This is a genomic window from Petrotoga sp. SL27, from assembly GCF_002924605.1.
GTDB lineage: Bacteria > Thermotogota > Thermotogae > Petrotogales > Petrotogaceae > Petrotoga > Petrotoga sibirica.
Map to the genome: position 1 here is coordinate 1 of NZ_JAIP01000004.1, position 57,671 is coordinate 57,671.

56 protein-coding genes, 3 tRNA genes and 1 pseudogene (1 of these 60 running past the window's edge) are annotated in these 57,671 nt (G+C 34.2%); 33 read left to right on the forward strand and 27 right to left on the reverse strand.

All coding sequences use genetic code 11. The annotated features are described in order from the left end of the window. Window positions 1-155: 155 nt before the first annotated feature. Window positions 156-2,156, reverse strand: coding sequence for a S9 family peptidase (locus AD60_RS01395; RefSeq protein ID WP_103876137.1), 2,001 nt, complete (start codon window positions 2,154-2,156; stop codon window positions 156-158). A gap of 110 nt (window positions 2,157-2,266) precedes the next feature. Beyond that, the gene (locus AD60_RS01400; RefSeq protein ID WP_158248350.1) at window positions 2,267-3,556 is read right to left on the reverse strand and encodes an amidohydrolase family protein; all 1,290 of its coding nucleotides are present in this window, start codon (window positions 3,554-3,556) and stop codon (window positions 2,267-2,269) included. A 263-nt stretch (window positions 3,557-3,819) separates the two neighbouring features. On the opposite strand from AD60_RS01400, the gene AD60_RS01405 reads away from it, so the two are divergent. The 6 genes from AD60_RS01405 to AD60_RS01430 all read left to right on the forward strand — a co-directional run bounded on the left by AD60_RS01405 (window position 3,820) and on the right by AD60_RS01430 (window position 10,899). Next, window positions 3,820-4,950, forward strand: a complete 1,131-nt coding sequence (locus tag AD60_RS01405; RefSeq protein ID WP_103876139.1) for an ROK family transcriptional regulator — start codon at window positions 3,820-3,822, stop codon at window positions 4,948-4,950. A 96-nt stretch (window positions 4,951-5,046) separates the two neighbouring features. Next, a complete protein-coding gene (locus tag AD60_RS01410; protein ID WP_103876140.1) occupies window positions 5,047-6,918 on the forward strand; it encodes an ABC transporter substrate-binding protein in 1,872 nt (623 codons plus the stop codon). A 78-nt stretch (window positions 6,919-6,996) separates the two neighbouring features. Continuing rightward, window positions 6,997-8,007 (forward strand): ABC transporter permease, encoded by a 1,011-nt coding sequence (locus AD60_RS01415; protein ID WP_103876141.1) that lies wholly within the window; start codon window positions 6,997-6,999, stop codon window positions 8,005-8,007. Between the two features lie 9 nt (window positions 8,008-8,016). Then, complete coding sequence (locus AD60_RS01420; RefSeq protein ID WP_103876142.1) at window positions 8,017-8,880, forward strand: ABC transporter permease; 864 nt, start codon at window positions 8,017-8,019, stop codon at window positions 8,878-8,880. A gap of 5 nt (window positions 8,881-8,885) precedes the next feature. After that, on the forward strand, window positions 8,886-9,905 hold the full coding sequence (locus tag AD60_RS01425) for an ABC transporter ATP-binding protein (protein ID WP_103876143.1): 1,020 nt from the start codon (window positions 8,886-8,888) through the stop codon (window positions 9,903-9,905). Continuing rightward, window positions 9,886-10,899: an ABC transporter ATP-binding protein gene (locus AD60_RS01430; RefSeq protein ID WP_103876144.1), complete on the forward strand. Its 1,014-nt coding sequence runs from the start codon at window positions 9,886-9,888 to the stop codon at window positions 10,897-10,899. The genes AD60_RS01425 and AD60_RS01430 overlap by 20 nt, the downstream gene beginning before the upstream one ends. Before the next feature lie 121 nt (window positions 10,900-11,020). On the opposite strand, the gene AD60_RS01435 is transcribed toward AD60_RS01430, so the two are convergent. The 4 genes from AD60_RS01435 to AD60_RS01450 all read right to left on the reverse strand — a co-directional run bounded on the left by AD60_RS01435 (window position 11,021) and on the right by AD60_RS01450 (window position 15,819). Beyond that, window positions 11,021-12,034, reverse strand: a complete 1,014-nt coding sequence (locus AD60_RS01435; protein ID WP_103876145.1) for a dienelactone hydrolase family protein — start codon at window positions 12,032-12,034, stop codon at window positions 11,021-11,023. Between the two features lie 34 nt (window positions 12,035-12,068). Further along, entirely contained in the window at window positions 12,069-12,923 is an 855-nt protein-coding gene (locus AD60_RS01440) for an alpha/beta hydrolase (protein ID WP_233186782.1), read from the reverse strand. A gap of 201 nt (window positions 12,924-13,124) precedes the next feature. Further along, entirely contained in the window at window positions 13,125-14,324 is a 1,200-nt protein-coding gene (locus tag AD60_RS01445; protein ID WP_103876147.1) for a hypothetical protein, read from the reverse strand. 13 nt (window positions 14,325-14,337) lie between these two features. Further along, entirely contained in the window at window positions 14,338-15,819 is a 1,482-nt protein-coding gene (locus tag AD60_RS01450) for a B12-binding domain-containing radical SAM protein (RefSeq protein ID WP_103876148.1), read from the reverse strand. 189 nt (window positions 15,820-16,008) lie between these two features. Here AD60_RS01450 and AD60_RS01455 point away from each other — a divergent pair, with 189 nt between their 5' ends. Next, complete coding sequence (locus AD60_RS01455; protein WP_103876149.1) at window positions 16,009-17,319, forward strand: alpha-amylase family glycosyl hydrolase; 1,311 nt, start codon at window positions 16,009-16,011, stop codon at window positions 17,317-17,319. 2 nt (window positions 17,320-17,321) lie between these two features. On the opposite strand, the gene AD60_RS01460 is transcribed toward AD60_RS01455, so the two are convergent. Next, the gene (locus AD60_RS01460; RefSeq protein ID WP_103876150.1) at window positions 17,322-18,026 is read right to left on the reverse strand and encodes a YjjG family noncanonical pyrimidine nucleotidase; all 705 of its coding nucleotides are present in this window, start codon (window positions 18,024-18,026) and stop codon (window positions 17,322-17,324) included. A gap of 376 nt (window positions 18,027-18,402) precedes the next feature. On the opposite strand from AD60_RS01460, the gene AD60_RS10290 reads away from it, so the two are divergent. From AD60_RS10290 to AD60_RS01480, 5 genes and pseudogenes are all read left to right on the forward strand, one after another. Continuing rightward, window positions 18,403-18,612 (forward strand): hypothetical protein, encoded by a 210-nt coding sequence (locus AD60_RS10290; protein WP_199177809.1) that lies wholly within the window; start codon window positions 18,403-18,405, stop codon window positions 18,610-18,612. Next, entirely contained in the window at window positions 18,609-18,941 is a 333-nt protein-coding gene (locus AD60_RS10645; RefSeq protein ID WP_370445627.1) for a YeeE/YedE thiosulfate transporter family protein, read from the forward strand. Before AD60_RS10290 ends, AD60_RS10645 begins: the two co-directional genes overlap by 4 nt. Next, window positions 18,871-20,565, forward strand: a pseudogene (locus AD60_RS10650) (FAD-dependent oxidoreductase). Before AD60_RS10645 ends, AD60_RS10650 begins: the two are co-directional and overlap by 71 nt. A 478-nt stretch (window positions 20,566-21,043) precedes the next feature. Beyond that, entirely contained in the window at window positions 21,044-21,298 is a 255-nt protein-coding gene (locus tag AD60_RS10315) for an ABC transporter permease (RefSeq protein WP_255396811.1), read from the forward strand. A gap of 25 nt (window positions 21,299-21,323) precedes the next feature. Further along, window positions 21,324-21,989: an ABC transporter ATP-binding protein gene (locus tag AD60_RS01480; RefSeq protein WP_304465920.1), complete on the forward strand. Its 666-nt coding sequence runs from the start codon at window positions 21,324-21,326 to the stop codon at window positions 21,987-21,989. A 5-nt stretch (window positions 21,990-21,994) separates the two neighbouring features. Here AD60_RS01480 and AD60_RS01485 read toward each other — a convergent pair whose 3' ends face one another. The 3 genes from AD60_RS01485 to AD60_RS01495 are packed head-to-tail and all read right to left on the reverse strand — an operon-like array spanning window position 21,995 to window position 24,833. After that, window positions 21,995-22,351, reverse strand: coding sequence for a chorismate mutase (locus AD60_RS01485; RefSeq protein WP_103876152.1), 357 nt, complete (start codon window positions 22,349-22,351; stop codon window positions 21,995-21,997). Between the two features lie 42 nt (window positions 22,352-22,393). Beyond that, window positions 22,394-24,490, reverse strand: coding sequence for a translation initiation factor IF-2 (gene infB / locus AD60_RS01490; RefSeq protein WP_103876153.1), 2,097 nt, complete (start codon window positions 24,488-24,490; stop codon window positions 22,394-22,396). Between the two features lie 16 nt (window positions 24,491-24,506). Next, window positions 24,507-24,833 carry a ribosomal L7Ae/L30e/S12e/Gadd45 family protein gene (locus AD60_RS01495; RefSeq protein ID WP_103876154.1) on the reverse strand — a complete coding sequence of 109 codons (327 nt, stop codon included), beginning with the start codon at window positions 24,831-24,833 and terminating at the stop codon, window positions 24,507-24,509. A gap of 350 nt (window positions 24,834-25,183) precedes the next feature. Between AD60_RS01495 and AD60_RS01500 the strand changes: the two genes are divergently transcribed. The 17 genes from AD60_RS01500 (at window position 25,184) to pruA (ending at window position 40,459) form a co-directional block, all read left to right on the forward strand. Further along, the gene (locus AD60_RS01500) at window positions 25,184-26,332 is read left to right on the forward strand and encodes an alanine--glyoxylate aminotransferase family protein (protein WP_103876155.1); all 1,149 of its coding nucleotides are present in this window, start codon (window positions 25,184-25,186) and stop codon (window positions 26,330-26,332) included. A 5-nt stretch (window positions 26,333-26,337) separates the two neighbouring features. Beyond that, entirely contained in the window at window positions 26,338-27,270 is a 933-nt protein-coding gene (locus tag AD60_RS01505) for a D-2-hydroxyacid dehydrogenase (protein WP_103876156.1), read from the forward strand. A gap of 132 nt (window positions 27,271-27,402) precedes the next feature. Next, the gene (locus AD60_RS01510) at window positions 27,403-27,585 is read left to right on the forward strand and encodes a ferredoxin (protein WP_012208110.1); all 183 of its coding nucleotides are present in this window, start codon (window positions 27,403-27,405) and stop codon (window positions 27,583-27,585) included. Window positions 27,586-27,760: 175 nt separating this feature from the next. Next, window positions 27,761-28,582 (forward strand): septum site-determining protein MinD, encoded by an 822-nt coding sequence (minD, locus tag AD60_RS01515; RefSeq protein ID WP_103876157.1) that lies wholly within the window; start codon window positions 27,761-27,763, stop codon window positions 28,580-28,582. 6 nt (window positions 28,583-28,588) lie between these two features. Beyond that, the gene (locus AD60_RS01520; protein WP_103876158.1) at window positions 28,589-28,855 is read left to right on the forward strand and encodes a hypothetical protein; all 267 of its coding nucleotides are present in this window, start codon (window positions 28,589-28,591) and stop codon (window positions 28,853-28,855) included. Window positions 28,856-28,877: 22 nt separating this feature from the next. Then, on the forward strand, window positions 28,878-29,276 hold the full coding sequence (locus tag AD60_RS01525) for a secondary thiamine-phosphate synthase enzyme YjbQ (protein ID WP_103876159.1): 399 nt from the start codon (window positions 28,878-28,880) through the stop codon (window positions 29,274-29,276). A 335-nt stretch (window positions 29,277-29,611) separates the two neighbouring features. Then, entirely contained in the window at window positions 29,612-30,742 is a 1,131-nt protein-coding gene (locus tag AD60_RS01530) for an ABC transporter substrate-binding protein (RefSeq protein ID WP_103876160.1), read from the forward strand. 74 nt (window positions 30,743-30,816) lie between these two features. Then, entirely contained in the window at window positions 30,817-31,731 is a 915-nt protein-coding gene (locus AD60_RS01535) for a branched-chain amino acid ABC transporter permease (RefSeq protein WP_103876161.1), read from the forward strand. Between the two features lie 2 nt (window positions 31,732-31,733). Beyond that, on the forward strand, window positions 31,734-32,807 hold the full coding sequence (locus AD60_RS01540) for a branched-chain amino acid ABC transporter permease (protein WP_103876162.1): 1,074 nt from the start codon (window positions 31,734-31,736) through the stop codon (window positions 32,805-32,807). A 30-nt stretch (window positions 32,808-32,837) separates the two neighbouring features. After that, window positions 32,838-33,635 carry an ABC transporter ATP-binding protein gene (locus tag AD60_RS01545; RefSeq protein WP_103876163.1) on the forward strand — a complete coding sequence of 266 codons (798 nt, stop codon included), beginning with the start codon at window positions 32,838-32,840 and terminating at the stop codon, window positions 33,633-33,635. After that, the gene (locus tag AD60_RS01550) at window positions 33,632-34,366 is read left to right on the forward strand and encodes an ABC transporter ATP-binding protein (protein WP_103876164.1); all 735 of its coding nucleotides are present in this window, start codon (window positions 33,632-33,634) and stop codon (window positions 34,364-34,366) included. Before AD60_RS01545 ends, AD60_RS01550 begins: the two co-directional genes overlap by 4 nt. Window positions 34,367-34,491: 125 nt before the next feature. Next, window positions 34,492-35,127 carry a hypothetical protein gene (locus tag AD60_RS01555; protein ID WP_103876165.1) on the forward strand — a complete coding sequence of 212 codons (636 nt, stop codon included), beginning with the start codon at window positions 34,492-34,494 and terminating at the stop codon, window positions 35,125-35,127. A 280-nt stretch (window positions 35,128-35,407) separates the two neighbouring features. Then, on the forward strand, window positions 35,408-35,716 hold the full coding sequence (locus AD60_RS01560) for a (2Fe-2S)-binding protein (protein ID WP_103876166.1): 309 nt from the start codon (window positions 35,408-35,410) through the stop codon (window positions 35,714-35,716). Then, the gene (locus tag AD60_RS01565) at window positions 35,709-37,340 is read left to right on the forward strand and encodes an FAD-dependent oxidoreductase (RefSeq protein WP_199177814.1); all 1,632 of its coding nucleotides are present in this window, start codon (window positions 35,709-35,711) and stop codon (window positions 37,338-37,340) included. Before AD60_RS01560 ends, AD60_RS01565 begins: the two co-directional genes overlap by 8 nt. Window positions 37,341-37,344: 4 nt before the next feature. Continuing rightward, entirely contained in the window at window positions 37,345-37,632 is a 288-nt protein-coding gene (locus AD60_RS10320) for a (2Fe-2S)-binding protein (protein WP_199177815.1), read from the forward strand. A gap of 27 nt (window positions 37,633-37,659) precedes the next feature. Then, window positions 37,660-38,805, forward strand: a complete 1,146-nt coding sequence (locus tag AD60_RS01570; protein WP_103876167.1) for an FAD-binding oxidoreductase — start codon at window positions 37,660-37,662, stop codon at window positions 38,803-38,805. Window positions 38,806-38,827: 22 nt separating this feature from the next. Then, complete coding sequence (gene pruA, locus AD60_RS01575) at window positions 38,828-40,459, forward strand: L-glutamate gamma-semialdehyde dehydrogenase (RefSeq protein ID WP_211286593.1); 1,632 nt, start codon at window positions 38,828-38,830, stop codon at window positions 40,457-40,459. Between the two features lie 52 nt (window positions 40,460-40,511). Here pruA and AD60_RS01580 read toward each other — a convergent pair. The 17 genes from AD60_RS01580 to AD60_RS01665 all read right to left on the reverse strand — a co-directional run bounded on the left by AD60_RS01580 (window position 40,512) and on the right by AD60_RS01665 (window position 54,767). Further along, a tRNA-Gly gene (locus AD60_RS01580) sits at window positions 40,512-40,586 on the reverse strand. Between the two features lie 10 nt (window positions 40,587-40,596). Further along, window positions 40,597-40,684, reverse strand: a tRNA-Leu gene (locus AD60_RS01585). Window positions 40,685-40,701: 17 nt separating this feature from the next. After that, window positions 40,702-40,777, reverse strand: a tRNA-Lys gene (locus AD60_RS01590). A 140-nt stretch (window positions 40,778-40,917) separates the two neighbouring features. After that, window positions 40,918-41,601, reverse strand: coding sequence for an ABC transporter permease (locus tag AD60_RS01595; RefSeq protein WP_146048825.1), 684 nt, complete (start codon window positions 41,599-41,601; stop codon window positions 40,918-40,920). A gap of 21 nt (window positions 41,602-41,622) precedes the next feature. Beyond that, a complete protein-coding gene (locus AD60_RS01600) occupies window positions 41,623-41,979 on the reverse strand; it encodes a hypothetical protein (protein WP_103876169.1) in 357 nt (118 codons plus the stop codon). Beyond that, on the reverse strand, window positions 41,969-42,325 hold the full coding sequence (locus tag AD60_RS01605; RefSeq protein ID WP_342351795.1) for an ABC transporter permease: 357 nt from the start codon (window positions 42,323-42,325) through the stop codon (window positions 41,969-41,971). The genes AD60_RS01600 and AD60_RS01605 overlap by 11 nt, the downstream gene beginning before the upstream one ends. 281 nt (window positions 42,326-42,606) lie before the next feature. After that, the gene (locus AD60_RS01615; protein ID WP_103876172.1) at window positions 42,607-43,944 is read right to left on the reverse strand and encodes an MATE family efflux transporter; all 1,338 of its coding nucleotides are present in this window, start codon (window positions 43,942-43,944) and stop codon (window positions 42,607-42,609) included. A 288-nt stretch (window positions 43,945-44,232) separates the two neighbouring features. After that, complete coding sequence (locus tag AD60_RS01620) at window positions 44,233-44,790, reverse strand: glycerol-3-phosphate responsive antiterminator (protein WP_103876173.1); 558 nt, start codon at window positions 44,788-44,790, stop codon at window positions 44,233-44,235. Window positions 44,791-44,821: 31 nt separating this feature from the next. Continuing rightward, the gene (locus AD60_RS01625; protein WP_103876174.1) at window positions 44,822-45,214 is read right to left on the reverse strand and encodes a DUF1667 domain-containing protein; all 393 of its coding nucleotides are present in this window, start codon (window positions 45,212-45,214) and stop codon (window positions 44,822-44,824) included. Further along, a complete protein-coding gene (locus AD60_RS01630) occupies window positions 45,201-46,418 on the reverse strand; it encodes an NAD(P)/FAD-dependent oxidoreductase (protein ID WP_103876175.1) in 1,218 nt (405 codons plus the stop codon). Before AD60_RS01630 ends, AD60_RS01625 begins: the two co-directional genes overlap by 14 nt. Continuing rightward, on the reverse strand, window positions 46,415-47,842 hold the full coding sequence (locus AD60_RS01635) for an NAD(P)/FAD-dependent oxidoreductase (RefSeq protein WP_103876176.1): 1,428 nt from the start codon (window positions 47,840-47,842) through the stop codon (window positions 46,415-46,417). Before AD60_RS01635 ends, AD60_RS01630 begins: the two co-directional genes overlap by 4 nt. Before the next feature lie 169 nt (window positions 47,843-48,011). Then, entirely contained in the window at window positions 48,012-49,508 is a 1,497-nt protein-coding gene (gene glpK, locus AD60_RS01640; RefSeq protein ID WP_103876177.1) for a glycerol kinase GlpK, read from the reverse strand. 21 nt (window positions 49,509-49,529) lie between these two features. Further along, window positions 49,530-50,216, reverse strand: coding sequence for a FadR/GntR family transcriptional regulator (locus AD60_RS01645; protein WP_103876178.1), 687 nt, complete (start codon window positions 50,214-50,216; stop codon window positions 49,530-49,532). A gap of 24 nt (window positions 50,217-50,240) precedes the next feature. Then, window positions 50,241-51,659: an MFS transporter gene (locus AD60_RS01650; protein ID WP_103876179.1), complete on the reverse strand. Its 1,419-nt coding sequence runs from the start codon at window positions 51,657-51,659 to the stop codon at window positions 50,241-50,243. A 112-nt stretch (window positions 51,660-51,771) separates the two neighbouring features. Next, complete coding sequence (locus AD60_RS01655; protein WP_103876180.1) at window positions 51,772-52,590, reverse strand: carbohydrate ABC transporter permease; 819 nt, start codon at window positions 52,588-52,590, stop codon at window positions 51,772-51,774. A 4-nt stretch (window positions 52,591-52,594) separates the two neighbouring features. Beyond that, entirely contained in the window at window positions 52,595-53,482 is an 888-nt protein-coding gene (locus AD60_RS01660) for a carbohydrate ABC transporter permease (RefSeq protein WP_103876181.1), read from the reverse strand. Beyond that, window positions 53,472-54,767, reverse strand: coding sequence for an extracellular solute-binding protein (locus AD60_RS01665; protein WP_103876182.1), 1,296 nt, complete (start codon window positions 54,765-54,767; stop codon window positions 53,472-53,474). The genes AD60_RS01660 and AD60_RS01665 overlap by 11 nt, the downstream gene beginning before the upstream one ends. A gap of 249 nt (window positions 54,768-55,016) precedes the next feature. Here AD60_RS01665 and AD60_RS01670 point away from each other — a divergent pair, with 249 nt between their 5' ends. The 4 genes in view from AD60_RS01670 to larA are tightly spaced (at most 11 nt apart) and all read left to right on the forward strand, a layout consistent with a single transcriptional unit that may run on beyond the window. Beyond that, window positions 55,017-55,676 (forward strand): transaldolase family protein, encoded by a 660-nt coding sequence (locus AD60_RS01670; RefSeq protein ID WP_103876183.1) that lies wholly within the window; start codon window positions 55,017-55,019, stop codon window positions 55,674-55,676. Window positions 55,677-55,687: 11 nt separating this feature from the next. After that, window positions 55,688-55,990: a UxaA family hydrolase gene (locus AD60_RS01675; protein WP_103876184.1), complete on the forward strand. Its 303-nt coding sequence runs from the start codon at window positions 55,688-55,690 to the stop codon at window positions 55,988-55,990. After that, a complete protein-coding gene (locus tag AD60_RS01680; RefSeq protein WP_103876185.1) occupies window positions 55,983-57,137 on the forward strand; it encodes a UxaA family hydrolase in 1,155 nt (384 codons plus the stop codon). The genes AD60_RS01675 and AD60_RS01680 overlap by 8 nt, the downstream gene beginning before the upstream one ends. Continuing rightward, window positions 57,130-57,671, forward strand: the beginning of a protein-coding gene (gene larA / locus AD60_RS01685; protein ID WP_146048826.1) for a nickel-dependent lactate racemase. 697 nt of this gene lie beyond the right edge of the window; the window shows 542 of its 1,239 coding nt (coding positions 1-542); the start codon lies at window positions 57,130-57,132; the stop codon falls past the right edge of the window. Before AD60_RS01680 ends, larA begins: the two co-directional genes overlap by 8 nt.

The following is a 57,671-nucleotide window of genomic DNA, read 5'->3' on the forward strand; positions in this document are numbered from 1 at the left end:
ACAAGTGAATCTTTTTGTGTTTTCAAGCCTATTTTGAGTTTTTCTGAAAGTATGGGCATTGTCAGTTACACTAATTTTTAACAATCTTTTTGGTTTTTACTCCTTGACATATCACCGATTAGCTTTAATGCAAAAAGTTAGCTACATGCATGTTACTATTTTAAGTAACTGTCAAACCACGTTGTAATTTCTTTTAATCTTCTTATTCGATGTTTTGGTTTTCCACTTCTACTTAACTCATGATTTTCTCCTCTAAACATAACCAATTTTGATTCTACACCGTTGTATTTGAGTGAAGTAAACATCTGCAATCCTTCAGCCAACCAGCAACGGTAATCTTCTTCCGAATGAATAAAAAGAGTTGGAGTTTTTACGTTATCTGCGTATTTCATAGGTGAGTGGAACCATAATTTTTCATAATCACTCCATGGTGTAGCTGCTTGTTGATCTTCAACGAAGTAGTAACCGATATCTGTAGTGCCAAACTTGGCAATCCAATTTGCTATACTTCTTTGAGAAGCAGCAGCCTTGAATCTATCAGTGTGTCCAATTATCCAGTTGGTCATGTAACCACCGTAAGAACCACCGGTTACCCCTATCCTACTTTCGTCTATGAAAGTGAATTTTTCCAACACTTTATCAACAAAGTTCATTATATCTTCATAGTCTATAGTTCCATACTTTCCTCTGATATCTGCAAACTCATCTCCTCTTCCATCACTTCCTCGGGGGTTGCAAAACATAACAACATAACCTTCGTTAGCCCAATACTGCATTTCATGGAAAAAAACATCTCCACCATAAACGGTTTTTGGACCACCATGAATATCTAGGATTGCAGGGTATTTTTTGTTCTCTTCAAAATTGACAGGTTTCATAACCCATCCTTCTATTTCTGTTTCACCTTTGCCGAGGAAGGTTAGCCTTTCTGGCTTAGATAATGTTTTTTCTTTTATTACCCATTCGTTGAAAGTAGTTAATTGTCTCTCTTCACTGTCTTCTAATTCGTATAGTTCTTGAAGTTTCACATCTCTCATCCCCACAAAGATGATATGGCCTTTAAATACATCAAAACCATCAACGGATCCGCCTTGTGTGGTTAATTTTTCCCTCTTACCTCTCTCATCTATTCTATTTATGAAAGAATTTCCATACTCTGTTGTTTCAAAATAAAGGTAATTGTTCTCCACTTTGAATTCGCTGTTAGAACCGTACCTACAATCAGAACCTACAGAACTCCATGTACTAAAATCAAAATCAGTTTGAATTTGTTTCACTTCTTTTGTTTGCAAATCCATCAAATAAAATTTGGGATTTTCATTGATTCCGTACTCTTTCATATTGGAACCTAAGAAGATTATTTTCTCTTTTAGAAAGTCTGCATAAACGTAATTGAAAGGGTCTTCATGTGTTAATTTCTCTAAACTTTCTTTTTTTAAGTCATATAAATAAAGATTGGATCTTATTTCCATTTTATTTTTAAAAGTGTTGGAAATAAACAGCATTAAATCTTTCTCTTTATTCAATTTAAAACCTTCTACGTTTGTCAATTCATCTGTTAATGGGATAATTTTCTTATCTTCTAACGTATAAATGTATAATCTATTTCTTTTCTTGTTGGTAAATCCCTTTCCATTCGACCAGAAAGGTATTTCATCTAAAACTTCGTAATCTTTTTCTTCTTTGAGCTTATCCAATTCCTTTTCTTTTTCTTCCTTTGAAAGTTTCTCCAAATTCTTATATTTCGGGTCGTAAATACCAGTTACAACAAACTTATCCTTAGATATAGGCTCGATATCTGATGCAAAGAACGGGAGTTCAAAATATTTTTGAGCCTCTCCCCCTTTGATGTTTATTATATAATAAATTGTAAAAGGTTCACCCTTTTCCTTCCTCTTTTTATCCTTTTCTTCTCTCACCGTTGAGAAGATGATATTCTCATCGTCCAACCAAACATAAGAGCTTTCTTGATTGAAAGTGGTAAGTTTGTTGATCGATTTGTTATCAACATTGTAAAGCCAAATATTTGAGAGATACTTATTCTCATCGACATCCATCTCAGATACAACAAAAGCTAAGTTTTTACCATTCGGTGAAAATTTAGTATTCGATATGAACTTGTACTTTGTAAAATCCTCTAAAGCTAATTTCTCCATTATTCTACCTCCTCACAAAATATAACTGTTACTGTTTTTAGAAACTCTAAAACTTACTTTTGTGCACCTTCGCCAAGTTTTCTACCCTGTTACCTTTTTAAAGTTAAACCCTAGTTTTCGATTTGATAGATCTTTGGTTGAGATATTTCCACAAAAGGATCGTGTTGAAATATTAAAGCTTTACTTTCCATACTTTCTTGCCTATCAATGTTATCTATACCTTCTGGCCCATAGGTAAGCTGATACAAAGAATAATTATAAGGTATACCTATTTCCTTCAATCTTTTAATATCTCTCAACCAATTTGGTTCTTCAACTGGGGCATCTGATGAAATGAAAAAAGGAACTTGTGATTTGTATAAATCATAAAATCTAAACGCATCTTTTACCCTTTCACCCAATCTATCTGCAATAAAAACTTTATCGGATTCAATGAATTGAGGTTGTATGTCTACAATAAGGTTATGTTTTTTAATCCTTTCTATTTGTTTAGATTTAAGCACAATAGCATGAATTATTCTATGCCTTAATTTGGGATTTACCATTTCAAAAACTCTTAAAATTTGTTCTATAGCCCCATCTCCTATAGCATGAGCAGCTAAATGAAGCCCATTATCTTCACAAAATTTAACGACCGCATTTAACTCCGTATCTTCCCATAATTCTTCCCCATACGTATCGTAATCGGTGTACTTATTAAGCAATAAAGCTGTTCGTGCACCTAACGAACCATCCAAATATATTTTAACACATTTAAATTCGTTAAAGTATCCTAGTTCATAATATTTTAAAAGCTCATTATAGCCCTTAACGGCAACCTTTTCATATACAAAAAAATCATTATCGTGTGTAAATGGTAACTCGTCTTGAGAAATACCATGTAAATCATCTGAATGAACAAAACCATACCCTTTTTCTTTTAAATACCTCTTTGAGGTTTCGTAATTATTTTTTACGTCAGTAAAAGGACCAAAAGTTTTATAAAATTTGTCAATCGCACCTTCTTTGATTTTTCCTTCTTCAAAATCCACGTAATTACTTGAATCTGAAAAGTCAATACTCTCCAAAACCTTTGAATTCACAACCGCAAAATGTCCGCATCTCCTAACCAGCATGATAGGGATTTCTCTGTTTATTGAATCTAAAAAATCTTTATCAGGAATAGCAAATTCTTCTGTCCAACCTCTCAAAACGATTTTATTTGGTCTTTTACTTACAATTTCTTCTATAACACTTTTAATTTCAGATAGCTTCTTTTTCTCCAAAGTTGGTTGAGAAAGCTTTTCTCCCAATCCCAATATATGTAAATGTGAATCCGTTATCAATGGAGTAACGAATAACTTTTTGTTGTGCTTAGTGCTTATAAATTTAAATTTACCATTTCTACCGAGTTTAAACAAAATTCACTATCCTCCTTTTTAGGTAACTGCTTTCCACCTTATTTCCAAATTTTACCATACACTTTTGTTTATTTTTTTAAATTAAGTGCAAGTTACAATTTTTAAGATTTATCGGCATAATTGACTATAACGATTAATAATTGACTAAGATCGTAAATAATCGCTTTTTATCAAGTTTGTTTTAATAAGTAATTGTTGATATAATGTTTTTGTGTGCACGATGCAAATAATGTTTTTGCCATTTTTATTAAGGTTTAAAAAAGGTGATCGAATTGATTCTTAAAAATGAAACTCAATTGAAAATATTGCGTGAAATATGGCTAAAGAAAAAAACAACTATGTTAGAAATTAGCAATAATTTACAAATAGATAGATCAAACGTATCTAGAAATCTAAAAACTTTGAGAAGTATAGGTTTAATTTATTATTCTAACAAAAAGGTAAAAAATAGTAAGCGGGGAAGAAAAACTTTGCAATTACAAATCAATTACTCTTTTGCATACAATATAGGGATCACCGTTACAGAAAATTTTTTTCTTGTTTTATTGATGGATCTGAATTTTAACGTAATCAGAAAAGAAACAATTTTCAAAGAAGTGAATGAAAAAACAATAGTCAATGATTTGATTAATTGCATTGAGATTTTTTCGGATTTTTTAGAGCAGGTTCTCTTCATAGCGATATCTTTTCCGGAACCGGTTGATGATGAAAAAGGGTTGATCTTATCTTCTGGTATTTTCCCTATAAAAGATATGTGTTTAAAGAATATATTGGAGGAACGAATAAACATTCCAGTTCATTTAGAAAATGACGCTAATGCAGGAGCTATCTATCACTATTATAAGAATAATGGTATTTATAGATTTATAAATTTCATGTTTTTAAGTTTTTATGTTAATAAAAAAAGTATTAATGCAATTCAAGGGAATGGAATAATAATTAACGGTGAGATTTATAAAGGAGCTCATAGTTTTGCCGGCGAAGCACCTGTAATTATTCCAATTTGGAAACAGAACGAAAAAGATTATATGGATATTTTAAAATTTCAACAGTATCTCAAAGATGAAAAAAAATCTCATATCTTGAAAGATTATATTGATATATATTCGAAAGCAGCTTCAATAATCATTAATTTTTTAGATTCTGAAATTTTTATATTTGGAGGGCATACAGAGATACTTCCACAATTTTTATTAAAATCCATGGTCAGTAAAACAAAAGAAAAAATTATAGATAATGAAAGAAGAAAGATAAAAATTGAAATCGATAACGATGGTTTAGAAAGCATAGCAAAAGGTTCTGCCATGTCCTTTATGAATAAGATTATGAACAATTATAACATGGCAAATAAGGTTTTCCTTAAGTTGAAAAAAACAACATTTTCTAATTTCTAATTACCCTTTTACTTTTTTTCATACTTTAAAAGTATTGCAAAGCGGTGGTTTTTCGTAGTGAAAAACTTGTAAAATCAAAAAAGGAGGTAAGTTAGAATGAAAAAGAAAGTATGGCTAGTAACGTTGGTTGTTCTGTTGGTGGGCATAGTTTTTTCTCAGGTCTTACCAACAATTCCAAGAAGCGAAACACTAATTGTGGATAATCTACATGGACGTGTTGGTAACCCTGGAAGTTTTAACTTATGGATACCAGGATCTCTCGCCGGTCATGGGCCTCAACAGGTATTGATGGATGCTCTATGGTATGTTGATCCACAAACAGGTGAATGGATAAACGCCTTAGCTGCCCAAGAACCTGTTTACAATGAAGATTTTACACAAATAACCATAAAACTGAGACAGGGACTTTATTGGAGTGATGGCGTTCCTTTCACCGCTGACGATGTAGTATTCACGGTAAAAAATATTGCAAGCCACCCGGGTATGAATTCAAGTGCCCAACTTCAAATGTACGTAAAAGACATTTACAAAACGGATGATTACACTGTAGTTATAGAACTTAATTCTCCCAATCCAAAAGCTCACAACATTTTTACTTCTTTAGTTTATGGGGCTCTTTTTATTCAGCCAAAACACATATGGGAGAAAGTAGAGAATCCATTAACCTTCACTTTCAACCCTCCCGTTTCAATAGGTCCATATGTACTTGATAGTTACGATCCTCAAGGGTACTGGTTCTTATTCAAAAAACGTGAGGATTGGCAAAGAACAAGCGTTGGTCAATTGTATGGAGAACCAAAACCTAACTATGTGCTCTTTATTTACTATGGTACCGATGACAGAAAAGTTGCGGCTCAAGCTCGACATGAATTGGACATGATTTTCGATTTAACCCCCGAAGCTTTCGAAGTCTTGAGGGAGAGAAACAAGTATTCCGTTGTATGGTACGAAGATTTCCCTTGGGCATGGATGGATGATGTTAACTCAAGAGGAATGTTTCTTAACAACGCTAGATATCCCTTAGATAACAAAGACGTCAGATGGGCGTTAACCTTGGCAATAAACATTGAAGATGTCATTATTTCGGGATATGCTGGAATAGAGAGAGTATCCGCTCTTCATTCTTGTCCTACTCAGTATTTCACTGAGATTTATTATGACCCTTTGGAGCCATGGCTCGAAAACTTCACACTGGATGATGGTTACAAACCTTATGATACAAACGTCGCTTATAGAATAGCAGATTGGGCTAAAGAATCGTACAATATTGAAGTGGAAGACCCCGAAGCAGTCTGGGGAATCGGCTGGTGGAAATATGATCCTCAAGAGGCAGAAAAGCTACTTTTGAATCTCGGGTTTTCAAAAGATAGAAATGGAAGATGGTTGCTACCAGATGGGACTCCATGGAAGATCAGCATTATTGCACCGGCTGATTTTGAGATAGATGCCACAAGATTAGCATTTGCAGTAGCTGATCAATGGAGAAATTTTGGTGTTCGGGTTAACGTAGAAACCTTAGAAGCAGGCCCATTATGGACAAGACAAGCTCTCGGTGATTACGATGTTGGCTCTTTCTGGGGTGGGATGTTAGCATCCTCAGGTATTCCCGATATTTGGACGTTTATCAATGGTTTTAAATCGGACTTCTACACTCCTTTAGGAACCGCAGTTACAACCCCAAATAATTATAGATGGAAGGTTCCCGATAGAGTAGATCAAATAATTGATGAGATGGGTGCTTCTTACTTTGCGGACCCGAAAGTTATGGAATTGGCAAAAGAGTTCTATAAAGTAGCTGTTGAAGAAATGCCAGTAATTCCAATGGTAATAAACAAAAAATTCAATGCCAATGATAACTATTATTGGACAAACTATCCAAATGCAAACAATCCTTATATGGCCAACGTTTCTTGGTGGGCTGAATTTAAGTTCATGTTGCCAAGACTTGAGCCAACTGGAAGAAAATAAACAATCTTGTATGAAACAAAAGCCCGCTCAATTGGGCGGGCTTTGCTATAAATTTTTCAAAAAAGGAGGACCTAAACTTTGAAAGTTTTAAAAACATACATTATTCCTCGATTAATTCAATATTTACTTGTAATATTCATAGGGATAACTATAACTTTTATTATTCCTAGATTAACTCCTATAGATCCAGTACAGTCCGCTATAAACAGATTAACGTCCTATGGTGGAGCTTATATGGAACCTGAGGCAGTTGCAAGTATGCAAAATACTTTAAAAGAATTGTATGGATTAGAGGGCGGGGTAGTTGAACAGTACTTTGCTTTTTGGAAACATCTCTTTACTTTTGACTTTGGCCCTTCCTTATCCATGTTTCCCACACTTGTTACCGAGATTATTGCCAATTCTCTACCATGGACTTTTTTCTTACTTTTCTTCTCTCTAATCATTTCCTGGATTATAGGAAATATTTTAGGAGGATTAGCCGGATATTTTAAAGAAAAAAAATGGTCAAACGTGTTGGCTGTAGTTGCGATGTCTATATATCCAATTCCATATTACGTTATGGCTTTAATTTTAGTTATTTTGTTTGTTTATATTTTTCCAATATTTCCAATGATGGGAGGATACAGTGTAGGAATTCAACCATCTTTTACTTGGTCATTTTTTTTGGATGTCTTAAGACATAGCATATTACCTGCAATTTCTTTGATTCTAGTAGGCATAGGTTGGTGGTTTTTAAGTATGAGATCAATGACATCCAACATAGTCGCAGAGGACTTTGTCACTTACGCAGAATTTGCGGGCTTACCCAAAAACAAGTTGTTATACAGTTATGTTATGAGAAATGGTGTATTACCACAAATAACTGCTTTAGCTCTTCAAATTGGTGGAATATTCAACGGGGCCATTATAACTGAAGTTGCCTTTTCTTACCCTGGAGTCGGCTCTTTGTTACAAAAATCAATCACCAACGGTGATTTCAATTTAATGATGGGGATATCTGTCCTCTCCATAATAGCAATAGCAACTGCATCGTTGATAATAGATTTAATTTACCCTTTGTTTGATCCAAGAATAAGGTATAGATGAGGTGATTATATGTTTGTAATAATAAAAGATCTCCTAAAAAGAGATAAAAAATTTTTGTTTGGATTTACTGTAATATCTATTTTGGTTTTCTTGGCTATTTTATCGGCATTTTCACCATACGATCCAAGGTCATGGAATGTTGTTCCAAAAGACAAATCACCCAGTTTTCAACACCTTTTAGGAACAAATTCGATGGGCCAAGATATATTCTGGAATACCACCCATGCTTTAAAAAATTCATTCATTTTAGGATTAACGACGGCATGCATTTCAACCATAATAGGCACCATAGTTGGATTAATAGCGGGTTACAGAGGAGGTATTTTGGATCGAATTCTAATGTCCATAAACGACAGTTTCATAGTTTTACCCTCTTTACCAATACTCGTATTCCTTTCTTTTTCTTTAAGAGAAAAAATGACTATCTTTGTTATGGGAGCTATACTTTCCATATTCTCCTGGCCTTGGGGGGGAAAACAAGTTAGGGCCCAAGTTCTAAGTTTAAGAGAAAGAGAGTTCACTTACACTTCTATATTTTCAGGGATGAACATGTGGAAGGTAGTTTTTAAAGAACATCTTCCTTTTGTGATACCCTGGGTGATAGCTAATTTTATTAACACGATTCTTTGGGCATTAGGAATGGAGATAACTTTGTCGGTCCTTGGATTGACTAGTCTAGAAACACCCACTATTGGCACAACTATCCATTGGGCAATGCAATATCAAGCAATTTTCAGAGGAATATGGTGGTGGATGTTAACGCCAATAATTTTATCAGTTATATTTTTTGTGGCATTATACATGCTTTCAGTTAGTATAAGCGAATTCTTGGATCCTCGAACCAGATTGCAAAGAATAAAAATGGGAGGCTAATATAGATGTCTTTACTTGAAATAAAAGATCTATCTGCTTATTATATTACCCATGTATTTGGTGTGAAAAGGGATGTAAAAGCGGTAGATAATCTGACCTTTTCAGTTGAAGAAAATGAGATCATGGGTTTAGCTGGTGAATCAGGTTGCGGAAAAAGCACCTTGCTAAAAGTTCTTTTATCTATGGTCAAACCTCCTTTGAAAGTCCTAAAAGGGGAAGTAAACTACTCATATGATAGTAAAAATTTCAATCTTTTGACCTTAGATGAAGAGAGATTAAGAAAGGTACAATGGGAAGACATATCTTATATTCCACAAGGTTCTATGAGCACGTTTAACCCTGTGAGAAAAATACGAAAAACCTTCGAAGATGTTATAAAAACACATAAAAAAAACTCTGATAAAGAAGTGTATGAAAAACTTATGGAAGAGCATTTAAAATATTTAGGACTACCTTTGGAGGTTTTAGATTCATATCCTCACCAACTTTCAGGAGGTATGAGACAAAGAACAACCATCGCACTTGCAACTATACTAGAACCGAAAGTTATATTTGCTGATGAACCTACAACCGCTTTGGATGTCGTAGTCCAAAGGGGTGTTATACAGATGCTTAAACAGCTTCATAGAGAGCATAGAAATACAATGGTAATGGTTACACATGATATGGCTGTGCACGCTAACGTTGCTGATAGGGTTGCTGTAATGTATGCTGGAAAGATAGTTGAAATTTCCAAAAAAGAGAAATTGTTTACAAACCCAAGTCACCCCTACTCTAAATTTCTCATAAACTCTCTTCCAAAGATAGGCGATAGAAGGCAAAGAGCAAGTGCACCTGGTAATCCTCCGTCTTTGGCTAACCCTCCTGAAGGATGCAGGTTTCATCCAAGATGTCCTTATGCCAAAGATATCTGTAAAAAATACGTACCAAAACTAATAGAAGATGAAAAAGGGCATTATGTTGCATGTTTCTTATTCTCCGATGAAGTAGAGGAAGGTGAGAACGTTGTCCAACAAACTACTTGAGGTTAAAGATTTGGAAAAAGTATTCCATTTAGGTGGAAGATTCTTTGGAACTAAATTAAAAGCTGTAAATAAGGTAAATTTTGATTTAGATGCTGAAAAACCTAAAATCCTAACTTTTGCCGGAGAGACAGGAAGTGGAAAAACAACTGTAGCCAGAATGATCCTGGGGCTTGAAACTCCTACTTCTGGGGAAGTTATATACAAAGGAAGGAATGTAACACACATCAAAAAAAGAAAAGAACTTATGGAATATATGAAAGACGTGCAACCCATCTTTCAAAATCCTTTTGAAACATTTAATCCTCTAAAAAAAGTGGATACGTATCTATTTGAAATGGCTGAAAATTATAAAATAGCAAAAACAAAAGAAGAGAAACAAAAGGCAGTAGAAGGATCACTTAACTCAGTCGGGTTGACACTAAAGGAGATTAGAGGAAGGTACCCCAACGAATTATCGGGGGGACAGTTGCAGAGAGTTTCTGTTGCCAGAGCTCTTGTAACAAGGCCTTCACTCCTAATAGCCGATGAGCCTGTTTCGATGGTCGATGCTTCTTTGAGAATGTCAATAGTGAATTTGTTTGCTGAGTTGAAAACAAAGTATAAAGTATCAGTTTTATACATAACTCATGATCTTGCAACCGCTTATTACATAAGTGATAGAATTGCCATAATGTTAAGGGGGGATGTGGTGGAATTTGGAGATATAGATAAAGTCATGCTTTCTCCTCTCCATCCATATACCCAAATACTCATAGAGTCTGTTCCTCAACCAGACCCAGAAGGAACATGGAAAGAAGATATAAAATTATCTTCTTTAGAAATCAAAGAATTTTCAAGATTAGGCTGTAAGTTCTATGAGAGATGCCCATTTTCAATGAAAATTTGTAAAGATGTAGAGCCTCCATATGTTTTTAAAGATGGGAGAGAAGTGAAATGCCATCTTTACTCTGAAGAAATTGAACACATTGAAAAGTCTGAAGAAACTGTAAACTAAGTGAAATTTAGGAACAGTGGGCATTGAAAAAAATAAAGGCGTTAAATTTCGGCGCCTTTATTTTTAGAATCTATATATGAACAGGTATTTGGTAGGTTGAAATTTTTGAAGAAATATTAATTCACTTTGAGAAAATAGCTAAATATCCTAGATTAGCAAAGCGGTATTTGATATCTTCGAACCTCATTTCGTTAATTATAATGTTTGATATCAATCTTTGAAAAGGTAGCCAGGTAATATGATCGATGGGGACCGTCATCCTTCTTGGCCTTCCTAAGTTTTCCCATAGAACCCTTCTTGTGTTTTTGGGTAAGGTTTTATCAAAAGCTGCTTCTAAGAATGTTACCTTTTCTCTATTTAAAAATTTGGCATAAGCTGCAGGATCAACTTTCATCAATGGATGTATATTCGAATTTAAAAACTCTTGAATGCTTTTAAATTTTCCTACATTTCTTAAATCTTCTTGAAAGGTTTTTATTAGCCTTTCTCTATCGTTTAAATAAAGTATGTTGTCTTTCTTTTTAAGTAATTCCCTTCTTGTAAATTCCAATGTAGGCGATTCCCATACAAGTTCAGCCATGTTTCCACCACTGGCTATAATGAAATTATGCTTAATCTCAGAATTTAAAGAGTTAACGATAACAGATACCATACCCCCAAGGCAGTATCCTATCATGAAGTTTCGTTCATGCCAAAGTTCGTTTGCCTTCAAAAAATCTATGATACTTAATACATCAACAACCGCATGTTCCCATGTGTTCAAGGTTGTATAAATATCGGCAGAAAAATAATTTTTGCCGCTCATCGATCCATTTGATGTTCTAGTATAATTGTCTGGTAATATTGGCACTACAGCCCTTATACCTAATTTGGAAAAATATCGTCCCATTTTTAAGATATAGGTAATATTTTTGGTTCCTAAACCATGAAGTATTAAAACTACACCCAAAGTTTTCCCTTTAGGCTCAAAAAGAAAAATTTCATTAGTTTCTGTGCCTTTTTTATTAAATTTGTATAAGGAATGAAATTTTATCAATGATTCTCTATAATTTCTGCCTTTATTTATGAAGGACTGAGTAAACTCAATATTTTGTTTTGCATAACTAAAATCTATTTTAAAATTCCTTTGTGTCATATGTTCATCTCCCCATTTTTGTAGATCTCTATTTCTATACCGCTTTTTTCTCTAATGTATTATCAGTTTCTGTATTTTGAAATACTTTTCTAATGAAACTCACCGTTTTTTCAACAAATTTCTGAGTTAAAATATCTTTTAATTCGAATTCAAAAGAATGCTTCCCTTTGGGATGAATTAACAAAGTAGAAGGTACCCCACATTCTTTTATCTTCTTATTTAACTTTATGGAAGTCATCACAGGAACAGTATCATCTTTTTTCCCATGCACTAGCAATGCTGGAATCATTCTTTCAGATATATAATTTATAGGTGAATATAACTTATATTCTTCAAATTTTCTTTTAGGAGTGCCTTTCATTGTTGCTGTAACTGCGAACTGCGCAAAAAGCGAATCAACTTGCTTACTCCACAGATCTAGAAGGTCTGAAGGGGCATACCAAGCTACCACTCCTTTTATCCCCTTCGTTTTTTCTAAATGATTATAGTAAGAGTGATATGCTGCATAGTAAAGGGTCAATGTTCCCCCTGCTGACGTTCCCATCAACACGATATTTTCTTTGTCTAAATCCAGCTCTTCACTATGATCTTTTATATAATTTAAGGCATCGTTGTAATCCTCTATCAATTCTTCATATTTGTTGAAATAACCATACCTGTAATCTATCGCAACAACGGCGAATCCTCTACTCGCTAAAAATTTGGCCCATGCGGTAACGCTTGATAACTTCCTACTTCCCGTTATCCAACCTCCACCATGAGCAAAAAAAACTACGGGATATTTGCTTTTTACCTTAGCAGGATAGTATAAATCTAATTTCAAAGGTATCTTATCTTTTTTATACTCTACAGTAATTGTATCCGAATAAGAGCCTTTCTTAACTTCCAACGGAAGATTCCCAAATACAGATTTCTTAATTGTTTTTACGTTTAACAGAATTATTAGAAAAAAAGTTATTAAAGCATTCCAAAAAAAGAGAAAAAACAAAAGAATTATCCCAAAAATCTTAAAGATTTTTTTATACTCATTTTTGTCAGAAACTTCTTTCTTCACCTTTTCGCTAATTATTCAAATCACTCCAATAGAGTTTTATGGTTTGTTCGTCCTAATTTTTTCTCTGTTTATCACAAAAATATCAGATTCTGAATAATAATTAGTAAAAAAAACATATTTTTTGTCCAGTGTATATGTTGGATAGAAACAGTCATTTGTCAACATGCCCGATAGATTAATCTTTTCTCCTTTATTGTATTCATATATACTGAAATATGTCCCATTAAACTCAGAGAATACAAGTAACTCTGAACCATTTGACCAATTATCGGTTTGATTATTTGGTTGTGATATTAACGGTGAAATATTGTTTTCCTCGTCAACAAAATAAACATTCATATTCGCCGTTTGATGGCGCACACCATAAAAACTGATTTTGTTACCATCCCATTTGGTGGGTCTAAATTTCATAAGATCCTTTGACTCTGTTAATTTCTCAAGTTTATCGTAATATAAATCGTATACCCAAACTTCCGTCCACTGGCCACCATCTTCATCCATAGTGAATAGAACCAAGGTGTTGTCATAAAAATATGGTGAATAAGCATTCTTATCGCGGGGACTTATTCTTTGAATCTGCTGAGTTTTTAAATTGTACAATACAACATCCCATTTACCAAACAATGTCGTTTGGAAAGCTAAATACTCATTGTTTGGAGAAACATCTGGAAAATATTCAGCAGAATACTCCAAATGAATCTTCTCTTCTGTTCTTTCTTTAAAGTCAAAAATATAAATTTCCCTATTTCCAATATATCTATCACTTACAAAATATAATTTGTTATTTTGAAAAATAGGGTATTCATCTACCCCTTTCCAAAAAGTGATCTGTAAAACGTCCCAATTTTCTCCATACAAAAATCTTTGAAAAGATAATGTTTCCAGAGCTTTTACGGCAAACTTTTCTACCCAATCAGCAGTTTCACCAGATTCTTCTGAGTAGGAAAAACCCCCACCAGTAAAGTATCCAAAAGCAATTGTGATATTTTCCTTGGTATTTGTAAATATGTTCATTGTAACGTCATACTCACTAATATTTATTGAGTTAGACATTGCATCTTTTATGTTTACATTATACATATAACTTCCAATACTTTTTATTTTTTCTGCAACTTGCTTTGTAATCCATGTATTATCGTTTAAATTTATAATCATATTATCTTTTGATAGATTTGCAGAAAAAGAGCCCAACGTAATGAGAACAAATGTAGAGACCAAAAGTATTTTTTTTATCATATCTTTTCTCACCTTATAAATTTTCTGCAATTTTCCTGAAATGATAGCCGTAAATTGAAAGAGAAATCATCTTTGGCAACGCTTTAGGTATTTTAAATAAGCTCCAAAAAAGCGTTCCCCAATATTGTTTTCTTTCTTTACCAATAATTCCTAAAATAATAATAGATTTAATAAAAGCGATCATTTCTTGGAAGCCTATTTTGGCCTTTGAGAATCCCGGTACCTTATAATTAGACAAAAATTTTTTCAAACGATCATAATAGTTTTTGGGCTGATAAAGCTTAGCAACAAGATTTTTGTAATTTTTGACAAGAAATTCCAAATTCATCTTTGGAATAATATTCGTATTGATATCCACATTGTTTCCACTTATTTCTCCCCGTAACCTATTTTCCTTGAGTAATCTTGAATATAATTCACTTCCCCTTGGGGCATTCAAAATTCCAACCATGGCGGTAACTATGCCGTTTTTTTGTATAAAATCAAATTGACTATCGAAAATTGTGGGTTTATCGCTATCAAAACCGACAATAAAGCCTCCTTGAATTTCAAAACCAAAACTTTGAATTTTTTTTATAGATTCTTCAAGATCTTGTTTAATATTTTGATACTTGTTAGCTTCTCTTAAACTATCCGGATCAGGGGTTTCTAAACCAATAAAAACTCTGTCAAAGCCTGCTTTGAACATCAAATTCATGAGTTCATCATCATTAGAAAAATCTATAGAAACTTCGGTATAGAAAGAAAATGGGTAATCATGAGTTTTTTGCCACTCAATTATCGAGGGTAATATTTCTTTTTTTAATTTCGATTTATTTGAGATAAAATTATCGTCTACAAAGAAAACTGAACGTCTCCAACCTGCATCATATAAAGATTGAAGTTCTTGGTTCAACTGTAGACTTGTTTTGGTTCTGGGTTTTCTACCATTCAAAGCCGCAATATCACAAAATTCACAGTTATATGGACAACCTCTGGAATACTGAATACTCATAGATCCGTACCATTTGAGATTTAACAAGTCCCACCTTGGAACAGGTGTAGCTTCGATATTACAAAAATTAGGTTTCGCATAATATCTTTTTAACTTATTTCTATTGATATCTTTAACAAGCTCATCCATCAATTCTTCTGCTTCTCCGAGAACAAAATGGTCCACAGTTTTTTGAAAGGTGTCGGGTTCCATTGTAAAAAGAGGGCCACCAGCAACTATGGGTTTACCAAATTCTTTACATTGTTTGACCACATTTATTGCAGACTCTCTTTGAACAGCCATGGCGCTTATAAAAACATAATCTGAATTTAGTATATCCTCTTTTTTTAATTTTTCACAATTCATATCCACCAACTTAACGTTCCATTCTTTTGGTAGATAAGAAGCTATTGTAATCAAACCCAAAGGTGGCAAAGCGGCACGTTTGAAAATAAATTTCAGGGCATGTTTAAAACTCCAAAATGTTTCGGGATAAGCAGGATAAACCAAAAGTATGTCCATAGTTAGCCCTCCTTCTAGGTGCTTTGTTGCAACGGGTCCAACGAGCATTTATAATTTAATTATACCACACTTTTCAATTTTAAATTTTAAATTTTAAAAGTGAAAAAAGTGAATATCTTTAGGAAACGTTTTCATTTTTTTAAAAAAAGAATGATAGAATAACGAGAAGTAAACTATGGGAGGAATTGTATGTTTTTAGGATATCATATTCTTACAAAATTTTTTAAAAACGGAGAATTATCAAACGATTCTCCAAAAGAAAGCTATCTTTATTACGAAAAAAATGCAATAGATGGAGATCTTCAAGGTATCATTCAAAAATTAGACTATCTAAAAGAGCTTGGGATAGATTTGATATATCTTGGACCCATTTTTAAGAGTAAAACTACCCATGGGTACGATATCACCAATTATTTTTCTATTTCAGAAAATATAAGTTCCAATTCCGAAGAAGAAGCTAAAGCCATCTTTGCAAAACTTATTGAAAATGCTCATAAAAGAGGGATAAAGGTTATTATCGATCTAGTACTTAACCATGCCTCAAAGGAGTTTGATTTTGATTCCGTCCCCAAAAATTTGAGTGTTAAAACCGAATCTCCACGTTCACCCCAAGAAGAAAGATGGCAAATGTCCTTTTTGTTCTGGAATCTAGACGATGAAGATACAAGAGAATTTTTAATAAGAGTTGGAGAGTATTGGCTAAAAAACTTTGAATTAGATGGATTTAGATTGGATCATGCTTTGGGATTGCCATTAAACTTTTTAGAGGAATTTTCTATAAGGATGAAAAAAATAAAAAAAGATGTCACAATTTTAGGTGAAGTATGGGAAGACGAAGGAGATAAGTTAAAAAATTTTAATCTCCTTAAAAAGTTCAAAGGGAATGATGCTCAACGTTTTACTAGTATGTTTGATTTTGCTACATACGATACCATTAAAGAAGTTTTAGGGAAGAAAAATGGATCATTATTAGAATTATACAACCAAATAGTATTATCAAACCAATTAAATGAAAAGGAATTTCAGCTAACTTATTTTATAGAAAATCACGATCTTCCAAGGTTCATAGATATATGCCAAGATATAGAAACATTTTACATCACGCTTGGTTTATTAATGGCTCTTACAGGAAATGTGATGCTAGAATATGGCAATGAGATAGCTTTAAAAGGAGACCAAACAATTCATAATTTTCACGAAAGTGGAAGAGTTGCCATGAAATTCAAAGAAGATTGGTCAGAGCAAGAGAAAAAAACCTTCAATTACTGTAAAAATCTCGTTGATTTAAGAAAAGTTCACTCCTCTCTTTCATCAGGGAGTTATGAACTAATTAATTCAGAAGAAAATTTACTAATTTTTAAAAAGAAAACAACATATGACGAGATAAAAGTACTGATTTATACTGGAGAACAAGCATATCAATTGGATAAAGAATATTTTGACCTAATTAGTAATAACAAAGTTTTGAAATTAAAAAGAGGTATTTATTACCTACAATAAATTTAAAGTATATTTTTTAGTTCTATAAGCTTGGATATACTGAGGACATCCTTCTCTTGGATTTGAAGAGACTCCTCATGATTTTTAAACCAAATGGCATCAATTCCACATTTTATTGCTGGTAAGATGTCATTTTCAAGATCATCACCAATGTAGACGATTTCATCTTTAGATTTTTTCGACATTAAAATTGCATAATTAAAAATCTTTTCATCAGGTTTAGGAAAACCGACATCTTCAGAACTAACTAAAATACTAAAATAATCAGATATTCCGGAACTTTTCATTTTATCAATTTGAGTTTTTCTAAAGCCATTTGTCAAAATTCCTAATTCATACTTATCTTTCAAATATTCCAAAGTTTCCAATGCACCATCAACGAGAAGTTTTTGCTTCGATAAGATTTCTAGGTATGTACTATTCATCTCTTCTATCAAATCCTCTCTATGCTTTATTTTTAAAGCATTTAAAGTAATTTCAAAACGAAGAAGTTTTAATTCTTGCTGACCTAATTCTTTTTTCCTATACATTTCCCATAGTTGTTTATTTATTTTTTTGTAAGATTCCACAAACTTATCCAAAGATGTTCCTCGAAAAACGACACCGTACTTTTGATAGATCCACTTCAATGCTTCTTGTGAATTACTTTCAAAATCCCATAGGGTGTGATCTAAATCAAAGTAGATCATCTTTACTTGGTCTTTCAAATATTTCACCTCTATTCTTCAACTAGATAAAATTGCTGAAAAAAATCTCTTTTTTAATTATAACATTAAACCTTTTTTATTCAAAACTTATGAAATAACCTTTATTTAAACTTTCTTTATTAAAAAGATGATAAAGTTAATTCTATTTTTACTTTTTTGTTAGTAAAATGTTGGATTTCAATTAGTGATAGAAATAACAAATATAATATTTAATTTTTCCCATATTTAAAAGTCTTATTTGATCTTTTAGTTTATTTTGTGAACTCTTACAAAAAAGGGGGTGAAGTTTAAATATTTAACTTAGGTTCTAGCAAAATTATTCTTTTAGAAATTCAAGCTTTTGTTTTAAAAATGCCTTTAGACGGGAGGAAAAAGTATGACTAAAACAGTAGAAAAGGTTCTTGGTTTGTTAAGTTTTGCACTAATTCTCATCCTAGGAAACACACTTTTAGCCACAGATATGCTTTTTTTTAGACTTTTGATAAGAGTAGGTTTTGGATACACTTTAGCTAGAGGTTACACCGGATTGCAGGAAGTGTCAATAGAGCCTATAGAACTGGATCAACTCAACTCATGCGTGCTATGATTTTCATGTTTTTCATAACCTCCTTGATGATCATGGGATTTTTGTTTAATTCAGATCCAACTAATTACGGCCTTTGGATAAAACCAATTAATTTTGGTTTACTGCGGGGAGCCTTTCTTTTTGGTTTTGGTATGTCCCTGTCCGTTTGTTGTGCTACAGGTGTACTTACCGACTTAACTATGGGATTTACAAGAGCTTTGATAACGTTGATATTTTTTGGAATAGGTGTTTTTCTTGGATTTCCTATTCAAAGAACGGCTGGATGGGTTACTAATTCTTGGAAGAGTTGCAGGAGGTGCCTCTGTAGCAGCAAGAGCAAGAAGGCTTGATGAATCTGCAGAAATAATAATGTTTTGAAAGGGGACCTCATGTTTCTTTCTCCCATTGCGCCTTACCATTTCAATTAAGTGGTATGGTAGAAAATAGTGATGATTTGGTTTTGACGACACCAGAGCAATTTAAAAAACAGTATAATATTGAAGCAAGGGTTAACAGTGAAGTTATTAAAATTATAAGGGATCAAAAGAAAGTCATTGTTAGAAATACGCAAACGGGAGAAGAATACGAAGAACATTATGACAAATTGGTTCTTTCTCCAGGCGCCAAACCTGTTTTTCCAAAAAGTATTGAAGGAATAGACAGAGCAAATGTATTTACAGCCAGAAACGTGGTAGATATAGTTAAAATTAAAGACTACATAGAAAAAAATAATATAAAAGATGTCGCAGTAGTTGGAGGAGGTTATATTGGAATCGAAGTTGCAGAAAACTTTAAATTAGCGGGTTACAATGTTAATTTGATAGAAGCTTTAGACCAAGTGATGCAACCTTTTGACTACGATAGGGTTCAGATCTTACATAAAGAGTTATACGATAACGGTGTAAACCCTATTTTAAGTGATTCTGTAACTAAAATCTTTGATGATTATGTAGAATTAAAATCTGGTAAAAAAGTAAATGTTAGAACTGTTATAATGGCTGTAGGAGTATTCCCTGAAACATCTTTAGCAAAATAGGCCGGTTTGGAAATAGGTGAAACAGGTGGAATTAAAGTTGATCATAACTACAAAACAAGCGATGATGATATTTATGCTGTCGGAGATGCCATAGAAACTTATTGTGCTTTATCGTGTAAACCCTTAAGATTACCTCTTGCTGGTCCTGCCCAAAGGCAAGCAAGGGCTGCAGCGGATCACATTTATAATATACCTCATATAAATAAAGGTGTGATTGGATTATCGACCGTGAAAGTTTTTAATTTAAATGCGGCTGCCACAGGGCTCAATGAAAAAAAGCTAAAGCCAATGGTATTCCTTACGACTTTGTTTATATCATTCCTCAGGATAAAGTTGGCTTGATGTCGAATAGTTATCAGCTACATTTAAAGTTGATATACGAACTTCCTACGGGAAGAATACTGGGAGCACAAGCAATTATCAAAGGTGATGCTGTTAAACGAATCGATATAATAGCCACACTAATTCGTATGAATGGGACATTAGAAGACTTAAAAGAATTAGAAATATGTTATGCACCTCTGTTTTCCACTCCAAAAGATCCAGTTAATCATGCTGCACTAGTTGGTTTAAATCTATTACATGGTAGATTCAGACAAGTCCCTGTGACTAAAGTTAGAGAACTTGTGGAAAATGGTGCTTTCATCATCGATTGTCGCGAAAAAGATGAATACGAAAAAGGGCATCACAAAACCCCTGTTAATATACCGTTGAGTGAACTCAGAGATAGACTAAATGAAATACCTAAAGATCCCCCAGTTTATGTTCATTGCCGTTCTTCTCAAAGAAGTGATAATGCGGTTATGGCCCTTCAAGGAAGAGGTTTCAATAATGTCTTTAATATTTTTGGTTCATTCTTGGGTATATGTTATTATGAATATTATTTAGACCAAATAACTGGTAGAGAAAAGATAGTTACCGCTTATAACTTTGATTGATTTATGTTTAGATCAAAAGTATGATATATTTTATAGGCCATCAAGATAATTGATGACCCTTTATCTAAAACCTCTCTAAAGAGAAGGAATTGTTTGTATGAACAATAATGAATCAAACAAAAAAAACAATCACATTTTATTAACAGTATTTACGTGGTTAACGATATTTTTAATCTGGTATATTGTTACATAACTAGAAATATTCATTCCAACTTTGCTACCCTCATCTCAAAGAGTCTGGTCAGCATTTTTAACTTTGATTAGAGATGGATGCAACAATATTCCATTATGGGTGCATATAGGAACAAGTTTCAAAAGAATGTTCCTTTAAGTGGTTATTTTAAAAAAGTGGAAGCAATCATAGATTCTATCGTGCAATTTTATAGGCCCTTACCACCTTTAGCTTATTATACGATTCTTATTTTATGGTTTGGTATAGGAGATTTATCAAAAGAAGTTTTGCTTTTTTTAGCCGCCTTTGCTCCTATATATAGCGTGTGTTTCCGCTGTGAGAGGAATAAACCAAGATTATATATTGAGTGCAAGATCCTTGGGAGCAAATCAAATGAATGTGTTTTTTAAAATTGTGTTACCTGCATGTCTACCAGAAATATTTACTGGGATTAGAACTTCTTTTGGTGTTGCATACACAACTCTTGTTTCTTCTGAAATGGTTGCAGCTACATCGGGTATCGGCTGGATGGTAATTGAGACATTAAAAGAGTTAATTTAGAATTAAAAAAGGTGAGTTTCTTTGTATTTTAGGGCCTTCCGGTTGCGGAAAAAGTACTTTGCTAAGAGTGATAGCAGGTTTCATCCCATTAACTTCTGGAAAATGTTTGATGCATGAAAACCCTATAGAATGGCCAGACTGGCATAGAGGAGTTGTATTTCAGGCCCCCACACTCTATCCATGGTTGACTGTTAAAGGAAATATAGAATTTGGGCCAAAAAGTAGGGGAGTTCCAAAAGATAAAATTGAAGAAATTTCTAAATTCTTTATTCAAGAAGTTGATCTCACGGGTTTTGAAGAAAAATATCCTTTTGAGCTTTCAGGAGGAATGAAGCAGAGAGTAGCTCTTGCAAGGGTGTTAGCAAATTATCCTGAAGTTATCTTAATGGATGAACCTTTTGGATCCTTAGACGCATTTACTAGGAGCAATATGCAAAATTTGATTAGAAATATTTGGAAAGAAAATAATTGCAGTATATTTTTTATAACCCATGATGTAGACGAAGCTTTGATGTTAGGGACAAAAGTTTTGGTAATGTCTCCTAGACCTGGGAAAATAATAAAAGAATTCACCTTAGATTTTACTAAAAAGTTGCTAACTCAAAAAGCAAAATATATACTTCATTCAGACGAATATTTTAATACAAAAAGCGAAATTTTAGATTTAATAAATTCTCAAAGTGAAATATAAAAAGATTATTCTTTTTTTGTTCTTAAGTTCTTCGCCTCGTGTAAGTATACAAAATTGTGGGTGCTGCTTTCACAAATAATCAGCGCCCTAATTATTTTTTCTCGAGAATCATTAAAGGAAGCTTCTTCTAAACTCATAAAAGGAACGTTATTCAGATCTAATTTCTCGCGTAGGATGGTAGCAGGATTGAGACTTTTAATGTCAGGTGTAACAGAAAAAATAACCGATATTATACGTGATATATCGTTTTTATCCATTATTTCGTTCCATAGTTCTAAAACTTTTTCTGTTAATTCCATCGGATGATCTTCTGTTAAAGAAGTTGCTCCCCTAATTCCTACGATCTTATATTCAAAACTCATATTATCATATCCCCTATTTACTCTCATCAAAACACTAAATAATTATTTAGTTTTTTGTTCCAAACCCAATTCTCGTTTAACAAAAACATGTTTATAAAACTCTAATTCATCACCCTTAGAAAAATCTTCGAAATTCTCAAATTGAATTCCACACTCTTTAGGTGCTTCGATTGATTTAACTTCATCCTTATAATGTTTCAAACTCTTAATTTTTACATCGGCAACTAAACCACCATTCCTATAGATTCTAACTCCGCCATCCCTTTGAACGTAACCTTCATTTACTTGAACACCAGCAATTTTTCCTACACCTTTTATCTTGAACTCTTCTTTAATTACACCATTTCCCGTGAGCTCTTCCTTTTGAATAGGCTCTAACATACCTTCTAAAGCTTTCTTGATATCATCAATCAAGTCAAATATAATATTATACCTTCTAACTTCTATTCCTTCAGCTTCTGCCATCTTTAATGCCTTTGAATCAGCTTTTACTCTAAAACCCAGAACAATCGCATCTGAAGCGGAAGCTAACATAATATCGCTTGTGCTTACCGGCCCTATCCCAGCATGTATAATTTCAATATTTATCTCTGGATTTTCAAACTTTTGGATGGCATTCCTCAAAGCCTCTATTTCTCCATAAGTACTAGCTTTTAATAAAATATTTAATTTCTTTTTTTCTTCCTCTTCCATTTTTTGCATAATATCTTCAAGCTTCACGTGTCTTTTAGCTGGACCTTTAGTTTTTTCTTCTTCTTTTTCTTTTATTTTTTCTGCAAGTGTTCGGGCCTCTTCTTTTGAATCAACCACGTATAAAATAGAATGTGTGTTCGGAACGTCATTAAACCCTAAAACCTGTACAGGAGTAGAAGGAGCAGCTCCGATTAAACTTTCTCCTTTATCATTTATCAACCTTCTGACTCTACCATAAGTGTAACCTGAAATAAAATCATCTCCAACTTTCAATATTCCATCTTTAACTATAACCGTTCCCAAAGGACCCATAGCTTTATCAACCCGACTTTCTATTATTACTGCTCTGGCCTTCCCTTCGGGAATACATCTTATCTCCTGCATTTCAGCAACTAAGATTATCATTTCCAACAACTCATCGATTCCTTTACCTGTTTTTGCAGAAATAGGAACGGTTATAGTATCTCCACCCCAATCCTCTGGAATAAGATTGAGTTTAGATACCATCTGTTGCTTTGTTAATTCAACATTGGCATTAGGTTTGTCAATTTTATTTATCGCCACTATTATAGGAACGTTGGCACTTTTGGCATGATTATATGCTTCTATTGTTTGAGGCATAACTCCATCATCTGCTGCAATAATAAGAACAACTATATCAGTAACTTGAGCACCTCTTGCTCTCATTTCTGTAAATGCTTCGTGGCCAGGGGTATCGATAAAAGTAATTTTTTGGCTGTTATACTCTATCTGGTAAGCACCTATGGATTGAGTAATACCCCCTTCTTCTTTATCAGCAACATGGGTATTTCTAATTTTATCTAATAGGGTTGTTTTTCCATGATCAACGTGTCCCATAATAGTGACTACAGGTGGACGTAGAGTTAATTTGTCTTTCTCTTTTTTATAAATTTCATTCCACTTTTTGGCAAGGATGCCTTCTATTTCTTTTTCTTCTTCTGTTTCTTCTTTTCCGACTTCAAAATTCAATATAACATTATAATTCATAGCAACTTCTTCTGACATTGTTTTATCTAGTTTCTGACCCGGTCTTAATACTATACCTTTCATAAACATGTCTTTTATAATATCGTTTTGTTCTAATTCAAGATGTTTGGCCAAAATATCAAGAGTTATTTCTTGTGTAGTTATAGTGACCTCTCTTACCGGTTTTTCTTTGACGGCTTCTTCTTCTGATTTTTCCTTTGCTTTTACTTTTTCTGAAGTTTTACTCTTCTCTTTTGACGGTTCTTTTTGATTTTTGACTTCCTTTTTGGCTTGTCTTTCTTCCTCAATAAGATCCTTGATAACCTGCACTGTTTCCTCTTCTATAGTACTCATATGACTTTTGACAGAGATATTTAACTCCTCTTCTAAAAATTCCATTAATTCTTTGGAGCTCATTCCTAACTCCTTCGCAACTTCGTATATTCGGGTCTTCGACACTTATAAACCACCTCCACTATTGAATCGTTTTCAATATTCCTTCGATAATATTTTCATCTGTAATTCCAACGACACTTATATTTTGTTTACCAAGAGTTTTAGCCAAATCCGACTTTGTGTAGTTTAATTCTATATAAGGTACATCGAAAATTTGACAATGTTTGATTACATCTAGTTTCACTCTGGAACCAGTATCCTTTGGAATAAGTATTACTTTCTTTCTTTGAAATGAACGAATATAATTTCTCAATCCTCGCTTACCATAAACAATCTTATTTGCTTTAGCAGCAAAACCCGTATAACTCAAGATCTTTTGTTCCCTTAAGGAATTCTCATTCCCCATGTTGTTTTCAAATCCCCTTTTTTATGAAACCTTCATTCTTTTTTATTATAACATTTTATTGCTTTCATTCAAAATATTTTTTCATTATATTTTAAGAAAATTCCTTAAAAACTCAAAAAAAGATAAAAAACATCCTTATTGATAATTTAAAAAGTATGGTAAAATAATAATAAGAAAATTTTCACAATTCTTAGAGGGGGAAGGGAATCTTCCCTCGCTAATCATCCTGGTACTATTTTAGCATTAGGGCATCTCTTTACAAAAGAAATAATTAAAAAGAGTAAAAAACAAATTTTTAGTACCATTTTTTAAGTTTCATATCCATACATATTATACGAGGAGGGATACACGTGGCAAAGTTGGTAAGAAAGAACTATCTCATGGCTCCAGGGCCAACCCCTGTTCCAATCGACCTTTTATTGGAAGGTGCGAGGGATACCATCCACCATAGGACCCCACAATATTTGGAAATTCAGAGCAAAGCCCTGGAAAATCTCAAATATCTTTTTCAAACAAAAAATAACGTATACACCTTAGCTTCTTCCGGAACAGGAGCGATGGAAGCTGCAGTTGCTAACCTTATTTCACCAGGCGATACAGCTATCGCTGTAAATGGAGGTAAATTTGGAGAAAGATGGTGCGAATTATGTAAAGCTTACGGTGCTAATTTAGTTGAAATCGATGTAGAATGGGGAAAATATGTTCGGGTGGAACAAATAAAAAAAGAACTAGAAAAGCACCCAGAAACAAGAGCTGTTTTCACCACCTTAAGCGAAACCTCTACAGGAGTTGTGAATCCCATCAAAGAAATAGCCGAAATTGTAAAAGGAACCGATGCAGTTTTAGTTGTCGATGCTATTTCTGGAATGCTTGCTGAACCTTTAAAAATGGATGAATGGAACATAGATGTTGTAGTAACTGGGGTTCAAAAAGGATTTATGATGCCTCCAGGAGTAGCAATGATAGCGTTAAGTGAAAAAGCAATGAAGATTGTTGAAAATTCCAACAACCATAGATATTACTTCGACTTAAGAGCATATAAAAAGAGTTTCCCAGATTCTCCTTACACCCCTCCTGTTAACCTTGTTTATCAATTAGCCCAAGCAACCGAGACACTAAAACAAGAAACAATTGAAAATGTTTGGGAAAGACACAGAATTCTAGCTGAAGCAACAAGGGCTGCTATCAACGCCATGAACTTAGAACTTTTTGCAGAAAGACCAGGAAATATTCTTACAGCAATAAAAGTACCACAGAATGTCGACGGAAAAGGTATTGTTAAATTTTTGAGAGATGACTGGGGAGTGACCTTCGCCGGCGGTCAGTCACAACTAAAAGGAAAAATAATAAGAATTGCTCATCTTGGCTACATGTCTAAATTTGATATTATTATTGCTGTAAGCGCCTTGGAAATGGCCTTTAATAAATTTGGCTTTGAGGTTGAATTAGGTAAAGGCGTAAAAGCTGCCGAAGAAGTTTTTATGAAAGAGGGGGTTTGAAAAAGATGAAAATTCATATAAACGACCCTTTGGATGAAAATGCCTTAAAAAAATTACAAAAGGAATTACCTAAAGATGAAATCACTTCAGAACATTTCGAAAAGGATGTTCTCAAAGATAAAATCAAAGAAATTGACGTATTAATAGTAAGAAGCGCAACTAAAGTAACAAAAGAAATATTAGAACATGCTGATAAGTTAAAGATTATAGGAAGAGCTGGCATGGGATTAGATAACATAGATGTTGACACAGCTAAATCGAAAGGTATAACAGTCTTAAATACGCCGGGCCAGAATGCTTTATCTGTTGCAGAATTAGTCATAGGTATGGTTTTAGATATTTACCGACATATTACAAGAGGGACGGTTGGTCTAAAAAATGAACAATGGGAAAAAAAACAACTAAAAGGATTGGAGTTGTCACAAAAAACCGTTGGTATCATTGGCTTTGGTTATGTAGGGAAAAATTTGGCACAATTACTAAAAGGTTTTCAGACCAATACTCTGGTGTATGATGTTTTTGAGATAAGCGCAGAAGAGCAAAAGGATTATAACGTTAGACAGGTATCTTTGGAGGAGTTACTTCAAAATTCTGACATTATTTCTTTACATATTCCAAAAAACGAAAAAACTTATCACTTTATAAGTGAACCCCAAATCAAAATGATGAAAGATGGTGCAGTAATAATTAATGCTGCAAGGGGAGGCGTCCTCGACGAGAATGCTGTGCTGAAATATCTGAAAAATGGTAAGCTCCTTGGAGTGGGATTAGATGTTTTCGAAGAAGAACCTCCAAAAGGTGATCTCTACAAGGAACTTTTTGCTTTACCAAACATTGTCGTAACACCCCATATAGGTGCTTCCACAAAAGAAGCCCAAGAAAGAGTTGGAATAAATATAGTAGACAGAGTGGTAGAAGAAATTAAGAAACTAAACTAACGAAATGTAGTTATATTTTCTTAAATTAATTTTTAAACTTAATTGAGTGGTTTTATGGTATAATCAGAGGGCTTTAATTAGTTTATGTAACAGATAGCAAATACTTTTTAAAAACTATTTGGAGGTGTAGCTATGAAGATAGTTATTGACAAAGAAGCTTGTATAGGAGACGCTATATGTGAAAGTTTATGTCCAGACGTATTCCAAATGGCTGATGATGGAAAAGCTGAAGTTATTGATGAGCAAAGTGACGCACCATGCGTGCAAGATGCCATAGATGCTTGCCCAACTGAAGCCATAAGTATCGAAGAATAATAAGGTAACAAAAAGAGTTTTTAAATTAATCGGGGATTTTTCCCCGATTTTTTATTTTTCATCCAATTTGTAGTATAATCTGTTTAGCCCTTAGAACATCTTAACTTTTCATTGTATAATTATATAAAATTCAATCTTATAATAATGGGCAAAGTTTTCTAGTGGAGGGGTAGAGATGGAAAATGCAAAGGTGTTTGTTATTACCTCCGGAAAAGGAGGAGTTGGTAAAACTACTATCGTAGCTAATTTGGGAGCCACCTTAGCAAAAAAAGGATACAATGTGTGCCTTATAGACGCAGATATTGGATTAAAAAATCTGGATTTGATTTTGGGTTTGGAAAATAGAATAGTTTACACTATAATGGATGTTGTAAGGGGTAACAAAACTGTTATGGAAGCACTCGTAAAACACAAACAATTAAAAAACCTCTCTCTACTGGCTTCTTCTCAAATTGCTAATAAGGACTTAATGTCTCCTCAAGATATGAGCAATATAGTTTCTAAACTCTCTAAACATTTCCATTATATTATTATAGATTCTCCTGCCGGAATAGAAAGAGGGTTCCAAAATGCTGTTTCATCTGCACAACACGCTATAGTTGTTACTACACCAGACTTGACTGCTATAAGCGATGCAGATAGAGTCGTAGGGTTACTTGAAAATCAAGGTTATACAGACGACCACATTTCACTAATTGTAAATCGATTAAAATTGAGACTGGTTAAAAGAAACGAAATGCTTTCTGCTGATGATATTAAAGAAGCGTTAGCACTGAATTTAATTGGAATCATACCTGATAGTGAGGAAATTTTACTTTCTTCCAACGAAGGAGTTCCAATATCAACGAACCAAGAAGCCAAACTCTATTCGGTTTTCAATAATATAAGCGATAGAATTCTAGGAAAAGATGTACCATTAGAAAAAGATTTGATTGATGTTGATCATACCCCTCAAGGATTTATAGAATTTATCAAAAGAATCTTCAGAAGAGGGTGAAGGTGAATGTGGCCTTTCAAAAGTAAAAAGAATAAAAGTAGGGAAACTGCAATAAAAAGAATGACCTCTTTCTTAAGCACCTCCGATCGAAAAAACGGAGCTAAAAATCAAATAAGATTTGAAAACGTCAAACAAGAAGAGTTGGAGTACGTGATAAACTATATAAAAGATTATGCTGTTAAACATATGGCAGTAAAAAAAGAAGATGTCAAAGTACATGTCTCCAAAGAAGGCAACTCTATCACTATTGTCGCTAATATAATTTACCAATAACAAATGAGGAGATGAGAAGATTATGACATACACCTACTCTTTAAAAACACATAATAGAGAAGAAATGATCGAGATAACAAATTATATTCAGGAAAGTGTCGAAAATTCAAAAATAGAAGAGGGAATTTTGATAGTATACGTACCGCATACAACTGCGGCTGTAACAATCAACGAGAACGCAGATCCTTCTGTAAGAAAAGACATAACCTATTTTCTAAGAGATAAAATCCCTAAAAGTAAAGAATATTCTCATCTCGAAGGTAATGCTGACTCGCATATAAAATCAACGCTTATTGGGCAATCTTTGACCTTAATTATTGAAAATGGAAGGCTTTTATTGGGGACATGGCAAGGAATCTATTTCTGCGAGTTTGATGGTCCAAGAAATAGAAATTTTATGGTAAAAATAATCAAAGGTTAAAGGATAAAATTTAATGATTCTATAATCACACTAAAAATTGGCCGAAATATTTCGGTCAATTTTTTTATCTAATTGCCATTTGCTACGCAAATGAGAATTTGGATGTTGTTTCATAAAAGCGTTACGAAAAAACGTTTTGCACAGATCAGCAAAATAGTTGCACTTTAAATTTTTTTGTTGTATAATTAAGAATATTACTTATTGATTTTTTTTCGGTTAGAGAAACAATATAATATTGTGAAATTTACTTCACAGAAAATAAAGATCATGAAAATTTTTTCAACATTTTGTTTAGTAAAATAACTTCAACACATATTATACGAGGAGGGAAAAACATGAGAAAAACTTTTGTTTTAGTGTTTTTGGTAGTCCTTGTGACCTTCACACTCTTTAGTCAAGAAGTTATCAAAATTGGTATGAACTTCGAACTAACCGGTCCTATCTCTGGGTATGGTCAAATGTCAAGAGATGGTGTATTGTTAGCCAACAAGTTGAAACCAACAGTCAACATCGGAGGTAAAGAAATTAAAGTAGAAGTCGTAGCTGTTGACAATAAATCAGACAAAGCAGAATCAGCCAACGCGATAAGAAGACTGATAGATTACGAAAAGGTAATCGCAGTTATTGGACCTGCAACGAGTTCAGCAGCATTAGCTGCAGCTTCAATAGCAGAAGAAAGGCAAATCCCTATGGTGGTTAACACCGCCACTAATCCTTTAGTTGCTCAAAACAAAAAGTATGTCTTCAGAACCTGTTTTGAAGATACTTTACAAGGTTTTCTACTTGCAACATTTGCCTGGGATGAACTTGGAGCTAAAAACGTCGCTATAATGATCGATGTAGCACAAGATTACGTCGTGGGACTTGCCAATTATTTTGAAAAAGCTTTTGAACAGTTTGGGGGAACCTATTTCACAGAATTTTATACAACCGGTGATCAAGATTTTACCGCTCAACTTACCGATGCCCTTTCAAAAAATCCAGATGCTATTTTTATGCCAGGGTACTACGCTGAAATAGCCTTAATCTGTAAACAAGCCAGAGATTTAGGTTTCACAGGTCCTATGTTTGCTGGAGATGGTGCGGACGCTCCAGAACTAATACAAATAGGCGGAGAATATGTAGAAGGAGTATCTTATACAACTTACTTTCACGAGGATGCAGAGTTATCCCCTGCTACTAAACCTTTTGTAGAGGCCTATCAAAAAGAATACCACAGAAGAGCCGACGCATTCGGAGCTTTGGGGTACGATGCTTACATGGTAATAGTTAACGCTATTGAGTCTGCTCAGTCTACAGACCCCATAAAAATTAGAGATGCTATAGCGAAAACTAAAGACTACCCCGGTGTTGCTGGTACAATTACCTATCCCGAAGGTTCAGGAAATCCTATAAAACCTGCGGTAATAAATATGGTTGAAAATGGACAATTTGTTTTCCGTACCGTTATAAAACCCAGGATGTAATATTTAACCATATTATAGCCATCTCATTGTGTGAGATGGCTATACTTTCTTGAATACAGGAAGGAGGATCATAATTGACTATCCAAATGTTCTTTCAACATCTAGCAAATGCCATCTCACTTGGCGGCATATATGCACTTATTGCAATAGGTTATACTATGGTTTATGGGATACTCAATTTAATAAACTTTGCACATGGTGACATTTTTACTTTTAGCATGTATTTTGCTTTTTATGCAGTGACTCTCTTTTTATTTCCTTGGTGGGCATCTTTTATTTTTGCTATTGTTTTAACAACTCTTCTAGGCGCTACAATTGAACGAGTCGCTTACAGACCATTAAGAAAGGCTAATGCCCCCAAGATCTCAGCATTAATCACAGCCATTGGTGTATCATTCTTCTTACAAAACTTCGCAATAGTTGTCTTTGGTGGAAGAGCAAAATCTTTCAATCCACAATTAGGAGTTTACCCAACACAGTTTGCACAAGTATTAAAATTTAGAGATGTAAGGATACCTTTATTAACCTTCATTATTATAGGTGCTTCTATTCTTGCACTCCTTATATTGATTTGGATAGTTTATAGAACAAAAGCTGGTATGGCAATGAGAGCAGTTTCTAAAGATGTTACTGCAGCAAAATTAATGGGCATAAACACTGACAAAACTATTTCTCAAACCTTTATGTTGGGGTCCGCTTTAGCAGCTGTGGGGGGTATTCTTTGGGCTATGAAATACCCTCAAATCTATCCTTATACTGGCATGATACCCGGTTTAAAGGCATTTATAGCTGCTGTTGTTGGAGGAATTGGAAGTATTCCTGGGGCTATGCTTGGAGGTTTTATTTTAGGAGTTGCAGAAATAATGATAGTCGCATTCTTGCCGGCTTTAGCAGGATATAGAGACGCTATTGCATATATTATTTTGATAGTTATTCTTCTAGTGAAACCAAACGGGCTTCTCGGGGTTGAAATCGGGGAGAAGGTGTGAATATGGAAAAAACTCTAACTTTTAAGACCAAATTCTTTTTGACTATTCTTTTTATTTTGGTGATCTTTTTATTACTGTTGACAGCAAATAACAAAGCGAGTGATTATTTAATTTTGATATTGAATTTGATGGCAATTAACATAATATTTGCCGTAAGTTTAACCTTTATTAATGGCATTACAGGCATTTTTTCATTGGGGCATGTTGGATTCATTGCAATTGGGGCATATGTATCTTCCATTTTAACACTTTCTCCTGCTCAAAAAGAGATAAGTTTTTTGATAAAACCCTTAATATACCCTTTAAATGTTATCCAAATCCCTTTCTTACCTGCAATTATAATTGCGGGACTGGTAGCCGCAGCGTTTGGATATTTAGTCGCTGCCCCATCTCTCCGTTTAATAGGAGATTATTTAGCCATCGCAACTCTTGGATTAGGTGAAGTAGTGAGAGTTATCGCAAATAATACATGGGCCGTCACAAATGGGGCTTTGGGTTTAAAAAGCATCCCGCAATATTCTAACCTATGGTGGACTTGGGGATTTGCTTTAATAACGGTTGTCTTCATTTCTAGTTTAGTTAAAAGTAGTTATGGAAGAGCTTTAAAGGCTATCAGAGAAGATCCAGTTGCTGCTAAATCTATGGGAATTAACGTTTTTTCTCATCAAGTAGTTACTTTTGTAATTGGCTCTTTTTTTGCCGGAGTTGGTGGAGCGTTATGGGCACACCTTATTACTACAATCGATCCTAAATCTTTCATGTTTCAAAAAACCTTTGAAATATTGATAATGGTGGTCATCGGTGGACTCGGAAGTATTAGTGGAGCTATAATGGGGGCATCACTTTATACCGTAGGATTAGAGTTCCTTAGAGTTCTAGAAGAACCCATATCCATTGGTTCTATCTACATACCAGGTATCCCCGGAATGAGAATGGTTGTTTTATCTCTCATTCTTATAATTATAATGCTCTTCTGGAGAAGAGGCATAATGGGAAGAAATGAAATAACATGGGATGGCATTTATGAATTGATAACAAAATTAAAAAATAAAATAGTAATGAGAAAGGATGAATGAATTAGAAAAATTTTACCAGGGAGGCTTCCAATGAGTAACCAAAATGATAACGAATATATCTTAGAATTTGAGAATGTAACGAAGAAATTCGGAGGTTTAATAGCTGTCAACAATTTCAATGGCTATCTAAAAAATGGCGAATTACTTGGTCTAATAGGTCCCAATGGAGCAGGGAAAACCACTCTTTTCAACTTGATTACCGGTATATACACTCCTAACATTGGAAAAATTTTATTTAAGAAACAAAAAATAAATTCTAAAAAACCTCATGAAGTCACTCAGTTGGGAATTGCTAGAACTTTCCAAAATATTCGTTTGTTTAAAGAAATGACAGTTCTAGAAAATGTTTTAGTCTCTCAGCATTTGAAATTGAAGAATTGGATTTGGCTTTTTAAAAGTGTTTTAAAAACACCTGACGTTTTAAAAGTAGAAAAAGAAATGCAAAATGAAGCTTGGAACCTTCTGGAAGAGGTCGGTTTGGCTGTTTACGCTAATGACAAGGCAAACTCTCTTCCATATGGATTACAAAGAAAGCTAGAAATCGCAAGAGCACTTGCCACCGGAGCAAAACTACTTCTATTAGACGAACCTGCAGCAGGAATGAATCCTCATGAAACGAGTGAATTAATGGAATTTATAAAACACATACGACAAGAATATAAGTTATCTATTCTCATTATAGAACACGACATGAAAGTTATTATGGGAATTTGTGAGCGTATATATGTATTGGATTATGGGAAAAAAATTGCTGAAGGAAGTCCAGAGGAGATTCAAAAAGATCCTTTGGTAATAAAAGCCTATTTAGGTGAGGAGTTGGCAATATGAACAGCGATAATTCAAACATAATTCTTAAAATATCTGATATGCACATCCACTATGGTGGCATCCATGCAGTAAAAGGAATAGATATAGAAATTAAAAAGAATGAAATCACAACCTTGATTGGATCAAATGGAGCAGGAAAAACCACAACCATGAACGGAATAATGAATGTAGTGAAAAAGACCGGTGGGAAGGTGCTTTTCGATAATACTGATATTACAAGCATAGAAACACATAAGATTGTAGAAAAGGGCGTAGTTCTAGTCCCTGAAGGCAGACGTATATTCCCCAATCTAACGGTTTTAGAAAACCTCCGTTTGGGTTCGTATTCTCGCAAAGACTCTGAAAAGATAAACGAAGATTTCGATTGGGTACTCACACTCTTCCCACGATTAAAGGAGAGGCTTAAGCAACTTGGAGGCACACTATCTGGCGGAGAACAACAAATGTTAGCCGTTGCAAGAGGGCTAATGTCAAGACCAAAGGTTCTGATGCTCGACGAGCCTTCTCTTGGGCTAGCTCCGATACTGGTCAAAGAAGTTTTAGAAACTATTGAAAAAATATGTGAAGAGGGAGTAACCATATTGTTAGTAGAACAAAACGCCGTTGGTGCGCTAAAAATCGCTCATTATGGTTATGTTTTAGAAACCGGCAAAATTGTTCTTGAAGGACCTGCAGAAGATCTCTTGGGAAACGATGAAGTCAGAAAAACTTATCTAGGAGTAACGGTTTAAAACCTTGAATCTACCTCATACTTTCTTAAGCTTCTTCTAAGCTTCCATTAAGTGAATTTTAAGCATAATGTTTTATTATTCTGATGTATCAAAAATAAAAAACATTACTTAGTGGAGGTGTTGGTATGAAAAAAGTTTTTCTGTCTTTCTTTATAGGTATTCTTTTAGTCGGATCGTTGTTTGCACAAGTAGGACCAGCTAATAGGGCTCCAATGTCCCAGATACAAAGTCAAAACCGTGACAACCAGATGCTCCAAGTTCAGGAAAGATTGCAAGAAAGAATATTCTTTCAAAATGTTTCACCAGTAACCGTTACCGGAACTGTAAAAACCTTAGTGGATAACGACGTATTTTTAACCTTGAGTGTTGAGGTAGATTCCGAAATTTACTCAGTAAGAGTACCAAAGAATCTTTTGAATGAAGTAAAAGCAGGTGAAAGTATCGAACTAACAGGATACAAGGTAGTAATAAACGACAACAAAAACTTTGTACCTTTGGAGATCAAATATCAAGATAGGATCGTGAATATGCAGAGATATATGAAAAATGTTCGATCTCAAAATTTTGAAGAAAGATATCAAAGAAGTAATTTCCAACAAAACCAAAATTATCAAAGATATAGAGACTATCAAAATTACCAAGATTTCAAAAGATATCAACTGTACAAGAATTATCAAGACTACCAAGATTTTAAAAGATACCAAAATTACCAAAGATTCAACCAAGAAAGATACCAAGATTGTCCTTATTACAACGACTAATTCAAAGTAAAGACAATGAAAAGAGGCCTAAAGGCCTCTTTTTTTTATATAAAGAAATAAATAACTTTATAATATTTCTCAAAATTGAAAAAAACTTCAATATTCGGCTTTAATCGTCTATAATCGTGAAATTTTTTTCATAATCGCCTATAATCACCTTTTTTTAAAAATGAAAATTATGATTCAATTAATAGTAGAAACATGGTACTTGTGAGGGTGGGTAACGGGTCGAAGGGGAGCTAAAGAAAGGAGCATATAATTTATTTAAGAAGGGGAAAAAATGAGAATACAAAATCATCCCATACTAAGTTTTAATAGAGGAAAACAGATAAAATTCTATTACAACGGCAAAGAATTGATAGGTTACGAAGGAGAAACCATTGCAGCAGCTTTGTATGCAAATGGTATTTTTAAATTTAGTGAAAGTAAGAAATTAAAAAGACCAAGAGGAATTTTTTGCGCTATTGGGCATTGTTCCTCTTGTTTGATGACAGTTGATGGGGTTCCAAACGTAAGAACGTGTATAACTCCTTTAAAAGCTGGAATGAGAGTGGAATCCCAAAATATAGGAGTTGAGGTAAATGAGTAAAATTGAAAACCTTGAATTATTAGTTGTAGGTGGGGGTCCTGCAGGACTTTCAGCTGCACTTGCTGCTGCTAATTACGGAATTAAAGTATCTTTAGCAGAAGAAAGAGAATTTTTAGGTGGACAACTAATAAAACAAACCCATAGATTTTTCGGTTCAGAAAAAGAATACGCAGGCACAAGGGGAATAGATATACTCAGGAAGTTGATCGACGAAGTTAACAAAAATAAAAACATAGAAGTGTTATTGTCTTCGAGGGTCTTGGGGATCTATGAAGATAACGTTGTAACTATATTAAACGATCATAAAATGAAAAAGTATTATCCTCAGAGTATTATTTTTGCAACGGGGGCATCAGAAAAATTTTTAGCTTTTGAAAACAATGACCTTCCTGGCATTTTTGGTGCCGGAGCAGTTCAGACTTTGATGAATGTTTATGGCGTATTACCAGCAACAAATGTCTTAATGATTGGTTCGGGTAATATCGGGTTGATAGTTTCTTACCAATTACTACAAGCTGGTGTAAAAGTAGCTGCAATAGTAGAAGCAGCACCAAAAATAGGTGGATACTCGGTTCATGCATCAAAACTCAGAAGGTTGGGCGTACCTATTTTAACATCTCATACCATAAAAAAAGCTATTGGAAAAGAAAAAGTTGAAGGAGCGGTAATATGTGAACTTGACAGCAATTGGAATGAAGTAAAAGATACCGAACAACTTATCAAATGCGACGCAATCTGTTTATCTGTAGGATTAACCCCGTTGGTTGACCTCTTAAAACAAAGAAAGGTGAAAACCAATTATGTTTCAGAACTGGGAGGCTACGTCCCCTTAAGAGATGAAAATATGGAAACATCAATTAAAAATTTATTTGTTGCAGGGGATGTTTCAGGGATAGAAGAAGCAACAGCAGCCATGATCGAAGGTCAAATAGCTGGTTTATCAGTTGCTAAAAGAATCGGAAAAAACAACAAAAGAGAAATTGAAAAAAGAATAGAAGATGCTAAAAATGAATTAGAATTGCTAAGATCTGGACCTGTAGGCAAGAAAATTAGGAAAGGGTTATTTAAATTAGGTTTGAATCACGGGAAAAATTATAACGAAAATTTTTCAGAAGAAGCACTCGATATCTCTCATTTGATGAAAACTGGAGTACCTTCAGAAGAAAACTTAAAAAACAAGTTACCCTCAGAAGAAAAGGTGTTTGACAAAGGACCTATAGCCATATCAGAGTGCTTTCAAAGATTCCCTTGTGATCCCTGCGTAAAAAGCTGCCCTTTCAACGCTATATCTGAAAATGGTAATATCAACAACATTCCCTACGTTGACTTTGAAAAATGCACCGGATGCGGTATATGTGTTAGCAAATGCCCAGGATTGGCAATGTTTGTAGTTCATAAAAATTTCAGTGAAACAACTTCAGTTGTAATTATGCCTTACGAATTTCTTCCAAGACCCCATAGAGGAGAAATTGTCAAGGTACTTGATAGAGAAGGAAAATATTTATGTGATGGCAAAGTAATAAGAATATTGGATGGAAAATTTCAAGACAAAACAGCCGCAGTAAGTATAGAAATTCCAAAAGAATACTATTTACAAGCCAGGAATTTTAAAGTGGAGGAATGAAGTAATGGATGAAAACAAGGTAATAATTTGTAGATGTGAAGATGTAACCTTGAAAGAAATAAGGAACGCCATAAGAGAAGGTTTCACCACCGTTGAAGAAATAAAGAGGGTAACAAGAAGCGGTATGGGACCTTGTCAAGGTAAAACTTGTGGCTTGTTGATTGCAAAAGAAATTTCACAGATGACAGGCAAACCGATGGAAGAGTTAGAATTGCAAAACATCAGACCTCCCTATGGAGGAATAACCTTTGAAGAAGTAACAAAAGGAACCATAACGGAAAATAATAAATAAACCTTAATATAATTAGCAGGTGAAAACATGAAAAATAGGGCAAACGTTGTGATAATAGGCGGAGGAGTCGTAGGCTGTTCCATCGCCTACAACCTTGCCAAAAAAGGAGTTAAAGATGTAGTATTACTTGAAAAATCCTATCTTTCAAGCGGAGCAACCGGTAGATGTGGGGCGGGAGTTAGGCAGCAATGGGGCACCAAACAAAACTGTCTTTTGGCAAGCGAAAGTATGAATATTTTTGAGCACTTTGCAGATATCCTTCAAATAAAAAGAGACATAGAATTAAAGCAAAAAGGTTACTTATTACTAGCCTACTCTGATAAAGAATTAGAACAATTTAAAAAAAATATCGAAGTTCAACACAGTTTAAATATACCTTCTGTTCTATTGACTCCTAAAGAAGCTAAAGAAATCGTTCCAGACTTAAACATAGAAAAATTGGTCGGAGCTGCCTACTGTGCTAAAGATGGGCATGCCAACCCTTTCCAAGTGACTTTGGGTTATGCTGAAGCTGCACAAAGACTGGGTGTGGAAATAAATAAATTTACCGAAGTCAAAGATATAAAAACTAAAAACGATGCAGTGTTAGGGGTACAAACAAATAAAGGTTTCATAGAATGTACGAAAGTAGTTATAGCAGCAGGAGGTTGGACACAAAATATAGCTAAAATGGCTGGAGTAGATCTACCAATTTACTCTGAAAGACACGAAATATTGGTAACAGAATCTGTTAAAAATATACTCGATCCAATGTTAATGTCCTTCTCTTACAATATTTATTGTCAACAAGAACCCAATGGAAGCTTTATCATGGGTTATGGACCGGAGAACGAACCACCTAGTTACAATATGGAAAGTTCATGGGAATTTCTTGAAACTATGTCAAAGAAGGCTACGTGGTTATTGCCTCCTCTTAAAAATATTCGCATCATTAGGCAATGGGCTGGTTTATACAACGTTTCACCAGATAGGCAACCAATAGTATCACAGATTAACCAGGTAGAAGGCCTCTATGTGGCTTGTGGATTCAGTGGACATGGTTTCATGCTTGCACCAGCCGTTGGGATTCTAATGGCAGATATAGTTACAGGTGATAACTTAACTTTCGATGTAATTTTAGATTTAGAAAGATTCAACAGGGGAGAAATCATTGAAGAACCTTCTGTTGTATAAACTTAAAAAGGAGGAATCAACTTTGAAGAATTCGATACCTATTCTCGAAATGCCTGAAAACGAGCAAATTTTAAATTATCAGCCAGGAAGTAAGGAAAAGAAAGAATTAAAAGCAAAACTTTCTGAACTCAAAGGTGAAAAAATTGAAATCCCTCTTATAATTGGTGGAAAAGAAGTAAGAACAGGTAATCTTGGAAAATGTGTCATGCCTCACGATCATAGCCATGTATTGGCAGAATATCATAAAGCTGGTGAAAAAGAAATCGCAATGGCGATAGAAAGTTCCTTAGAGGCAAAGAAAGTTTGGGATAAATTTTCATGGGTTGATAGGCTATCCATTTTCAAAAAAGCAGCTGAACTGTTATCGACGAATTGGAGGTCAACATTAAATGCAGCTACCATGCTCGGTCAAAGCAAAAACGTTTTTCAAGCGGAAATAGATTCAGCCTGTGAATTGATAGACTTTTTAAGATTCAACTCATACTATGCAACAAAAATATACATGGATCAACCAAAATCTATCAAAGGTGTATGGAACAGATTAGAGTACAGACCTTTAGAAGGATTTGTTTTCGCAGTTACTCCATTTAATTTCGCTTCTATAGCAGGAAATCTACCCACGGCACCTGCTATCATGGGGAATACGGTTTTGTGGAAGCCTGCTTCTTCGGCTGTATATTCTGCATACTTCTTCATGAAATTACTACAAGAAGCTGGCTTGCCCGACGGAGTGATAAACTTCATACCTGGTCCAGGGTCCAAAATTGGAAGTATAGTTTTTAAAGATCCTAACTTTACTGGATTACATTTCACCGGTTCAGCTCCAACCTTTGAAAATATGTGGGAAACAATTGGGAAGAACATAAGAAATTACAAAACTTACCCCAGAATAGTTGGAGAAACAGGTGGAAAGGACTTTGTGATTGCACACGAAAGTAGTGAAATAGAATCACTGGTAACAGCGCTAATTAGAGGAGCTTTTGAATATCAAGGTCAAAAATGTTCGGCTGTCTCAAGAGCTTATATACCTGACAACATTTGGCCAAAGGTAAAAGAAAATTTGATAGAAAATTTGAAAGAAATTAAAATCGGCTCTCCAGAAAATTTCACTAACTTTATGAATGCTGTGATTGACAAAGAGGCTTTTGATAAGATAAAAAGTTACATAGATTTTGCAAAGGAAAGTAATGAAGCAGAAATAATCTATGGTGGAAAATGTGATGATTCTACTGGATATTTTATTGAGCCAACTGTAATATTAACCACTAATCCAAAGTTTAAAACTATGGTAGAAGAAATATTCGGCCCTGTTTTAAGTATCTACGTTTACGAGGCAAAAGAATTTGACAATGTATTGAAATTATGTGATGAAACTTCACCCTACGGTTTGACTGGAGCAATCTTCGCTCAAGATAGAAAGGCTATCAAAAAAGCAGAAGAAGTACTCGTTAACGCTGCTGGGAACTTTTACATCAACGATAAACCTACTGGTGCTGTAGTCGCTCAACAACCGTTTGGCGGTGCAAGGGCTTCAGGAACAAACGACAAGGCTGGAAGTATTATAAACCTTTTAAGATGGGTTTCCACCCGATCAATTAAAGAAAATTTCGCTCCACCAAAAAATTTCAAATATCCTTTCATGAAAGAAGAATGAAGATAGCCTCACGGCAAGTAAGTAAAATGTTCCCACTGGGGGACTTTTTTATTGGAGCGGATAATGGGATTCGAACCCACGACCCCTTGCTTGGCAAGCAAGTGCTCTACCGCTGAGCTATATCCGCAATATCAAGCTGGTGCGCGAGGTGGGACTTGAACCCACACGGATTATTAATCCACAGGATTCTAAGTCCTGCGCGTCTGCCAGTTCCGCCACTCGCGCTAATAGCTATAAAAAAATGGTGACCCGCCTGGGATTCGAACCCAGGACCCTTTGATTAAAAGTCAAATGCTCTACCAGCTGAGCTAGCGGGTCACTTAGTAGTTACATATATCAAAATCCTTTTTTACAACCGTTGAATATTATAACCGTTCACAACACTTTTGTCAAGTCTAAAGTTAAAACAAGAAGTAAAATTGAGTTTAATATTCATTGATTTTTTCGTTTTATTCCAATTATTTCTCTTCTTTCAAAAAAACCTCAGACGAAACAAACAAGAGGGAAAGCCCTCCTACAAACAAAACTAAATTAATTATTACAAAGGCGTTTAAGCTAATCTGTTTGATATTTCCTGTATACCTTACCAAATCCACCACGTATTTAACAGGCAAAATGTTACCTACCCATCTAACAGATGAAGGCAAAAATTCAACAGGAAAATATACACCCGAAAAGAAAGTCATTGCGAAATAAAGAATAGAAGCAATTTCTATTGTTACCGAAGGTTCTTTGAACAACAATAAAAGCAATATCCCAAATCCCATCATTCCTATAGATGAAGTAAAAAACACTATAACAAGCAGACTCCAGTTGAATGTCAAACTCGAATCAAATATTATTTTACCTAAAAAAACTATAATAAACATAGATACGAGATTCAAAAAAAGCTTAGTAGATGAAGCCGATAAAGTTAATTCTATCGGTTTCATAGGTGAGGCTTTAAGTCTTTTAATCGTGCCTAGTTTTCGATACCTTCCAAATATGTTTATCATTGAAAACATTCCGCCTGATAAAAGCGAAAATCCTATAACCCCGGTTAAAATAAAATCCAAAAAATTTTCTTGACTTTCTCCTATGGGGGTTTCAACAAATTCCGCGTTTATATAATCTTCATTCATCCCTAAAAAATACTTTTTCAACAAACTTTGCAATTTTAACTTTTAAAATATATTGCTCTGATTATTTATGTCTGTTTCTTTTTGAACAAAGGTTATTTGATTATTCTCAACTATAATTATTCCCATATCGATCTGATCGCTTTCTAAAGCTTGACTTAAAGAGTTTTTGTCTTCAAAAATTAAAACTTGATAAGGAAGAGCTTCTACAATCCCCACTTCAAAATTACCCGCGATTCCCAATTTATAATCAACACTTGGGTCAGTCTCTGTGCCAAAAATAAACCCGAAAAGCAACATCAATAGAACGGGTAAAAGCAGAGTAAAGAAAACTTCTATACCGTTTCTAAAGGTTTCTTTATAAAATATACCCATTAAAGAAAACATACGTTTATTTTTCACGGTAAACCATCCCCTTATAACTCATCGAAAAGATTAAGATAGATGCCAACATCCAGATAACAGGCACAATTATATTAACTGGGACAAGAACTTTTCCAGTCATCAACTTCCTCATCCCATCCACTAAATAAGTAACGGGGTTAAAATAAACGTACCATCTTATAAACCAAGGTGTATTAGTCACTTCAAAATAAAATCCGCTTAAAAAAATGGTCGCTTGATATATGATCTGAGAAATTGCTTCGGCGGATACCATATTTTTATACAATGAAGAAAGAAGAAGGCCAACACTAATTATTACCATGATTGAAAAACCACTGTAGGCTATAAATTGTGGTTTATATATATATAAGGACTAACATCAAAAAGGTAAGCCTCAATATATAAAACGATCAAAGAAAGTATCAGTAAGATGACATGTGAAAGTAAAAAACTAAAAAAGTATTCGTTCCCTCTTATAGGAGTGGAGTTTAGCCTTTTAAAAACACCTTTTTCAACGTAATACGAAAAATCAAAAGGCATATTAAATACGGCTACCGTCAAAACAGACATCAAAATAATGGCAGGAAATAAAAAATCTCTGTATCTATAAGGTTCTGATTGTTTTATCCCTATAACGTCTAAAACTTAAGCCTCTTCTAAAACGTTTCTAAGCCATTTTTTACTTCTATATCTGAAAAAAAGAATTATTGATTTTATAATCTCTTCTATCATTGTTAAAAGATAAACGCTAGGAAAACTTAAATTTAATAACAACCCTCCAATTGCAGATAAAGGAACCCCTATAAACCACAACGTAGACGCTTCAACCAAAAAAGAGAATCTTGTGTCTCCTCCAGCTCTTAAAAATCCGACAACGTTCATGCCGTTGAAGCTTTTTAGCGGTAGAAAACCCATTGAAATAATTATTGTGACTTTTACCATATTTTTAACTTCTTCTGAAACATCAAATACATCAACTACTAAAAACGTAGTTACTATCCCTACAATAGCGGCTATTACACTTATTAACTCCGCCAATTTTAAGGCTTTTTTGGAGGTTTCCAAGGCTTCTTCAAATTTAGATACTCCCAATATATTTCCAATAATTACAGATGCAGCGTTAGCTATAGAAAAAGTCACTGAAACTGCAAACCCCTCAATAGTTGACATGACTCTTTGAGCAGCTATTACACTTGTTCCCATATGGGCATAAACAACGGTATACATAGTGAACCCTAATGACCACGCGAATTCGTTTGCCAAAGTAGGTAAGGCGTAATGAAAGAAATTCTTCATAAATTTTGAATTCAATTCAGCAACATGTTTAAAATAAGCCCTTCCTGGGAGCTTTCCAACGTAAACTATAAAAACTGTTGCAGTACATCCGATCGCTCTAGCAATCAAAGTCCCTATTGCAGCACCTTTTATACCTAAAACAGGAAAACCCATCTTACCAAAGATAAGCAAATAATTTAGCAAGATGTTTGTAGATAATTCTATAATGGTTATTATCAAAGGCAAATGAGCTTTTCCTATACTTCTAAGCATAAAAGAAAAAACCATTGTAATTGCAAATAATGGGTAACTAAAAGCAATTACCCTTAAATAAGGGACTCCAGCTTTAATAACTTCGATATCTGGGCTAAAAAATCTTAAAACTAATTCCGGAGTAAAATAGCTCAATAAAAAGAATGCGACAGAGAAGAGAAGGGAGGACAAGATAGTTAACGCAACAGAACGAGATAATCCATCCTCATCTTTTTTCCCCCAATACTGTGCAAAGAAAATACCTCCTCCAGAAACTAATCCAAACAATATTAAGTTGTATAAAAAGAAAAACTGATTTGAAAGTCCGACTGAAGCTATGGCAACCTCTCCCAAAAGGCCAATCATTAAGGTATCAACAAAATTAACACTTGTAAAGATAACTTGCTGAAGGGCTATCGGGAAAGCTATTCTTATTATTCTTTTGTAGATATCCATTGGAACCCCCACAATACATTTTGTAAAACGAAGAATATATACACAAAGGAAATTCTATCATAACTGTCATGGCTTTTATTCTAAAAAATATGAAAATAATTGTTAAGAATCACTCGGAAGAAAAACTGTGAATTTACTAGAGTAAAATTGGACAATATCAAATACTAGAAAGAAATAAGTCTACTCAAAAAGAGTTTTCTCAGAGCAGACTTAGTATACAACTTCTTTATCGTAAACTTTAAACTAAGGGTTTAAAAGAGAAAGAATACCTGGGCAACCAGAACCTTTTCACCACAAATCTTTAGCACTGGTAGAAATAGCATGGATACCATTTTTAAAGAGTTTCAGAACTTCCTCTTCTTTACTGATTAATCCTCCAGCTATCAAACATACTTTTGTTCCTATATTTTCTAAAAAATATGGAGCCGCTATCGCGGGTAATATTTCAAAGGCATCAGGTTGAGAAGTTTTTTCCAGAAAATTTACAACAGATTTTAAAGAATTAGAATCTATCAAAAACACCCTTTGAACTGCCATTAAATTTTCTTGCATAGCAGTTTTTATAGCGTTATTTTTCGTGGATATGATTCCATCACATAACTTTTTACGAGCTAAATATTCAATACCTTTTTTATCAGAAGCGATACCTTCCAGTAAATCGATATTGATAAATAATTTTTTATTAAATTGTTTTACAATGGGCATAACATCTTCTAAAATTAATATAGATCCCGTAAGCAAAAAGATGATAGGGGATTCAGTTTTTAAAGCATCATCTAAGTCATCTAAATTTCTGACGGCAGGAATTATCGTGTTTTTTTTGATTAAATTACATAAACCTTTCATATTATCTCCTTTTAAGATACTTTTTTGTATCTTATTTTTTCCTGTTCACACTTCTAGTAGCTATTATATCACTACCTGTGCCCAATATATTTTGTATAACAACATCCCCTCTTTTGATAGGTGCTTTTACCTTTGTTTCTTTTAATATTTTCATTATGTCATTTATAAGTCTTAATGGAACGGGTTTATCAGACCTAACCGAAGCCATCGGGATTTCTCCATCTTCTACTTTTACGCTTGTTACCACCACTCTTAAGGGATCCGTGATTTCTTGCTTTACAAATTCTAATCCTCTTTTGCATCTGTTCCCTTTAACTTCTACAATTTCTATTTCATCCGCATCTGCATAAATAACGTTTATTTTACATCCCAAAGGACAAGTTGTACAAACTACTTTCTTTTTTTTATATTCAACCGAGTTCACGTGCACTCACCTCTATTTCTTTCAAATTCTTATCCTTAAATGGTTTCATGGAAATTTCAATCATTTCAGATGGTCTGGCCTCTTCTTCCACCATCTTAATTCCAAGAGGTTCTACTGTAACTTCTGCTCTTTTGAAAGTTTTTGAAACTCTAAGGTACAATTTTGTCCTTTCGTTGGGATCTATATACATTGGATGCAGTACATTTATGTTTTTCCCTTTTATAACTTTTACTTTTTGTTCTGGAAAGTATTGATTTTGTGCATACAGAGCTGCATATTTACCGGCTTTTTCTCCTTCTCTCGAAACATAGTCCACTAAATCAAATACAACTGTACAGTTACCAGCTGCAAAGATCCAATCTTCAGAGGTTTGGTTTGTATTAGATGTAATAAATCCAGGGGCAGTTTCAACAAATTTAATAGGATCTGTTAAAGGTATGAGGCCCACCGATGTTACGAGAGAATCTACGTTGAATATCTTTTCGGTATTTGGAATGATTTGTCTATTTTCATCCACTTGAGATACGTAAACTTTACCTAATCTCTTATTTCCCTCTACCCTTGTGACGGTATGGGAAAGATACAATGGAATATTATAATCCCTTAGACATTGTTGAACGTTTCTTTCCAACCCACCCGGGTATGGCAAAATTTCTACAACACCTTTTACTTCTATTCCCTCTAAATGAAGCCTGCGAGCCATTATTAATCCAATATCCCCCGAACCGACTATCAAGGCGCTATTAGCTGGCTTAAGATTTTGAAGGTTGATGTATTTTTGAGCTACTCCTGCAGTAAAAATACCAGCAACCCTATCTCCAGGAACCGCAAGTGAATTAAAATGTCTTTCTCTTGCCCCTGTTGCCATAACTAAAGCCTTTGTTTTTATCTCGTGTATCCCTTTATGATTGACAAAAGTCAATTGTTTATCCTTATTCACATCCAACACAAAAGCGCTGTTTAATACTTTTACATTCGTATGCTCTAATTCTTCTTGAAGAGTTTCTTTGAATTCTGGACCGGTTAAATCCTTTCTATAGTAATGTATCCCAAAACCATTGTGAATACATTGATTCAAAACTCCACCGTTTTCTTCTTCCCTCTCAATAAGAATCACGTTTGCACCATTTTTATCTGCAGCTTTAGCAGCGGCCATTCCTCCTCCGCCACCGCCTAATACAACAACATCTGTTTCGTATTTCATATCATCCTCACCTCGGAATTTATTATCCACGAACCTTCTTCATTTTGAAGTACTTCTTCTGGTTTTAGCCCTGTCTCTTCGGAGATTATTTTCAATATTTTTGGTGTGCAAAAACTTCCTTGACATTCTCCAAAAGACGCTCTCGTAGCAAATTTAACATCATCTAAAGTTCTTGCACCGCTTTTTATAGCCTCTTTAATCTCTTTTTTTGTTATTTTGTTACAATAGCAGATCATTTCTCCCGCTTCGGGATCTTCTTGAATGACTCTTCCCCAATAGTCGTAATCCCTTTCCACTAAATGTGGAACTTTTTCAATATGAGTGAGGTAATTTTCCCTTTTTTGTAAATTAATATGCAACTTTTCTTGAATAAGATATTCAACAACATACCTTGCAATAGCAGGCGCAGCGGTTAATCCAGGTGATCTTATGCCAGAAACATGTATAACATTCCCTTCGCCTACATCGATATGAAAATCTTTTTCTCTTGTTTCAGGTCTTAGACCAGCAAATGCTTTTACTACATTCCTTGAAAAATCTAAAGTTGGAACCAATCTCAAAGACTTTTCTCTGACTTCTAAAAGCCCTTCTTGAGTCGTAGAAAAATCTTGTTTTGATTTCACACCATGAGCAGTAGGTCCAGCTAAAAAACCCCCATCCACAGTTGGAACCACCAAACAACCTTTCGTCAACTTAGAGGGAGTTGGAAAAATGACAGAATTTGCGTATTTTATATTCTTTCCTAAAAGATAGTACTCACCTTTTACAGGGAAAATATAAGGTACCTCATCTCCAAAAAATTTTGCTACCTCATCTGCATACAATCCTGCGACATTAATAACTAAATCGGCTATATAACTGCTCCCATCTTCAAAGAGCAATTCAAACTTGTTATCTTTCTTTTTCACTTCAACAAGTTTCTTATTTTTTAAAACTTTTCCTCCGTTAATCTCTAACGATCTTGAAGCTTGCATAGCTACTTCCCACGGCTCAGTCACACCTGCTATAGGACAATAAAAGGATTTTAATGCATCGCTATTTAAATTTGGCTCCATTTCTAATAGTTCCGTCTTATCTAAAATCTCATATTCTTGGACCCCGTTTTGAATTGCCCTTTCTTCTAACTCATCGATTGCTTTTAACTCTTCTTCGTTTAAGGCAACAACATGTGACCCAACTCTTTTCACTTCTACAGAAAGTTCTTGCGATATCTCATCGTATAATTTATTACCCTTATAACATAGTTCTGCCCTTAAACTTCCTGGAGTATCGTCATACCCCCCGTGAATTATTCCAGAATTTCCTTTTGTGACTCCTGTTCCTATTCCGTTTCTTGCTTCAAATATGAAGACATCTTCTATATATTTGTTAATTTCTCTTGCAATTAAACTTCCTACTATTCCAGAACCTATAACCGCTATCAACTTTTACCAACCTCCTGATATTATAAAAAAAACCATATCCTTTACGAAATAATTTCGCTTTAGGATATGGTTTTCTCTTATTCTCCACCATTTTATTATTAACTTTTATTTTTTATATATTTTAACATACTTAAATTAAATAAAAGTTAAAATGCTTACTACTATTTGATCATTTTTCTTCAATCCAATTTTTTGCCCTTTCAACGGCTCTTTTCCAACCTGCATACAACTTTTCTCTTTCATCAGCATCCATTTGTGGAGTAAATAGAGCATCCCGTTTCCATTTTCTTAATAATTCTTCCTGCCCATTCCAAAAACCAACAGCCAAACCTGCCAAATATCCAGCTCCTAAAGCCGTCGTCTCGTTAACTACTGGTCTTTCAACCTCTACACCAAGAATATCAGCTTGGAATTGCAATAGGAAATTATTTAATGCGGCACCACCATCCACCCGCAGAGTCTTAAGCTTTATACCCGAATCAGCCTCCATAGCTTCAAGAACGTCTCTTGTTTGATATGCTATAGATTCCAAAGTAGCTCTAATAATGTGTGCTTTTGATGATCCTCTTGTTAATCCAACGATTGTACCCCTTGCATACATATCCCAGTAAGGAGCTCCAAGCCCTGCAAATGCCGGCACAAAATAAACACCGCCATTATCTTTCACTTTAGTTGCATAATATTCTGTATCTGCAGCACTATCAACTATCTTTAATTCATCTCTAAGCCATTGAACAGCAGCACCTGTAACGAAAATGGATCCTTCCAAGGCATAGTTAACCTTTCCATTAATTCCGTAAGCTATTGTAGTTAATAGACCATGTTTAGATTCAATAGGTTCTTCCCCTGTGTTCATTAACATGAAGCACCCAGTTCCGTAAGTATTTTTTACCATACCTTTTTCATAGCAAACCTGACCAAACGTAGCAGCTTGCTGATCCCCTGCTATTCCGGCAATGGGCACTTCTGCACCGAAAACATCCGGATCGGTATTACCGTATATTTGACTTGAAGGTTTTACCTCTGGTAACAGAGAAGAAGGAATGTTTAACTCTTTAAGAAGGTCTTCATCCCATTTACGCTCGAAAATATTGTATATCATTGTTCTTGATGCATTGGTATAATCAGTAACGTGAACTTTCCCGTTAGTTAGCTTCCATATTAACCACGTATCTATAGTACCAAACCTAAGTTTTCCTGCTTCTGCTTTTTCCTTGGTTCCTTCAACATTATCCAAAATCCATTTAATTTTGGTTCCAGAAAAATAAGCATCTACCATGAGACCGGTCTTATGCTTAATTGTTTCTTCCAAACCTTTTTCTTTTAATGTATCGCAAATTTTTGAAGTCCTTCTATCTTGCCAAACGATCGCATTGTGAAGAGGTTTCCCTGTTTCTGCATCCCAAATGACTGTTGTCTCTCTTTGATTAGTTATACCAATCGCACTGATTTGACTACGGTTAATATTCCCTCGCGCCATAGCATCCGCTATAACCCCCATGGTAGTTGCCCAAATTTCATTAGGATCATGCTCCACCCATCCGGGTTTAGGATAATACTGCATAAACTCTTGCTGTGCTACACTAACAACATTCCCATCGTGATCAAAAATTATTGCCCGGGAACTTGTAGTCCCTTGATCGATTGATAAAATATACTTTTCCATTACAATCCTCCTAAAAACTTTTTACTTTTTCAATCCTTCGATTATTGTGTCGTAATGTAACTCAATATACAATAAAAGTTTATTTAAATCTCTTTCTTTCAACGATTTCAATATATTTCGATGATTTTCAAGTGTTTTTTTGTTGTATGTATTTGTGAACAAATAATCTTCCTTCATTACCCTCCAAACTTTTTGTTGGATAAAACTTGTTAAATAATCTAAGAAATTCTCTATTATTGGATTTTTCGAGTATTTTGCATATAACTGGTGAAATTTAAAATCTTGGGCAAGGGAATTCTCTAAATCTTTTGTAATTATGGCTTTGCTAAAATCGTCACAAATCTTCGCCATATCATTTATCAGTTTATCATCTAAATGTTTAAAAACGGAAAAAGCTATAGAACGCTCTAATATTTTCCTACTTTCCATTAAATCATCAACATCGTAATCTGGAAAAGATAGTCCAAAAGAATTTTTATAATATCTTTTTACGTAGTTGCCACTTCCTTGCACACTTTCCACAACGTTGATAGCTTTTAAATAACTGATAACCTCTCTTATAACTATCCTTGAGACATTATACTTTTTTGAAAGATCTCTTTCTGAAGGTAATTTTTCACCAATTTTTATTTTTGTATTTTCTATCTGTTTAAGTATGTCTTCTATAATTTCCTTACTTTTTCCATCTTTTTTAATGTCATTACTCATGCAGTGTTATCTCCTTAACTCACCTTAAATCAATTCTTTTTTCAATTCAGTTATTTCTTTTTCTAATTCTTCTTTTATTGTTTTATTATCTCTTTTCGCCTCTAGATATTCTCTTAATTTTTCATGTCTTTTAGAATTTAATGGATATCTAACTGCTGCAATTATTCCTAAAACCAATAAAATTATGGGAACGAAAGAAATTATGAATCTTAATGCAAATAAAAAACTCTCGGGCTGAAATTGTTCTACACCATCTATTGGATTAACAAATCCTGCTATTCCTAATGAAAAGGTAACTCCTGCAACAGCCAAACCAGACGCCACTTTCCTGACAAACGTCATCAGACCACTCAAAGTACCCTCTTCCCTTTTACCAAATTTTAACTCAGCAACATCTGTTACATCCCCAAATATAGTATAAGGCATAACTGCGACTGCCGAAACTCCTGCACCTATTATTGCAGCCATTAAAATTACCTGGAACATCGTTACATCAGGGGAAAATGTGAAAAGAATGAATCCCGCAACACACCATACTAACGCACCTAAAATATACGAGATATTTTTGGATGTCTTTTTAGCAACAAAGGCATAAAATGGGATAAAAATAATTTCGGCTATGAAAAGAGCACCTAAAGCTATGGGAAGTAAGCCTTCATTTCCAATATAATATTTAGTATAATAGGCAAAAATGGTTGAAACTACATCTATCGATAAGTAGGCTAGAAGATACATAGCGATAAGGAGTCGAAAGCTTTTAATTTTAAAAGGTTCAAAAAACATATTGAAAAAGTTGAAGGTACTTTTCTCTTTTGAAAACTCTTCTCTTTCCTTGGTGAACATAAAAACACCAATCCACGGAATTGAAAAGATCAAACCAAAGGTTATTGCCATCACTATATACCCTGTTCTGATATCAGAAAAAGCATTCACAATTAACATTGGAAGTACCGCACAAACCAAACCCGCACCTATCGAAAAGGCAAGTCTATATGAATTTAAAGATGTCCTTTCATTGTAATCTAACGTTAATTCGGCTCCTAAAGCAGTATAAGGTGTCATAACCATAGTAAATACGGTTGTAAAAGCTATATATGCCGTTAGTGCGTAAATGAATTTCCCCAATTGATTAGGAAAACTTGCTGGATACCAAAGAATGAAAAAAGATATAAAGATCAAAAAGGTTCCTGCCAGCAAGTAAGGTCTTCTTCTGCCAAACCTAGTTCTGGTATTATCGGTTATGAATCCCATTAAAGGATCTGTAACAGCATCCCAAATTTTACCAATTAAAAGAATGGGAGCAATATACTGCATCTTCAGACCGATGACATCAGTAAGGAAGATAGCGTAGAAAAAATTTATTATATTGAAAGCACCACCACCAAAAATATCCCCCGACGCATAGAACAACTTAGTTTTCAAAGGTAGTTTTTCACTTTTCACTTTTCCCTTCCTCCTCATCCACCTTTTTAATATTTATCCATCAATTTTATCCCCTAATAATTAATAAACACATAATGATTTTATCACATATTAGCTGGATTTTTTTTATACTTTAACCTTTTACTCCACCACCCATTCCTCCAATTAAATACCGTTGAAAAGCTAAAGTTATTACAAAAACGGGAATTAACATTATAGTCCCCGCTGCAGCTAACTGCCCCCAAAGCGGAGCATATTGGCCCATAAAACCGTTAATAACGACAGGAGCTGTTTTAGCGTTCGAACTAGTTAAAACTAAAGCATACAAAAATTCATTCCAAGACATCATAAAAGTGAAAACAGTAGCGACTACTAACCCCGGCCCAACGAGGGGGATAAAAATCTTCCAAAAAACCTTTTTTCTGTTGCAACCGTCAACTAAAGCTGCTTCTTCGTATTCTATGGGTACACTCGAAAAAAATGGTAATAAAACCCAAATAACGTAAGGTATGTTAAAACTCATATGAGCAAATATGAGAGCTATTAATGTGTCTGTTAACCCCAATGATCTAAACATCATAAACAAAGGGATAGATAGAGAAATTTGAGGAATCATTCTTGAAATAAGGAAAGAATACGATAAAGCCTTTCTATATCTGAATTTGAATCTTGACAGCGCATATGAAGCCATAGCTCCAACTACTAAAGAAAAAGAGGTCGATAAGATACTAACAATAAGACTGTTCCTTAATCCCAACATAACGTCTTTTCTTTGAAAAACCTTTTTGTAACTATCCAGTGTAGGCTTGAAGCTAAAAGGATTTGCTGACCATATGTCAATATCTTTTTTGAAACTGTTCATTATTATTATAGCAATTGGAAAAAGTTCTACGATTAAAATTATTATCGATATAAAAATGATTAAATACATCTTCAGTTTTTTCTTCTTCATTTTTTCAACTCCCACTATCCATATTTCTTCGAACCAAAAAATTTGCGATAATTAAACTTATCACTATCAGAATAACTCCCATGGCTGAAGCGTAACCAACGTTAAAATATCTAAAGGCCTGTTTATGAATATACAAAGACAATAAAGTGGTAGCGTTACTTGGACCTCCTCCTGTCATAACAAAAACTTCAGAAAAAATACGCAATGCATCTATCAGCCTTAACAATAAAGCGGTAGTTATTGTTGGTCTAAGCAAAGGAATAATTATCTTTATTACCTTATCCCAAAATTTTGCACCATCTAAATCAGCAGCTTCTATCAATGAAGAGGGTATGTTAATGAGTCCAGAGTATATAAACATAAACATGAAAGGCCACATCCTCCATATATCTTGAATAATAACTGCTGCATATGCTGTTCCTGGGTTGGCAAGCCAAGCAGTTTGTGGGATACCTAATGTATTCAGCAAAAAACTAATCGCACCATACTCGGGTTGTAACATTAAACGCCATGTTAAACCCGATAAAACTGGCAGAACAAAGACGGGTAAAAGCAATAAGGATCTTATTAGATTTACACCTTTAAATTCTCTATTAAGTAGCAAAGCGACAAAGAACCCCATAATTAGTTCTATAGGGATAGCTATAAATATGAATCCCAATTGAAGAAATAAAGCATGCCAAAATTCTTTATCTTGAAATATTCTTACATAATTAGATATTCCAATGAACCCTCTTGAAGATTCATCTACAAGAGGCCAGTTGAAAAATGAGATACCTACTGCATATATGATAGGATAAATTAAAACTAGTCCTACTAAAATTAAGGCAGGTAGTATAAAATAAAGGACGGGGGATCTCTCCCCTATCCTTTTGTTCTTCTTAGTAGCCATATCTCCCAAGCACCTCGTCAATCCCTTTGATCATGTTATCTATAGCAGTTTCTGGAGTTACTCTTCCTGTAACGCCCGCTAACCAATTTACCTTTATTACGTCCGAAACTTCTGCATATCTTTCGAACCTTGGCCTTGAGACAGAATATCTCATAGAATTGAATATGCCAACAAAATATGGTTTTTGTTCTATGAACTTTGGATCAAGCAAAAGATCCGTACGAGCTGGAGTTAATCCAACCTTTACTAATTCCTTTCCTGCCTCATATGAGGACCACCAATATGCAAATTCTGCTGCAGCTTCTTTATTCTTAGAAGCTTTAGGAATCCCCAGCATCCAAGTTCCTCGAACAGGAGCTCTTCTGACAGGACCTGCTGGTGGAGCACTATAGTAAATCCTTCCGGAAACAAGTGATTGATCAGGATTTTCATGATCTGGAATTATGGCGGGCCATTGAAACATTGAGAAAACTTTTCCTTGGTTGAAGGCTGCAATCCTTTCAGAATGTCCCATATCTTGCCAGCCTGGAGGGGCAAACTCACACAACGCCTTGTACATATTTAAGGCTTCAATGGCTTTTTCTCTATCTAACACAACTTCAAAATCATGTTCTCCAACTTGTTCTAATACCTTAGTACCGTATGATTCAAACATCAGTATTGCTTCAGCAGTTGCACCCTCTGCACTCTTTGTAAATGGAGCGAAACCGTATATTCCTTTGTTGGATAGAAATTCACTCATTTCAAGTAATTGGTCAAAGTTTTGCGGAATATCTAATTCGTAACCATACTTTTCTTGAAATTCCTTTTTATACTGTTCATTGTTTACAATATCCTTTCTAGTCATCCATACATAAACGTTACCGTTAATAGGGAGCCCTCTGTAACTTCCATCCCAATAAGAACCTTCTGGGACACCAGGGATCAAATCTCTTTCAAGATCAATTTTAGGATAAACTTTTCCTTGTGGCCACTGGGAATACGGGATGAAAAGATCACCAAATTGAGGAACAAATGGTTCATCGATAGATACCAAATCATAATCTGTTCTGTTCTGTGATATAGAAACGGCTGTTTTTTCAAGAATAGATCCACTAGGAAGTCTTTCAAAGATCACATCAATTCCTGTTTCTTTTTCGAATTCATCAATCATAGACTCTACTGCGACGGTTAAAGCATCATCCCAAACAAGCACCCTAATAGTAGTACCTTTGTAAGATTGTGCAAACAAAAATGTTCCTGCCATTAGTACAAAAATTACCAATAAACTAAAAACTCTTTTCATAATTACCCCTCCTTTCAAGATTTTGATTCCATCCAACACATTTTTGAAACACATAATTATTTTACTATTGGTAATATCATTTTGCAAGTCCGAAAAAAGACATTCTCTTTCGATTAGAGTTGATTATTGACATTTATTAACGATTACAAAGGTTTTTCTTAATTTTTCTTTATTTTTTTACCTTTGACAAATAAATAAAAAATGGTATAATGGTATTACCATTAATTTTTTAAAGGAGGTTTTTTGCTAATGAAACTCTTTCTTGATAGTGCTAAAATAGATGAAATCACCTATGCAATTGAAAAATGGGGCATAGAAGGTGTAACCAGTAATCCGAAACACATTAGAAAATCGGGCAAATCTATGGAATATTTCATGAATGAAGTAAAAAAAGTTGTTGAATCTACAGATATCACTGTTAGTATTGAAATTAATCCTCACCTAAACCAAGCAGAAGCAATGGCTGAAGAAGCCAAAAAAATCGCTTCTATATGTAAGAATTTCGTAGTAAAAATCCCTGCAACCGAAGAAGGATTATATGCATTAAAATTGTTGAATGGTTCAGATGTCAAGGTAAATGTAACTCTAGTTTTTAATTCTTTCCAAGCCTTACAAGCTGCTAGAATGGGTGCCTATTATATAAGTCCATTTGTCGGCTGGAGAGAAGAAAGAGGAGAAAATAACATTAATTTTATTTCAGACATCGTTAGCGCTGTTCATAATTATGATTTTAAATCAGAGGTTTTAGTTGCCGCTGTAAGAAACGCCAAACAAATTAATGAAGCCATAAATGCTAAGGCTGATATTCTTACTGCGGGATTTGATGTTTATAAAAACGCTTTTCAGACACCATATACCAAAATGGGCTTAGATATATTTTCTGAGGCATGGGACTCAATAGAAAGATAGGAGGAATGAAGATGGTAGAATACAAATTTTTAATCCATAAAGACGGCGATAGTGTTGGAGTTGCAACTGATGACTTGAAACCTGGTGAAAAAATAAAAGGTAGAGTGTTAGAAGGAAGCAAAGAGTATGAAATAGATGTTTTGGATGAAATCCCCCTAGGACATAAAATAAGTCTAAAAGATGTCAACAAAGGAGAAATAATAATCGAATATGGTGAAAAAATCGGTGTTGCGACAAAACCTATACAAAAAGGAGAAGAAGTCCACGTACACAACATACAAAGTATAAGATGGGGAGGCAAAAATAATGGATAACAAAATTTTGGGATATTTAAGAGAAAATGATAAAGTTGGGGTAAGAAACCACGTATTAATAATTCCTGTTGATGATATTTCCAATTCTGCTGCGGTTGCAGTGGAAAATATTATCCAAGGTACGTTAGCAATTCCACATCATTATGGAAGATTGCAATTTGGAAAAGATCTTGATTTATTCTTCAATACAATGATTGGAACAGGAAGAAATCCAAATGTGGCAGCTGCGATAGTTGTAGGAATAGAACCCAACTGGACAAATAAAATTGCTGAAGGAATAGCAGAAACAGGGAAACCTGTAGAGGCATTTTATATTGAAAAAAATGGGGAATTAAAGACTATTGAAAAGATGGCTAGATCCGCCGCCAAATTAGTAGAATATGCTACTAATTTAAAAAAAGAACTCGTTGACTTTTCTGAATTAACAATAAGTCTAAAATGTGGTGAATCCGATACAACCTCAGGTTTAGCGTCTAATCGTGTGGTGGGAAGATTTGTAGAAAATTTTCTACAAGAAAATGGAACCGTTCTTTTTGGAGAAACAACAGAATTAACTGGTGCAGAACACATAATAGCTGAGAGATTCAAAAAAGAAGAAGAAAGAGATAAATTTTTAAAAATTTTCAATGACTACCAAGAACTTATAAAATCCCAAGGTGTAGATTTGTTAGGATCACAACCAACTCAAGGTAACATAGAAGGTGGACTAAGTACAATAGAAGAAAAGGCTTTAGGAAACATTCAAAAAATTGGAAATGCTAAGATAGATAGTGCTTTAGATTACGGAGAATTCCCGGTTGGCAAAGGGTTACATTTTATGAATACATCCTCAGCAGCTGCCGAAGCAGTCACTCTGTTTGCAGCTGCAGGTGCTGTCATTCATCTCTTCCCAACAGGTCAAGGTAATATTATAGGTAATCCTGTAATTCCAGTTTTAAAAATAACAGCAAACCCCAAAACCGCTAATTTCATGTCCGAACATATCGATTTGAATGTTTCAGGCTTACTAAAACTAAACGGTTCTTTAAACGATCACGCTGAGAATTTATGGAATAAGATTATAGAAACCGCCAACGGAAAACTTGTGAGAGCAGAGATATTAAAACACAGGGAATTCGTATTAACGAAGTTATACCCAAGTGCGTGATTTTATGGCAGAAATAATAGTTCCTTTTGGGAAAGATAATATTAAGATAAGTAATATTAAAGATTTTGACATTATTGATGTAGGGGAAAAAAGAAACACCAGTTTAAGTTATCAACAAATGAAAGAAAAAATAGATAAATTTATAGATGGGATATCCTTTCAAGGGATGAAAAATATTGCTGTGGCGATTCCTGATATCACGAGGCCTAGAGTACCTATAGAAATTTTCCAACATATATTAAAAAGATTTTTGAGCTCCTTTCAAGGAAATATAAAAATTTTTGTTGGAACAGGATTACACAATTATCGACTTTCCGATAAAAACGAGTTGATTCCAGAAAATTTGGTTCATAATGATAAAGTACAAGTATTTTTTCATGATGCTAGATCTGAATTCAATATCTATGTAGGTGAAACTAAACCAGGAACACCAGTTTTTATCGAAAAAGATTACTTACTCAGTGATTTAAAAATATCTATAGGTATTGTCGAACCTCATCAATTTGCCGGCTTCTCCGGTGGAGCAAAAGGCGT

What these genes read in the sequence shown, in the direction of transcription:
- AD60_RS01395 (WP_103876137.1), bottom strand. Translation starts at nt 2,156, where the DNA reads ATGGAGAAATTAGCTTTAGAGGATTTTACAAAGTACAAGTTCATATCG.
- AD60_RS01410 (WP_103876140.1), top strand. Translation starts at nt 5,047, where the DNA reads ATGAAAAAGAAAGTATGGCTAGTAACGTTGGTTGTTCTGTTGGTGGGC.
- AD60_RS01420 (WP_103876142.1), top strand. Translation starts at nt 8,017, where the DNA reads ATGTTTGTAATAATAAAAGATCTCCTAAAAAGAGATAAAAAATTTTTG.
- AD60_RS01425 (WP_103876143.1), top strand. Translation starts at nt 8,886, where the DNA reads ATGTCTTTACTTGAAATAAAAGATCTATCTGCTTATTATATTACCCAT.
- AD60_RS01435 (WP_103876145.1), bottom strand. Translation starts at nt 12,034, where the DNA reads ATGACACAAAGGAATTTTAAAATAGATTTTAGTTATGCAAAACAAAAT.
- AD60_RS01445 (WP_103876147.1), bottom strand. Translation starts at nt 14,324, where the DNA reads ATGATAAAAAAAATACTTTTGGTCTCTACATTTGTTCTCATTACGTTG.
- AD60_RS01450 (WP_103876148.1), bottom strand. Translation starts at nt 15,819, where the DNA reads ATGGACATACTTTTGGTTTATCCTGCTTATCCCGAAACATTTTGGAGT.
- AD60_RS01455 (WP_103876149.1), top strand. Translation starts at nt 16,009, where the DNA reads ATGTTTTTAGGATATCATATTCTTACAAAATTTTTTAAAAACGGAGAA.
- AD60_RS10290 (WP_199177809.1), top strand. Translation starts at nt 18,403, where the DNA reads ATGACTAAAACAGTAGAAAAGGTTCTTGGTTTGTTAAGTTTTGCACTA.
- AD60_RS10645 (WP_370445627.1), top strand. Translation starts at nt 18,609, where the DNA reads ATGATTTTCATGTTTTTCATAACCTCCTTGATGATCATGGGATTTTTG.
- AD60_RS01485 (WP_103876152.1), bottom strand. Translation starts at nt 22,351, where the DNA reads ATGAGTTTTGAATATAAGATCGTAGGAATTAGGGGAGCAACTTCTTTA.
- AD60_RS01495 (WP_103876154.1), bottom strand. Translation starts at nt 24,833, where the DNA reads ATGGGGAATGAGAATTCCTTAAGGGAACAAAAGATCTTGAGTTATACG.
- AD60_RS01505 (WP_103876156.1), top strand. Translation starts at nt 26,338, where the DNA reads ATGAAAATTCATATAAACGACCCTTTGGATGAAAATGCCTTAAAAAAA.
- AD60_RS01510 (WP_012208110.1), top strand. Translation starts at nt 27,403, where the DNA reads ATGAAGATAGTTATTGACAAAGAAGCTTGTATAGGAGACGCTATATGT.
- minD (WP_103876157.1), top strand. Translation starts at nt 27,761, where the DNA reads ATGGAAAATGCAAAGGTGTTTGTTATTACCTCCGGAAAAGGAGGAGTT.
- AD60_RS01520 (WP_103876158.1), top strand. Translation starts at nt 28,589, where the DNA reads ATGTGGCCTTTCAAAAGTAAAAAGAATAAAAGTAGGGAAACTGCAATA.
- AD60_RS01525 (WP_103876159.1), top strand. Translation starts at nt 28,878, where the DNA reads ATGACATACACCTACTCTTTAAAAACACATAATAGAGAAGAAATGATC.
- AD60_RS01530 (WP_103876160.1), top strand. Translation starts at nt 29,612, where the DNA reads ATGAGAAAAACTTTTGTTTTAGTGTTTTTGGTAGTCCTTGTGACCTTC.
- AD60_RS01540 (WP_103876162.1), top strand. Translation starts at nt 31,734, where the DNA reads ATGGAAAAAACTCTAACTTTTAAGACCAAATTCTTTTTGACTATTCTT.
- AD60_RS01545 (WP_103876163.1), top strand. Translation starts at nt 32,838, where the DNA reads ATGAGTAACCAAAATGATAACGAATATATCTTAGAATTTGAGAATGTA.
- AD60_RS01550 (WP_103876164.1), top strand. Translation starts at nt 33,632, where the DNA reads ATGAACAGCGATAATTCAAACATAATTCTTAAAATATCTGATATGCAC.
- AD60_RS01555 (WP_103876165.1), top strand. Translation starts at nt 34,492, where the DNA reads ATGAAAAAAGTTTTTCTGTCTTTCTTTATAGGTATTCTTTTAGTCGGA.
- AD60_RS01560 (WP_103876166.1), top strand. Translation starts at nt 35,408, where the DNA reads ATGAGAATACAAAATCATCCCATACTAAGTTTTAATAGAGGAAAACAG.
- AD60_RS01565 (WP_199177814.1), top strand. Translation starts at nt 35,709, where the DNA reads ATGAGTAAAATTGAAAACCTTGAATTATTAGTTGTAGGTGGGGGTCCT.
- AD60_RS10320 (WP_199177815.1), top strand. Translation starts at nt 37,345, where the DNA reads ATGGATGAAAACAAGGTAATAATTTGTAGATGTGAAGATGTAACCTTG.
- AD60_RS01570 (WP_103876167.1), top strand. Translation starts at nt 37,660, where the DNA reads ATGAAAAATAGGGCAAACGTTGTGATAATAGGCGGAGGAGTCGTAGGC.
- AD60_RS01615 (WP_103876172.1), bottom strand. Translation starts at nt 43,944, where the DNA reads ATGGATATCTACAAAAGAATAATAAGAATAGCTTTCCCGATAGCCCTT.
- AD60_RS01620 (WP_103876173.1), bottom strand. Translation starts at nt 44,790, where the DNA reads ATGAAAGGTTTATGTAATTTAATCAAAAAAAACACGATAATTCCTGCC.
- AD60_RS01630 (WP_103876175.1), bottom strand. Translation starts at nt 46,418, where the DNA reads ATGAAATACGAAACAGATGTTGTTGTATTAGGCGGTGGCGGAGGAGGA.
- glpK (WP_103876177.1), bottom strand. Translation starts at nt 49,508, where the DNA reads ATGGAAAAGTATATTTTATCAATCGATCAAGGGACTACAAGTTCCCGG.
- AD60_RS01645 (WP_103876178.1), bottom strand. Translation starts at nt 50,216, where the DNA reads ATGAGTAATGACATTAAAAAAGATGGAAAAAGTAAGGAAATTATAGAA.
- AD60_RS01655 (WP_103876180.1), bottom strand. Translation starts at nt 52,590, where the DNA reads ATGAAGAAGAAAAAACTGAAGATGTATTTAATCATTTTTATATCGATA.
- AD60_RS01660 (WP_103876181.1), bottom strand. Translation starts at nt 53,482, where the DNA reads ATGGCTACTAAGAAGAACAAAAGGATAGGGGAGAGATCCCCCGTCCTT.
- AD60_RS01665 (WP_103876182.1), bottom strand. Translation starts at nt 54,767, where the DNA reads ATGAAAAGAGTTTTTAGTTTATTGGTAATTTTTGTACTAATGGCAGGA.
- AD60_RS01670 (WP_103876183.1), top strand. Translation starts at nt 55,017, where the DNA reads ATGAAACTCTTTCTTGATAGTGCTAAAATAGATGAAATCACCTATGCA.
- AD60_RS01675 (WP_103876184.1), top strand. Translation starts at nt 55,688, where the DNA reads ATGGTAGAATACAAATTTTTAATCCATAAAGACGGCGATAGTGTTGGA.
- AD60_RS01680 (WP_103876185.1), top strand. Translation starts at nt 55,983, where the DNA reads ATGGATAACAAAATTTTGGGATATTTAAGAGAAAATGATAAAGTTGGG.